General features: G+C 27.5%; 54 protein-coding genes, 1 tRNA gene and 1 pseudogene (2 of these 56 cut by a window edge). 32 read left to right on the top strand and 24 right to left on the bottom strand.

Annotation, left to right across the window (positions count from 1 at the left end):
- The 6 genes from proS to sucD all read right to left on the bottom strand — a co-directional run.
- On the bottom strand, window positions 1–625 hold the beginning of the coding sequence (gene proS, locus KMP69_RS06410) for a proline--tRNA ligase (RefSeq protein WP_214399627.1). It extends 743 nt beyond the left edge of the window; only the first 625 of its 1368 coding nucleotides appear in the window; the start codon lies at window positions 623–625; the stop codon falls past the left edge of the window.
- A gap of 210 nt (window positions 626–835) precedes the next feature.
- Window positions 836–2437 carry a methyl coenzyme M reductase system, component A2 gene (atwA, locus tag KMP69_RS06405; protein WP_214399626.1) on the bottom strand — a complete coding sequence of 534 codons (1602 nt, stop codon included), beginning with the start codon at window positions 2435–2437 and terminating at the stop codon, window positions 836–838.
- 2 nt (window positions 2438–2439) lie between these two features.
- Window positions 2440–2817, bottom strand: coding sequence for a DUF134 domain-containing protein (locus tag KMP69_RS06400; protein ID WP_214399625.1), 378 nt, complete (start codon window positions 2815–2817; stop codon window positions 2440–2442).
- 13 nt (window positions 2818–2830) lie between these two features.
- Window positions 2831–3157: an MJ1244 family protein gene (locus KMP69_RS06395; protein ID WP_214399624.1), complete on the bottom strand. Its 327-nt coding sequence runs from the start codon at window positions 3155–3157 to the stop codon at window positions 2831–2833.
- An 11-nt stretch (window positions 3158–3168) separates the two neighbouring features.
- The gene (locus KMP69_RS06390; protein ID WP_214399623.1) at window positions 3169–3507 is read right to left on the bottom strand and encodes an MJ1244 family protein; all 339 of its coding nucleotides are present in this window, start codon (window positions 3505–3507) and stop codon (window positions 3169–3171) included.
- Between the two features lie 152 nt (window positions 3508–3659).
- Window positions 3660–4523 carry a succinate--CoA ligase subunit alpha gene (gene sucD / locus KMP69_RS06385; RefSeq protein ID WP_214399622.1) on the bottom strand — a complete coding sequence of 288 codons (864 nt, stop codon included), beginning with the start codon at window positions 4521–4523 and terminating at the stop codon, window positions 3660–3662.
- 270 nt (window positions 4524–4793) lie between these two features.
- On the opposite strand from sucD, the gene KMP69_RS06380 reads away from it, so the two are divergent.
- From KMP69_RS06380 to KMP69_RS06365, 4 genes are all read left to right on the top strand, one after another.
- Window positions 4794–4904: transfer RNA gene (locus tag KMP69_RS06380), tRNA-Trp, on the top strand.
- A gap of 94 nt (window positions 4905–4998) precedes the next feature.
- Window positions 4999–5532 (top strand): 6-phospho-3-hexuloisomerase, encoded by a 534-nt coding sequence (gene hxlB / locus KMP69_RS06375; RefSeq protein WP_214399621.1) that lies wholly within the window; start codon window positions 4999–5001, stop codon window positions 5530–5532.
- 67 nt (window positions 5533–5599) lie between these two features.
- Window positions 5600–6685, top strand: a complete 1086-nt coding sequence (locus tag KMP69_RS06370) for a 3-dehydroquinate synthase II (protein WP_214399620.1) — start codon at window positions 5600–5602, stop codon at window positions 6683–6685.
- A gap of 116 nt (window positions 6686–6801) precedes the next feature.
- A complete protein-coding gene (locus KMP69_RS06365) occupies window positions 6802–7569 on the top strand; it encodes a geranylgeranylglyceryl/heptaprenylglyceryl phosphate synthase (RefSeq protein WP_214399619.1) in 768 nt (255 codons plus the stop codon).
- Between the two features lie 11 nt (window positions 7570–7580).
- Here the strand turns inward: KMP69_RS06365 and KMP69_RS06360 are convergent, their stop codons facing one another.
- Window positions 7581–8282 (bottom strand): class I SAM-dependent methyltransferase, encoded by a 702-nt coding sequence (locus KMP69_RS06360; RefSeq protein ID WP_214399618.1) that lies wholly within the window; start codon window positions 8280–8282, stop codon window positions 7581–7583.
- A gap of 20 nt (window positions 8283–8302) precedes the next feature.
- Between KMP69_RS06360 and KMP69_RS06355 the strand changes: the two genes are divergently transcribed.
- Window positions 8303–8806 carry a UPF0254 family protein gene (locus KMP69_RS06355; RefSeq protein ID WP_214399617.1) on the top strand — a complete coding sequence of 168 codons (504 nt, stop codon included), beginning with the start codon at window positions 8303–8305 and terminating at the stop codon, window positions 8804–8806.
- Here KMP69_RS06355 and KMP69_RS06350 read toward each other — a convergent pair.
- Complete coding sequence (locus KMP69_RS06350; protein WP_214399616.1) at window positions 8803–9651, bottom strand: protein translocase subunit SecF; 849 nt, start codon at window positions 9649–9651, stop codon at window positions 8803–8805. The genes KMP69_RS06355 and KMP69_RS06350 overlap by 4 nt on opposite strands.
- 171 nt (window positions 9652–9822) lie before the next feature.
- Between KMP69_RS06350 and KMP69_RS06345 the strand changes: the two genes are divergently transcribed.
- The 11 genes and pseudogenes from KMP69_RS06345 (at window position 9823) to KMP69_RS06295 (ending at window position 21001) form a co-directional block, all read left to right on the top strand.
- Window positions 9823–11085: a helix-turn-helix transcriptional regulator gene (locus KMP69_RS06345; RefSeq protein ID WP_250543590.1), complete on the top strand. Its 1263-nt coding sequence runs from the start codon at window positions 9823–9825 to the stop codon at window positions 11083–11085.
- 18 nt (window positions 11086–11103) lie between these two features.
- Window positions 11104–12285 carry an MJ1255/VC2487 family glycosyltransferase gene (locus KMP69_RS06340; RefSeq protein WP_214399614.1) on the top strand — a complete coding sequence of 394 codons (1182 nt, stop codon included), beginning with the start codon at window positions 11104–11106 and terminating at the stop codon, window positions 12283–12285.
- Window positions 12286–12301: 16 nt separating this feature from the next.
- Window positions 12302–13237 carry a 2-phospho-L-lactate transferase gene (cofD, locus tag KMP69_RS06335; protein WP_214399613.1) on the top strand — a complete coding sequence of 312 codons (936 nt, stop codon included), beginning with the start codon at window positions 12302–12304 and terminating at the stop codon, window positions 13235–13237.
- Entirely contained in the window at window positions 13234–14283 is a 1050-nt protein-coding gene (locus KMP69_RS06330; protein WP_214399612.1) for a THUMP domain-containing protein, read from the top strand. Before cofD ends, KMP69_RS06330 begins: the two co-directional genes overlap by 4 nt.
- 61 nt (window positions 14284–14344) lie before the next feature.
- Window positions 14345–14455 (top strand): annotated as a pseudogene (locus KMP69_RS06325) (histone-like protein); the annotation flags it as partial.
- Between the two features lie 223 nt (window positions 14456–14678).
- Window positions 14679–15359 (top strand): UMP kinase, encoded by a 681-nt coding sequence (gene pyrH / locus KMP69_RS06320; protein ID WP_214399611.1) that lies wholly within the window; start codon window positions 14679–14681, stop codon window positions 15357–15359.
- Window positions 15360–15361: 2 nt separating this feature from the next.
- On the top strand, window positions 15362–15556 hold the full coding sequence (locus KMP69_RS06315; RefSeq protein WP_214399610.1) for a DUF2116 family Zn-ribbon domain-containing protein: 195 nt from the start codon (window positions 15362–15364) through the stop codon (window positions 15554–15556).
- 307 nt (window positions 15557–15863) lie between these two features.
- Window positions 15864–16247: a 30S ribosomal protein S6e gene (locus KMP69_RS06310; protein ID WP_214399609.1), complete on the top strand. Its 384-nt coding sequence runs from the start codon at window positions 15864–15866 to the stop codon at window positions 16245–16247.
- A gap of 256 nt (window positions 16248–16503) precedes the next feature.
- Window positions 16504–17739 carry a translation initiation factor IF-2 subunit gamma gene (locus KMP69_RS06305; RefSeq protein ID WP_214399608.1) on the top strand — a complete coding sequence of 412 codons (1236 nt, stop codon included), beginning with the start codon at window positions 16504–16506 and terminating at the stop codon, window positions 17737–17739.
- A 113-nt stretch (window positions 17740–17852) separates the two neighbouring features.
- Complete coding sequence (gene metG / locus KMP69_RS06300) at window positions 17853–19811, top strand: methionine--tRNA ligase (RefSeq protein WP_214399607.1); 1959 nt, start codon at window positions 17853–17855, stop codon at window positions 19809–19811.
- A 113-nt stretch (window positions 19812–19924) separates the two neighbouring features.
- Window positions 19925–21001 (top strand): SLC13 family permease, encoded by a 1077-nt coding sequence (locus tag KMP69_RS06295; RefSeq protein ID WP_214399606.1) that lies wholly within the window; start codon window positions 19925–19927, stop codon window positions 20999–21001.
- A 320-nt stretch (window positions 21002–21321) separates the two neighbouring features.
- Here KMP69_RS06295 and csx1 read toward each other — a convergent pair whose 3' ends face one another.
- Genes csx1 through csx2 form a run of 8 tightly spaced genes read right to left on the bottom strand, consistent with a single transcriptional unit; the run spans window position 21322 to window position 31791 of the window.
- A complete protein-coding gene (gene csx1, locus KMP69_RS06290; protein WP_214399605.1) occupies window positions 21322–22710 on the bottom strand; it encodes a CRISPR-associated CARF protein Csx1 in 1389 nt (462 codons plus the stop codon).
- A 1-nt stretch (window position 22711) separates the two neighbouring features.
- Window positions 22712–23881, bottom strand: a complete 1170-nt coding sequence (gene csm5, locus KMP69_RS06285; protein ID WP_214399604.1) for a type III-A CRISPR-associated RAMP protein Csm5 — start codon at window positions 23879–23881, stop codon at window positions 22712–22714.
- Window positions 23865–24980: a type III-A CRISPR-associated RAMP protein Csm4 gene (csm4, locus tag KMP69_RS06280; protein ID WP_250543589.1), complete on the bottom strand. Its 1116-nt coding sequence runs from the start codon at window positions 24978–24980 to the stop codon at window positions 23865–23867. The genes csm5 and csm4 overlap by 17 nt, the downstream gene beginning before the upstream one ends.
- Before the next feature lie 53 nt (window positions 24981–25033).
- Window positions 25034–25903 carry a type III-A CRISPR-associated RAMP protein Csm3 gene (gene csm3 / locus KMP69_RS06275; RefSeq protein ID WP_214399603.1) on the bottom strand — a complete coding sequence of 290 codons (870 nt, stop codon included), beginning with the start codon at window positions 25901–25903 and terminating at the stop codon, window positions 25034–25036.
- A 12-nt stretch (window positions 25904–25915) separates the two neighbouring features.
- Entirely contained in the window at window positions 25916–26719 is an 804-nt protein-coding gene (csm2, locus tag KMP69_RS06270; protein WP_250543588.1) for a type III-A CRISPR-associated protein Csm2, read from the bottom strand.
- Entirely contained in the window at window positions 26712–29444 is a 2733-nt protein-coding gene (gene cas10, locus KMP69_RS06265; protein WP_214399602.1) for a type III-A CRISPR-associated protein Cas10/Csm1, read from the bottom strand. The genes csm2 and cas10 overlap by 8 nt, the downstream gene beginning before the upstream one ends.
- Before the next feature lie 38 nt (window positions 29445–29482).
- A complete protein-coding gene (csx20, locus tag KMP69_RS06260; RefSeq protein ID WP_214399601.1) occupies window positions 29483–29866 on the bottom strand; it encodes a CRISPR-associated protein Csx20 in 384 nt (127 codons plus the stop codon).
- Window positions 29867–29871: 5 nt separating this feature from the next.
- Window positions 29872–31791, bottom strand: a complete 1920-nt coding sequence (gene csx2 / locus KMP69_RS06255; RefSeq protein ID WP_214399600.1) for a TIGR02221 family CRISPR-associated protein — start codon at window positions 31789–31791, stop codon at window positions 29872–29874.
- Window positions 31792–31941: 150 nt separating this feature from the next.
- Here csx2 and ilvE point away from each other — a divergent pair, with 150 nt between their 5' ends.
- The gene (gene ilvE / locus KMP69_RS06250; protein ID WP_214399599.1) at window positions 31942–32808 is read left to right on the top strand and encodes a branched-chain-amino-acid transaminase; all 867 of its coding nucleotides are present in this window, start codon (window positions 31942–31944) and stop codon (window positions 32806–32808) included.
- 320 nt (window positions 32809–33128) lie between these two features.
- On the opposite strand, the gene KMP69_RS06245 is transcribed toward ilvE, so the two are convergent.
- Genes KMP69_RS06245 through KMP69_RS06215 form a run of 7 tightly spaced genes read right to left on the bottom strand, consistent with a single transcriptional unit; the run spans window position 33129 to window position 39106 of the window.
- Window positions 33129–33548 carry an archease gene (locus KMP69_RS06245; RefSeq protein WP_214399598.1) on the bottom strand — a complete coding sequence of 140 codons (420 nt, stop codon included), beginning with the start codon at window positions 33546–33548 and terminating at the stop codon, window positions 33129–33131.
- Window positions 33549–34571, bottom strand: a complete 1023-nt coding sequence (rtcA, locus tag KMP69_RS06240; RefSeq protein ID WP_394357594.1) for an RNA 3'-terminal phosphate cyclase — start codon at window positions 34569–34571, stop codon at window positions 33549–33551.
- Window positions 34572–34600: 29 nt separating this feature from the next.
- The gene (locus tag KMP69_RS06235) at window positions 34601–35401 is read right to left on the bottom strand and encodes an NOL1/NOP2/sun family putative RNA methylase (protein WP_214399597.1); all 801 of its coding nucleotides are present in this window, start codon (window positions 35399–35401) and stop codon (window positions 34601–34603) included.
- The gene (gene artE, locus KMP69_RS06230; protein WP_214399596.1) at window positions 35361–35906 is read right to left on the bottom strand and encodes an archaeosortase family protein ArtE; all 546 of its coding nucleotides are present in this window, start codon (window positions 35904–35906) and stop codon (window positions 35361–35363) included. Before artE ends, KMP69_RS06235 begins: the two co-directional genes overlap by 41 nt.
- Window positions 35878–36837: a thiamine-phosphate kinase gene (gene thiL / locus KMP69_RS06225; protein ID WP_214399595.1), complete on the bottom strand. Its 960-nt coding sequence runs from the start codon at window positions 36835–36837 to the stop codon at window positions 35878–35880. The genes artE and thiL overlap by 29 nt, the downstream gene beginning before the upstream one ends.
- An 11-nt stretch (window positions 36838–36848) precedes the next feature.
- Window positions 36849–37952, bottom strand: a complete 1104-nt coding sequence (gene cbiD / locus KMP69_RS06220) for a cobalt-precorrin-5B (C(1))-methyltransferase CbiD (protein WP_214399594.1) — start codon at window positions 37950–37952, stop codon at window positions 36849–36851.
- A gap of 20 nt (window positions 37953–37972) precedes the next feature.
- The gene (locus KMP69_RS06215) at window positions 37973–39106 is read right to left on the bottom strand and encodes a radical SAM protein (RefSeq protein WP_214399593.1); all 1134 of its coding nucleotides are present in this window, start codon (window positions 39104–39106) and stop codon (window positions 37973–37975) included.
- Window positions 39107–39420: 314 nt separating this feature from the next.
- Here KMP69_RS06215 and gatD point away from each other — a divergent pair, with 314 nt between their 5' ends.
- The 11 genes from gatD (at window position 39421) to KMP69_RS06160 (ending at window position 53837) form a co-directional block, all read left to right on the top strand.
- Entirely contained in the window at window positions 39421–40674 is a 1254-nt protein-coding gene (gene gatD / locus KMP69_RS06210; RefSeq protein ID WP_214399592.1) for a Glu-tRNA(Gln) amidotransferase subunit GatD, read from the top strand.
- A 32-nt stretch (window positions 40675–40706) separates the two neighbouring features.
- On the top strand, window positions 40707–42602 hold the full coding sequence (gatE, locus tag KMP69_RS06205) for a Glu-tRNA(Gln) amidotransferase subunit GatE (protein WP_214399591.1): 1896 nt from the start codon (window positions 40707–40709) through the stop codon (window positions 42600–42602).
- Window positions 42603–42766: 164 nt separating this feature from the next.
- Entirely contained in the window at window positions 42767–44566 is a 1800-nt protein-coding gene (locus tag KMP69_RS06200; RefSeq protein ID WP_214399590.1) for a class III signal peptide-containing protein, read from the top strand.
- A 32-nt stretch (window positions 44567–44598) separates the two neighbouring features.
- Window positions 44599–45045, top strand: a complete 447-nt coding sequence (locus KMP69_RS06195) for a hypothetical protein (RefSeq protein ID WP_214399589.1) — start codon at window positions 44599–44601, stop codon at window positions 45043–45045.
- Between the two features lie 23 nt (window positions 45046–45068).
- Window positions 45069–48122: a PKD domain-containing protein gene (locus tag KMP69_RS06190; RefSeq protein ID WP_214399588.1), complete on the top strand. Its 3054-nt coding sequence runs from the start codon at window positions 45069–45071 to the stop codon at window positions 48120–48122.
- Complete coding sequence (locus tag KMP69_RS06185; RefSeq protein ID WP_214399587.1) at window positions 48119–48343, top strand: class III signal peptide domain-containing protein, archaeosortase D/PIP-CTERM system-associated; 225 nt, start codon at window positions 48119–48121, stop codon at window positions 48341–48343. The genes KMP69_RS06190 and KMP69_RS06185 overlap by 4 nt, the downstream gene beginning before the upstream one ends.
- 25 nt (window positions 48344–48368) lie before the next feature.
- Window positions 48369–48785: an archaeosortase D gene (gene artD / locus KMP69_RS06180; RefSeq protein WP_250543587.1), complete on the top strand. Its 417-nt coding sequence runs from the start codon at window positions 48369–48371 to the stop codon at window positions 48783–48785.
- Window positions 48786–48803: 18 nt separating this feature from the next.
- Window positions 48804–50645, top strand: coding sequence for a DUF2341 domain-containing protein (locus KMP69_RS06175; RefSeq protein WP_214399585.1), 1842 nt, complete (start codon window positions 48804–48806; stop codon window positions 50643–50645).
- Complete coding sequence (locus KMP69_RS06170) at window positions 50638–51177, top strand: hypothetical protein (protein WP_214399584.1); 540 nt, start codon at window positions 50638–50640, stop codon at window positions 51175–51177. The genes KMP69_RS06175 and KMP69_RS06170 overlap by 8 nt, the downstream gene beginning before the upstream one ends.
- A 136-nt stretch (window positions 51178–51313) precedes the next feature.
- Window positions 51314–52090: an IS200/IS605 family accessory protein TnpB-related protein gene (locus KMP69_RS06165; RefSeq protein ID WP_250543586.1), complete on the top strand. Its 777-nt coding sequence runs from the start codon at window positions 51314–51316 to the stop codon at window positions 52088–52090.
- Window positions 52091–52271: 181 nt separating this feature from the next.
- Window positions 52272–53837 (top strand): DUF2341 domain-containing protein, encoded by a 1566-nt coding sequence (locus KMP69_RS06160; RefSeq protein WP_214399583.1) that lies wholly within the window; start codon window positions 52272–52274, stop codon window positions 53835–53837.
- On the opposite strand, the gene KMP69_RS06155 is transcribed toward KMP69_RS06160, so the two are convergent.
- Window positions 53821–54765 (bottom strand): methionine synthase, encoded by a 945-nt coding sequence (locus KMP69_RS06155; RefSeq protein ID WP_214399582.1) that lies wholly within the window; start codon window positions 54763–54765, stop codon window positions 53821–53823. The genes KMP69_RS06160 and KMP69_RS06155 overlap by 17 nt on opposite strands.
- 183 nt (window positions 54766–54948) lie before the next feature.
- Here KMP69_RS06155 and KMP69_RS06150 point away from each other — a divergent pair, with 183 nt between their 5' ends.
- The 4 genes from KMP69_RS06150 to KMP69_RS06135 form a co-directional block, all read left to right on the top strand.
- Window positions 54949–55191: a TRAM domain-containing protein gene (locus KMP69_RS06150; protein WP_214399581.1), complete on the top strand. Its 243-nt coding sequence runs from the start codon at window positions 54949–54951 to the stop codon at window positions 55189–55191.
- A gap of 224 nt (window positions 55192–55415) precedes the next feature.
- Complete coding sequence (locus KMP69_RS06145; protein ID WP_214399580.1) at window positions 55416–56531, top strand: iron ABC transporter substrate-binding protein; 1116 nt, start codon at window positions 55416–55418, stop codon at window positions 56529–56531.
- Between the two features lie 43 nt (window positions 56532–56574).
- Window positions 56575–57642 (top strand): methyltransferase, encoded by a 1068-nt coding sequence (locus KMP69_RS06140; protein WP_214399579.1) that lies wholly within the window; start codon window positions 56575–56577, stop codon window positions 57640–57642.
- 19 nt (window positions 57643–57661) lie between these two features.
- A protein-coding gene (locus tag KMP69_RS06135; RefSeq protein WP_214399578.1) for a FecCD family ABC transporter permease crosses the window boundary here: on the top strand, window positions 57662–57671 show its start. The gene runs 1037 nt beyond the window's last position; only the first 10 of its 1047 coding nucleotides appear in the window; its start codon is at window positions 57662–57664; its stop codon lies beyond the right edge, outside the window.

Genomic DNA, 57671 nt, shown 5'->3' with positions numbered 1-57671 from the left:
ATATCGTATCGAAGGCAACTGTATATTCAGCCCCTGGAAATTTGTCCCATTCTGGTCTCTTTGAAATTAAGTATGGAATTCCTAAGGTGTCAAAGAATTTTTTATAAATTGATATTGCTTCTTTAATTTGATTCTCTGCCTCTTCTTTTGTAGAATGTGCTGTATGTGCCTCTTTAAAAGTCATTATTTCTCTCAATCTAATTAAAGGCCTTGTGTGCTTTGTTTCATATCTAAAAGTATTGACAATTTGATAAATTTTTATAGGTAAGTCAGTATGAACCTTTACCCAAAGTTTCATCATATAGTATATTGCAGTTTCAGATGTAGGTCTTAAAGCTAATTTAACATCTAATGGGGTCTTTCCCCCATGAGTTACCCAATAAACCTCATCCTCAAATCCTTTTATATGTTCTCCTTCTTTAGCCAATAGATTTTCTGGAATTAACAATGGGAATAAAACCTCTTCATGCCCACTTTTATCTAACAAATTCCTAATTATTTCAAATGTATATCTTCTGATTTTAAATCCATAAGGTAGATAAATTCCACATCCTTTTATTGGATATCTAACATCATAAATTTCAGCTTTTTCTAATATATCTGAGTACCACTCTGAAAATTCCAAACTATCACCCATTTTAATAAAATTTTTTTGCTTTTTTAAAAAAAGACAATAAATAATGGCTTACAATATTAAACAAAAATGAACTTAAAATTTAAGATTTATGTAAAATTTTAAAAATATTTGTTAGGTTTTTAGTTTAACAACCTTAATAGGGCATTCACAACTAATATAAATAATTATTAAAGTTAATAAAAATTCTAAACTTAAATTTTACTTATTGAACATCTCTTGTTTTTCCTCTTCAGTTAATAATGGAACAATTTCTTCTGGCTTTCCTACTTTGATTAATTTACCATTTCTCATTAACCCGGCTCTATCACAAACATTTAATACGAAATCCATATCGTGAGAAACAATAATATATGTTTGCTCTAACTCAATTCTTGATTTTAAGATGGATTCTGCAACTATATTTCTTGTTATAGGGTCCATAGTTCCTGTTGGCTCATCTAATATAACAACTCTTGGCTCCTTTATTAAAACTTGTGCTAAGGCACATCTATGTCTTTCACCAACACTCAATTCATTAGGATACTTATCTAAGATTTCTTCAGCCTCCTCTTCACTAAATCCTACTGAAGTTAAAGTATAAACTGCCTTCATTCTTGCAAATTCGTCTGGTAGTTCTAAACCTATTGCCTCGGTTAAGTTTTCCAATATAGTTCTATGTGGATACAATGCATACTCTTGGAATAATATTCCAATATATCTCTTAGCTCTACCTCTTCCATTTAATCCGGGCTTTGTCATATCTACCCATTCATCTCCTACTCTAAACCAATACTTTCCTTTTGATGGTGGGAGAACTCCTGCAATAATTTTTGCCAATGTTGTTTTTCCAGCCCCACTTGTCCCAACTAAACCAAATATTTCGTTTTCTCTTATATTGAGTGTTACATCATCTACAGCTTTAATAACACCTCTTTCAACTGAACAGTAGTGTTTAGATATATGCTCCAATTTTATAATATCTTCCTTAATTTCTATTTCAACTTCTGGTTTTTGGAACTCTTTTACAGATTCCATAAATTTATTATAAACTTCCTCTGATGTACCTTCCATTATAATTTCTCCGTTATCTAACCAAATAGCCCTTTCTGTTAGCTCAGCAATAACTTCTGGCCAGTGTGAAGTTAAAATTAAACTTATATTGTTATTTATAACTAAATCTTTTAATGCCTTATGAACTAACTTAGCAGTTTGAGGGTCTAATGTTCCTGTTGGCTCATCTGCTAAAAATATAAATGGCTCTTTTGCTATTTGCCTTGCTAAAACTACTCTCTGTTTTTCTCCACCACTTAAATCTCTTGCAATGTGAGTAATTCTATGCTCTAACTTAACCATCTTAATTAATTCTAACGCCTTATTTATAGCCTCTTTTCCTTCATAACCTGCCTGATACAAAGCTTCCAAAATATTCTCAATAACTGTTTTCTCTCCATATAAGGCAAATGTTCTTTGAAGCATTATAGCAATTTTCTTTTTTAAATTATATGTATATTTTTTATCATTCCAAAAATCTACATCTATCTTTTTTAGAGTGTTTCCACACTTTTTACATGGAGAACCTGCCTTTGAAGGAACATCTACATATCCACACTTTTCACAGTATGAGACATGATATATAATATTTCCCTCAGTTGGCTCATATCCATCCATTCCTCTTAACATATGTAATAGAACAGATTTCCCTGCTCCACTTCTTCCTAATATACCTAAGGATTCTCCTTCCTCCAATTTAAATGAAATATTTTTTAAAACTACCTTATCTCCAAACTTTTTTGTTACATTATTTACTTCCAATAGTATCATAACTACTCACCATTCATATTGTTTATATTTCTACAATGTTTTTTTATTCCAAATCTATTTCTCATACAAAAACCACATTCTCTAATTTTGTAAAAACCACCTTCAATAATTATAATTTTCCCATTTATTAATGCATCAGATATCTTTTTTCTACCTTCTTTTAATAAACTCCACAACACTCTCCTTGAAATACCCATTAACTTTGCCGCCTCCTCCTGAGTAAAGTCCATATAATCAACTAACCTAATAGCCTCTAATTCATCTACTGTTAATACAACTTTATCTAAATGTCTAAAAGGTACTCCATGAGGTTTAAATATTCTAAACTTAGGTTCCTCAGATATAAATCTTGGTATCTTTGGTCTTCCTCTTCTACCCATATCATCTCCTCATTTAGGGCATATTTACAATAATTCCCTCTATTGGGATTTCAATTATAGTGTATTTACAGTCAGCAAGTTTTTCGTCTATAATTTTTTCTAACTCCATAAGTTTGCTTTCACTAACAACAGTTCCAATTAATACAGCATTTTGTGCTAAATCGCTAACAGCCTTTATAGCCATTTCAGGATCTTCATCTAACAAAAATCCATGCCAATCTTGAGGAGACATCCCTTTATAATCGTATAAAAAAAACCCTGTTATTCCGCCCTCTGATAATGCATTTATTGCCTTCCCAACATTTTCACTTTCGACAAATAAATACAGTAAGATTTTCATAATTTCACCTTTTAAACCTTATGAACCTTAACTTTTAATATTGGGATTTTAATTAATGTCCATTTATCATTTGACATTTTTTCTTTTAGTAATTCCTCTATCTTTTTAGATTTCTCTTCTTTAACAACTGTTCCTATAATAACAGCTTTATCAGATTCTTTATTTATAATTTCATAAACTTTATTAATATCTTCTAAATCCTCCTTTTTTAGAGTTTTGAACTTATCTGATGACATACCTCTATAGTTATGTAAAAAGAATCCAGAAATTCCAGCCAAGGTCATAATATTTATAGCCTTATTAATATTCTTTTCTTCAATAAACAGTTTTAATAATACTCTTTTTGACATATTATCCCCCTATGTGGAAAAGTTAAAAATTAATTTTAAAAAATAAAATATAAAGTTTTTCATTTAACTTTTATATTATCATATATCTATTACTTTATACATTTATAGGTATTAAGTTTTTTATAGCATAGTCTTAGATTTTATTGATCTTCTTATTTTATAAATTCTGACAGTATTTTTGGAATATCAGATATTCTCCTTGCCACATAAGCCCCTGCCTCTTCTAATGCCTTCATTTTACTTTTAGCAGTACCCTTTCCTTTTTCAATTATTGCCCCTGCATGCCCCATTCTTTTACCTTCTGGAGCAGACTGTCCTGCAATATATCCTACGACAGGTTTTTTCATCTTTTTTATAAACTTACTTGCCTCTTCTTCAGCACCTCCTCCAATTTCTCCAATTAATACAACAGCCTCAGTTTCATCATCCTCTTCAAATAACTCTAAAACTTCTTTATATCTTAACCCAGTTATTGGATCTCCACCAATTCCTACACACGTTGATACTCCTAAACCTGCCTTTTTTATTTGATGTGCAATCTCATAAGTTAAAGTTCCACTTCTTGAAACTATTCCAATATTACCAACATTTAACACTTCCATTGGTATAATTCCAAGTTTTCCTACTTTTGGAGAGGCTATTCCTGGGGTATTAGGACCAATAATTTTAACTCCTAAATCTTCTGCATAATTTACGAATTCCATTGTATCCTGAATAGGAATATGCTCAGTTATAACGACAATTAAATCCAATCCTGCATCTATTGCTTCAAAAACAGCATCCTTAGCAAATGGTGCTGGAACAAAAATTACCGATGCATTAGCATCTGTTTCTTTAACTGCCTCTTTAACAGTATCAAAAACTGGAACTCCATGAACATTCATTCCTCCCTTTCCTGGGGTAACTCCACCAACAATTTTTGTTCCACATTCTAACATTTTTTTTGTATGAAAACTTCCCTGTTTTCCAGTTATTCCTTGAACTATTGCTCTTGTATTTTCGTCTAATAAAATCATAATTTACACCTTTAATAAGTTATATAAGTTTTAACATATAAACAATAAAAAAGTAAAATCTAATATATAAAAGGTATGATTACGAAATTTTTTCCACAGACAAAATAAAAATAGAAACCATATAAAATACTATAAAAACAGAATTAATATATATTTAAATAATATATATTTAAATTTTTATTTTTAATGAAAATTCATCATTACATTTAAAACCCATAAACCGTAAAGTTTAAATACTCCCTTATAACTTTTTATATGTGTCGTTAATGAGGGGGTGTGGTGTAGCCAGGTCTATCATCGGGGACTCCAGATGCCTATAGGGCACTGGACTATAGCAGGAGAAATCCCTGGACCTGGGTTCAAATCCCAGCACCCCCACCATTTTTTAAGAAATTAATTAATTTGTTTTTATTTTTAAAATATTAATCAATAAATTTAGATATATTTGTGAATATAAATTCGATAGGTGTCGAAATTGGAAGAACTTGAAATTATCTTACAAAATATTAATACATTAAAAAAATTTTATATTGAAGACGAATGGAAACAAAAAATGAATTTATTAATAGATAAAATAATAAATGCAAAAAAAATTTTTGTATTTGGCGTAGGAAGAAGTGGATATGTAGGAAGATCTTTTGCTATGAGATTGATGCATCTTGGCTTTAACTCTTATTTTGTTGGAGATACAACAACGCCATCTTACGAAAAGGATGATTTATTAATTTTAATAACAGGTAGTGGAAAGACAGAGAGTGTTTTGATTGTAGCCAAGAGGGCTAAAAAGATAAATAATAATATTGTTGCTATTGTTTGTGAGTGTGGCTCTATAATGGAGTTTGTAGATATAACTATCCAATTACCAATTAAAAAATCAAATTACTTACCAATGGGAACAGCATTTGAAGAAATGGTATTAATATTCTTAGATTTAGTTATTGCCGAAATTATGAAAAAATTAAACTTAGATGAAAGCGAAATAATAAAGAGACATTGTAATCTATTATAAGATATAAGTATATATATCATCATTACGGACTATTTTTAATGTTAATATTTTGTGAGTAGGTGAAAATATGAAATTTGGATGGATTAGAGTTACAGGAGATAATTGGGAAGATAAGAAAGAAATTGTAAAAATGGCTTTAGAGTCATCAATTCCCGTAGTTGTTGCTGAACCAGAAGATATTGAAAAAATTAAAGAATTGGGAAATATTAAAGTCGCCTCACATTCTTTGGATGCTGATATTGTCTTAGTAAATAAAAATGACAACATAGAATTTTTAAAAGAGGCAAAAAATTTAGGTAAAGAAACTGCGATATACATTCCTATAGAGTCAAAAGAAGATGAAGAATTTGCTTCAGAAGTAGCAAGGTTTGGCTTTGTTGATAATATTATATTAGAGGGTAGAGATTGGACTATAATTCCATTAGAGAACTTAATAGCAGATTTATTTAATAGAGATGTAAAGATTATTGCAAGTGTTGATTCAGTTGATGAGGCAAAAGTTGCCTATGAAATTTTAGAAAAAGGGACTGATGGAGTTCTTTTAAACCCAAAAAACTTAGAGGATATAAAAGAGTTGTCAAAATTAATTGAGGAAATGAATAAAGAGAAGGTAAAATTAGATGTAGCAACAATAACAAATGTAGAGCCAATAGGTAGTGGAGATAGGGTTTGTATAGACACTTGCTCCTTAATGAACATTGGGGAGGGAATGTTAATTGGTTCATATTCAAGAGGATTATTTTTAGTTCATTCTGAGACTGTAGAGAATCCTTATGTATCTACAAGACCTTTCAGAGTTAATGCAGGGCCTGTTCATGCCTATATATTATGCCCAGGAAATAAAACAAAATATTTAAGTGAATTAAAAGCAGGAGATAAGGTTTTAATAGTAGATAAGGATGGAAACGCGAGAGAGGCAATAGTTGGCAGAGTTAAAATTGAAAGAAGACCTTTAGTGTTAATTGAAGCAGAGTATAAAGGAGATATAATTAGAACAATATTACAAAACGCTGAAACCATAAGATTGGTTAATGAAAAAGGAGAACCAGTCTCTGTTGTTGATTTAAAACCAGGAGACAAAGTTTTAATAAGACCAGATGAATATGCGAGACATTTTGGAATGGCTATAAAGGAAACAATAATTGAAAAGTGAATATCAAAAACTATTTTTAAATTTTAAATATAATCTTTTAGTTCTTATATTGTAATTTTGATTTTTATTTTATATAAATTTATTTTAAAATTTCAATCTTCTATTTTGGTGAAAGTATGGAAATAAAAATAGGAAAAGTTGAGAAAAAATTAACACAAATTATTGAAGAAGAAGGGGCAGTTTATTTAACTTTATTAGACCCAGAAGAGGAAAATATTGAAGAAATATCAGAAAAAATTAAGGATTATGCAGATGCTATAATGGTTGGAGGTAGTATTGGAATAATTGATTTAGATGAGAAAGTGAAAACTATAAAAAAGATAACTAAACTTCCTATAATTTTATTTCCTGGGAATGTAGATGGATTATCAAAATATGCTGATGCTGTTTTTTACATGAGCTTAATGAATTCAACAAATACTTACTGGGTTGTAACTGCTCCAACTTTAGGGGCGATAACAATTTTAAAATACAAGTTAGAGCCAATCCCTATGGCTTATCTCTGTATAGAGCCAGCAAGAAAAACAGCTGTTGGTTACATTGGGGAAATTAGAGAAATCCCACAGAATAAACCAAATATTACAGCCATGTATTGTTTATCAGCAAAGTTCTTTGGAATGAGATGGGCATACTTAGAGGCGGGTAGTGGGGCAGAGTATCCAGTGAATAATGAAACAATTGCTTTATCAAAAAAACTATCTAATATCAATATAATAGTTGGTGGAGGAATTAGAAAGCCAGAAATTGCTTATGAAAAAGTTTTAGCAGGAGCTGATGCGATAGTTACTGGTAATCTGTTGGAGAAAAATCCTAATGCTGTTGAGATGATGTATGACGCAATAAAAAGGGCAGGAAAAGAAAAATTAAAAAATAAGGTTAAATAAAAATAATAAGATTAGCGTTTATTCTTCTTTTTAACAACAAAGCCAATATAGGAGGCAAAATGCTTTAAAAAGCTTTTATAAATAAACATATCCAATGGAGAGTTTGTAATATTTGCTCCAAAGGTATATAATATTTCAAAACCTTCTTTTTTTAGGAGTTCCTCAATTTCTTTAATGCTATAAAATCTTGTTTTTACTTTTATTTTTTCTCCATCAACTACTTTTATTATAGTCCCTTTTCTTTTCTTTAATGATTTTCTTATTTTTTTAAAGTTACCTTTTATAATATTCTTTAATATCCATTTTATATCATAGATATTTGCCACAGTAAAAATAAAAACTCCATCATCTTTTAAAACTCTTCTAACTTCTTTAAAAACTTTCTTTATATTACAATGATTTAAAGCTCCAAAAAATGATATAACCTTATCAAAACTCCTATTTTTAAAGGGTATAAATTCAGCATTTGCTACAACAACAGGTTTATTAGTTTTTTTATTTGCTATTTTAGCCATTTCTATTGATATATCTAAACCAATTGCTTTATTTAAAATTTTTAACTGTTCCCCAGTTCCACAACCAATGTCTAAAACAAAATCATTATCCTTAATTTCTTTTTTTATAATCTCCTTTTCCACAATTCTCATATACTTGTTTTTATATAATTTATCATAGTTTTTTGCCAATTTATCATAGTAATCTTTAATTCCCATAAATACCACGAAGTGATAATATGATTACAGTTGCCACTGCTGAATGCTTTACCCATGCAAATATTGGTTTAACCATACACAAAGCTTCATCTGGCTATGAAAATTTTAAATATAAATATTTATTTTCTGATGAAGATTTAAGATTAATAAAAAATGTTAAAGTTTTAGTATCTATGTTTGTTCCATCAATATATGGGGCTGAGAAATTGTTAGATGTAAAACTTCCAGAGCCAGATTATAATTATAAATATGCAAAGGCATACAGCGAAGAGAAAGATTTAGAAGTGGCAAAGTTAATGGCTAACAGTTTAAAGAAAAAATTAAATGCCAATATAGGTATTGGAACTACTGCTGGAATTGGAAGAGGGGCTATTTGTATAGTTACAGATTATAATATATATTTATTTACATCTGATGTTTATGCAAACTTATTAACTTTTGAAAATGTTAAAGAAAGGCAAAAAAGTGGAATAGAAAAGGGTATTAAAAAATTTTTAGAAATCTTAAAAAAAGAATATTTTTAATTTTTGCCTTTATATTGAGTTATATAGTATTTTAATATCCCAGCATTCAAAAACCATGTGTTTATAATATCAGCAATTAAGGCTAAAATTAAAACTGTAGCAATGTTTGATAAAATCTCAGCAACTGGAATAAAAAGTTTTACAACTATCAATAAAACAGTCATAGCACTGATTGTAGTTAAAGTCATAGTCAATCCAGTTTTCATAGCATCTTTTACAACCTCATCAAACTCTTTTGATAATCTTTTTAACACTCTCGTAGTTAGTAATATGTTTGAATCTACACTATAACCAATAACCATTAATAAAGCCGCTATAGTTGCTGATGATATCTCTATTTTAAATAAGCTCATTCCACCCAATGCCATAATTAAATCTGAAATTGCGGAGAGTATTATAACTCCACTCGCCACTGGATTTCTAAATGCAACATAAACAGCTATAGCCATAAATATAAAAGCAAATAAAATTGCCTTAAAACCTTCTTCAAAGAATTTGGAACTTAATATAGCTCCAACAGTTTTTTCAGAATAATTTAATTCATCTAAACTATCAACGTGGAAAAATTCTTTAATTTTTTCTTTGGCTATATCTACTTTATCCTCGCTTACTCTAATAACAATGTAATATCCATCTGCAGATTTTAATTTTTTTACTTCTGCTATTCCATCGAGTGATTCTTTTAGAGGGGATATATCAATATCTTTATCTACTTTAATTGTTATTTCAGTTCCACCTGTAATGTCTATACTTTTGGGAATACCTTCATAAAAGATTAAAAATATTGACGAAATTAAAAGTATTATTGGAATTGCAATAGATACCCTATAATCTTTTATGAACATAAGTCTCAACCTCTATTTATTGTTGCTGATACAAACCTTAAACTTAAATTTTTTGAATGTGTAATATTAGTAAATTTTATTAATGAATAAAGTTTATTTTATTATAATATTTTATATACTAAGGTGGTGACTATTAAGACAAAACTTATTATGTCTTTATTTTTATTACTTTTGCTTGTAGATGTATCTTTAGGATATGTAATTAAAGAGACAAATATTGAATGTATTGTTAATCCCGATAATACTATAAATGAAACAATAACACTGTTGATTTATAATGATAAAGATGAAAATCTTAGTAGTATTACATTTACAATTCCACAGAATGTTAAAAATTATACCATATACTCACCAAATGGCATTAAAGGTTATTCAATACTATATGAAGAGGGAGCTACCACATTTGGTTTAGAGTTTGATAAACCAGTTCCGCCAAGAAAATATACTAATATTACATTTAATCTCTTAGTTTCAGATGCCGTATGGATAAAAAATGATATATACCAACTTATAATGAGTTTTCCAATATCTTCAAAGAATGCTACAATAGAAGTTATCCTACCACCAGGAGCTGTAATATCGTCATATCAAGGAAATTTATTTGTGACCCCATCAGGTTATAAGATAACAACTGACGGAAAACATCAGATAATTGTTTGGAATCTCAACTTAAATAAAGAGATAACATTTACTATTGCAGTTAAATATACCTTTGTAAAATTTCCTACTCAAAATATTATAGAAACTAACAATATACTAACCAATAGTAACCTAAAATATACTTTAATATTACTAATGTTGAGTATTTTAATATTTGGGGGCTTATTTATTAGAGAAAATAGGTCTAAGAAAAAAATTTTGGAAAAAAATATCAGTATAATAAATGAGTTGGAAAAATTAAAAAAATTATTGAAAAATAAAGATGAAGAAATCTTAAAATTAAATAATATGATTAATGAATTAAAAGAAGAATTAAATAGGGCTAATAGAAACATATTAAGTAAAGATGAAATTATTAGTGTTTTAAATGATAAGGTTTCAGAGTATAAAAGTGAGTTAGACAAACTTATCAACGAAAATCAAAAATATCTGGAAGAGATTAATTACTTAAATGAACTTGTGAAAAAATTGAAAAATGAAAATAAAAAATTGAAAGAAAAGGTAGAAGAATTAAATAAGGTTGTAGAAGAATATCAAAATCTAAAAAAAGGAGTTTTATGGGATTTTTTAACTGAGGATGAGAAAATAATAATTGACTTAATAAAAAAATATGGACATATTACACAAAAAGAGTTAGTAGAAATTACTAAAATGAGTAAGCCTAAAGTTTCAAGAATTGTATCTGAATTAGAAGATAGAAAAATAATAAAAAAAGAAAAAATAGGAAGAATTAATAAATTAACACTTACAGAAGAGAGTAAAAAATTACTATAAAAACTTATTGGGGAGATTATGAGAATTTTAATCTCAGTTTGTGGGGAAGGTTTTGGTCATACAACCAGATGTTTGGCTATTGGGGAGAGTTTAAAAGATAGTTATGAAATTGCATACATTGCCTATGGTAAAAGTAAAGATTTCATAGAAAAATACAATTTTAAAGTTTTTGAAACTTTTCCAGAGATAAAACTTAAAGGAAAAGATGGAAAATTTGACATAACTTCAACAATATTCAATAAAGAATATAGTCCAAAAAAAGCAATTAAAAAAGAATATGAAATTATAAAGGAATACAACCCAGATTTAATAATCTCTGATTGTAAGTATAGCACAGTTGTTGCAGCAAAACTTTTAAAAAAGCCTGTTATTTGCATAAGTAATCAAAATTATACCAAATATAAATTAAAGACAGATTTAATAGTTTATCCTACAATGAAGGCATTAAATATGATAAATAGAAGATGTGAAAAATTTATAGTTCCTGATTTTCCTCCACCATATACTGTATGTGAATACAACTTAAAGATTTTAAAAAATATGGAATTTATTGGACCTTTAATAAGATACGATGTTGAAGATGGAAATGAGGATTATATACTTAGCGTTATTGGAGGATTTGAGTATAGATACAAAATACTTGAAGAACTTGGAAAAATTGCTTTAAAAAATGATTTCAATGTTAAACTTGTTTGTGGTAGTTACACTGTTGCTAAAAAGTTAAAGGATGACTTAAATTTGCCATCTTACAATTATAAAAATATAGAGATAATTCCTATAACAACAAATATGAAAGATTTAATAAAAAATTCTGAACTTGTTATATCTCACGGAGGACATTCAACAATTATGGAATCTTTATCTTTTGGAAAACCATTAATAGTTATTCCTGATTTAGATCATCCAGAGCAATGTAACAATGCTAAAAAAGTTCATGAACTATGCTGTGGAATCTCTTTATCATATAAAGAATTGTATAGATTGGAAGAGGCAATTTTTGATATAAGAGATATTAAAGTTTATAAAAGAAATGCCTTAAAAATGAAAGAGTTAGCAAAAAAATACAATGGTAAAAAAAATATTAAAAAAATAATAGATGAGATATTAGAAAATAAATCTAAAATAAACAAATACTATTTAACTGATAAAATATCTCACAAAATAATTACAAAATTAAAGTGGAAATTTCCTATAAGATAAAGTTTAACTAAATTAGGTGGTCATTGTGATTACTGTCTTATCTGGTGGAACTGGAACTCCAAAACTATTACAGGGTTTAAAAAGAGTTGTTGATAATGAGAAATTATCTGTTATTGTTAATACTGGTGAAGATACTTGGATAGGAGATCTATATTTATCTCCAGATGTTGATACCGTTCTATATACACTTGCTGATTTAATTAACGAAGATACTTGGTATGGAGTTAAAGGAGATACATTTTATACTCACGAACAACTTAAAAATTTGGGATTTGATGAAGTTTTAAAAATTGGGGACAAAGATAGGGCATTAAAAATGCACAAAAGTTATTATTTAAGAAGAGGTTATAAACTCTCTGAAATCGTTGAGATGGAAAGAGAGGCGTTAAAAATTAAAGCAAAAGTTATTCCTATGACAGACGATAGAGTTGAGACAAAAATTTTGGCCAATGTTGATGGTAAGATTGACTTATTAAAATTTCACGACTTTTGGGTTAAGAGAAAGGGAGATGTTAATGTCTTAGATGTTATTTATGAAAATTGTCTATATGCCAAACCTTGCGAAAAATCTTTAGAATCTTTGGAAAAAAGTGACCTTGTTATTATTGGTCCCTCTAATCCAATAACATCCATAGGACCTATTTTAAGTTTAAAGGGAATTAGAGAAATATTGAAAGATAAAAAAGTTGTCGTTGTCTCTCCTATTGTTGGAAATTTTGCTGTCTCTGGACCTGCAGGAAAGTTGATGAAGGTTAAAGGTTATGAAGTGTCAATTAGAGGAGTTTATGAATTTTATAAGGATATAGTAGATATATTAGTTGTAGATAAAACTGATAAAGAGTTAGCTAAAGAACTACCTTGTGAAGTTTTAATAACAAATACAATTATGAAAACATTAGAGGACAAAGTTAGATTAGCAAAAAATATTATAGAGTTTAGTGGAAATCTATGAAACCCGTTGCTTTAATAACAACAAAGCCTGGATTTGAGCCAAAATTAAAGGAAGAATTAGAGAAATTACCAATAAAAAAGAAAATATCTTGGACACCATTTAGAGGGATATTAATAGCTTATTCTAATAATCCTTACGAATTTTTAAATTATATTAAAGAAAATAAAGACAATTTAAAATTTTTACTTAGGTTAATTCCTTTAGAACTAAAATGCCAAACAGATATCGAGGAAATAAAAAAGAATGTATCTTTATTAATAAATGAAAAGAAAGAATATATAAAAGGCAAATCCTTCGTGGTTAGATGTAATAGAAGAGGACAGCATAATTTTACAAGCGAAGAGTTGGAAAAAATTATTGGAAAGTATATATTAGACAATTTTAAAAATTTAAATTTAAAAGTTAATTTAAAAGATTGGGATTTTAAAGTGAATATTGAAATTTTACAAGATAAAACCTATATATCTATTTTTAATAATGATTTTAATGAATTCGTTATTAAAGAAAATATAGAGAGATTAAAAAAATTAAAAAGATATAATGAACGACCATTAAATAGGTCAGAAAGAAAGATTTTAGAGTTAATGAAAATATATCCAGATATTTTTGAAAATTTAAATTGTGTCGTTGATATTGGCTCATCTCCTGGAGGATGGGTCAAGGTTTTATCGAAAAAGGCTAAAATAGTTTATGCAATTGATCCTGGAGATTTAAAAGTAAATGCTAAAAACATAGTTCATATAAAAAAGAAAGCTGAATATGTAGATTTTAAAAAAGAAATTGATAAAGAAATTGATTTAATTACCAATGACACTAACTTATATCCAGAGGAATCTATATTACTTACTTTAAAATTTGCAAAATACTTAAAAAAAGATAAATATATAATTCATACATTAAAGGCAAGAAAATATAGAACAATTAAAGAAGATTTAGAAAAAGTTATAAGTATTTTAAATAAACATAATAATATAAAAATATATAAAATAATTAATCTAAAGGCAAATACTAAAAACGAACTCACTATAATTCTTAAAAAAACTTAAGAGAAAAATATATATACTCCTATTATAAAAACTAAAAATGTAAAAGCCTAAAAAGAGATTAATGGGAGAGCTACCAGTAGCACCATTTGAAAGAATATTGAAGAAGGCAGGAGCAGAGAGAGTAAGTAGAGCTATTGCTAAATGTATGAGAAGGTTGCTAAAGAGTTTGGCTCGGATATCAAGTTGACTCTAAGTTAGTATGTGGTAACTTTACAGTAATATTATAATTATATTACACCTTTTTATTTTTTGTGGATATTAATCCAAATATTTAAATATATTATGAAATAATTAGTAGAAGGTAGAAATAAAAAGTTTGGTAAGATTAATTTTATATACCAAGTATGTTTTGTTTTTATTAGCAAAAATACTCATTATATACTTTTGGTGATATGATGAGGATAGTTTTTGATTTGGGTGGTTCAGTTATAATGCCAAAGGAAGGAGCGAATGCTAAAAAGATTAAAGAATATGCAGATGTTTTTAAAAAGATAAAAGATGAAGGGCATGAAATAGCGATAGTTGTTGGAGGAGGAAAGACAGCAAGAGAATATATAAGTATAGCAAGAGAACTTAAAGCTAATAATAGTTTTTGCGATGAAATTGGAATAATGGCTACGAGAATGAACGCAATGATTTTAATTTCAGCATTAGGAGACTATAGTATAAAAAAAGTTCCAACATCTTTTGAAGAGGCAGAATTAATTTTAAGTTTAGGAAAGATTCCAGTTATGGGTGGAACTCATCCGGGTCATACTACTGATGCTGTTTCTGCCTCATTGGCAGAGTTTATAAACGCTGATCTATTAGTTATAGGAACAAATGTAGATGGTGTCTATAATAAAGATCCTAACAAATATAAAGATGCAAAAAAATTTGATAAAATTTCTGCAAAACAACTCGTTGATTTAGCTTTATCATTTTCATTAGAGGCAGGATCATCATCAGTTATTGATTTATTAGCGGCTAAAATTATTGAAAGAGCTAAATTAAAAGTAGTGGTTGTTAAAGGAACACCTGAAGAACTTTTAAATGTTAGTAAAGGAATAATAAATGGTACAATAATAGAGGGATAATTATGGAAATTCCAAAGCATAGACACTGTTTAAATTGTGGTATCTCAATTCCTCCAGATCAGGTTTTTTGTTCAGAAAAATGTAGAATGGAATATATGCAAAAAAGAAAAAGAATGTTAAGATCTCAATATATGTTTTTAGCAATTGCTATACTCATAACTTTATACTATATAATTTCAATAGCATTTAAGGTTTAAGACCAAAAATTATTTAAAACAATGATTTCAATAAATCTTATGTCTATTGTCCTGACTCCTCTATATAGGAGTTGGGACTCGTCGATGATCCAGTGGATATTCTACCCCTTTAACCCCAAAGGGGTAGTTAAATGATGAAACTGGTGAGGCATAGGGGGATAACTAATTAAAATTAAAAATTTAAACTGTTTTATTATAGAATTAAAAAGATAAATTAAAATTAAATTTAAAAAACTAAATAACTGAATAATTCAATATACTACAAAAATAAAAAATTAAATAAAACAACATAAAGGAGGTAATTACAATGCCTACAGCAAAGTTTGTTGTTGCAGATCCAAAAACAGGTAGATGCTATCAAATAGAGGCAGATAACACTCCATTAGTTGGAAAAAGAATAGGAGAAACATTTGACGGTAGTATCTTAGGGTTAGAAGGATACAAATTAGAAATAACTGGAGGTTCTGATTCAAGTGGATTTCCAATGAGACCAGATATCCACGGAAGTAGAAAAGTTAGAGTTTTACTAAGTGCTCCACCAGGATTTAGACCAAAAAGAAAAGGAGAGAGAAGAAGAAAAACAGTAAGAGGAAATACAATAGCTCCAGATATTGTCCAAATCAACTGTAAAGTTGTTGAATATGGTGAAAAATCAATTCCTGAATTGTTAGGATTAGAAGGTGGAGAGTAAAGTGAATAAATGTTAAAATTAGCATAATTTATTTATTTTTTATTTTTCATAGTTAGTTTTTAAATGAATCTCAGTAAATTCATTTTTATCTTTAATACTATTTTTTGCAACATTAAATATAAATAATGTGGAAACACTATAATGTTTTAAAATATCGTTAAAGTCATAAATAAAACTTAATATTTACACATTATTAATCTTTATTAGTTGTTAAGATTATTTCAATAAATTAATTTAATTAACATGGGGGATAATTATGGCAAAGAAAAAACAATCTAAACAGGCAGAAGTAAATATTGGAATGGTTGGTCATGTTGATCACGGAAAAACAAGTTTAACAAAGGCATTAACTGGAATCTGGACAGATAGACATAGTGAAGAGTTGAGGAGAGGTATATCAATTAGGTTGGGATATGCAGATTGTGAGATAAGAAAATGCCCACAATGTGGAACTTATACAACTAAACCAAGATGTCCAAACTGTTTAGCTGAAACTGAATTTTTAAGAAGAGTTTCATTTGTAGATTCTCCAGGGCATGAAACATTAATGGCTACGATGTTATCAGGAGCTTCACTGATGGATGGGGCTATATTAGTTATAGCCGCCAATGAACCATGTCCACAACCTCAAACAAAAGAGCATTTAATGGCTTTAGAAATCTTAGGAATTGACAAAATTATTATCGTTCAAAATAAAATTGACTTAGTTGATGAAAAACAGGCAGAAGAAAATTATAGACAGATAAAGGAATTTGTTAAGGGAACTATTGCTGAAAATGCTCCAATAATCCCAATCTCTGCCCACCACGAAGCAAATATTGATGTTTTATTAAAGGCAATACAAGATTTTATTCCTACGCCTGAAAGAGATCCTAACGCTACACCAAGAATGTATGTTGCAAGAAGTTTCGATATAAATAAGCCAGGAACTGAAATTAAAGATTTAAAAGGAGGAGTATTGGGAGGAGCAATAATACAGGGTACTTTCAAAGTAGGAGATGAAATTGAAATTAGACCAGGGATTAAGGTAACTGAAGGAAATAAAACATTTTGGAAACCATTAACTACTAAAATTGTCTCATTAGCTGCTGGAAATACAATACTTAAAAAAGCACATCCGGGAGGTTTAATTGGGGTTGGGACAACATTAGATCCATACTTAACAAAGTCAGACGCATTAACTGGAAGTGTTGTTGGCTTGCCAGGAACACTCCCTCCAATAAGGGAAAAAATTACTATAAAGGCTAATTTATTAGAGAGAGTCGTTGGTACTAAGGAAGAGTTAAAAATTGAGCCATTAAGAACAGGAGAGGTTTTAATGCTGAATATTGGAACTGCTACAACTGCAGGGGTTATAACATCAGCAAGAGGAGATATAGCAGATATAAAATTAAAAATACCAATATGTGCAGATATTGGGGATAGAGTGGCTATAAGTAGAAGAGTAGGGTCAAGATGGAGATTAATAGGATATGGAACTATTGAAGGGTAATCTAAATTTTACTTTTGTTATTTTCAGCTCATAAAATTCATTTATTAAAATTGACTTTTTAACTTTTTAATTGTTTGAATTTTAATTAAAAAACTCTATTGGAGGGATTTAATATGAGATATCTAATAACAACTGCCTTGGCATATACGAATGGGCCTTTACACTTAGGTCATGCAAGAAGTACTTATATTCCAGCGGATATTATGTATAAATACTTAAAATTAAAAGGAGAGGATGTTATACATATAGGAGGGACAGACAATCACGGAGTTCCTATTGTATTAACTGCTGAAAGAGAAAGGACAACACCTGAAAAGATTGTTGAAAAATATCATAAAGAAATTAAAGAGGATTTAGATTCTTTGGGAATTGAGTTTGATGCTTTTGGAAAAACACACAGTGAGATACATATAAAAACTGCTCAAGAGTTTTTTTTAAAGTTAAAAGAGAATGGATATATTTATGAGAAAGAGATAGAGCAATTTTACTGTGAAAATTGTAAAAAATTTCTGCCAGATAGATATGTTGAAGGAATCTGTCCATACTGTGGAGGGGAGGCAAGAGGAGACCATTGTGAAGTTTGTGGGAGACATTTGGAGCCTTATGAGTTAAAGGATCCATACTGTGTTATATGTAAAGGAAAACCAGTTATTAAAAAGACAAAACATTATTTCTTTAAATTAAGTGCTTTAAAAAAAGAGTTAGAGGAATATATTAAAAATTCTGAAGAAATGCCTGAACACGTTAAAAATATGGCGTTAAATTGGATTAAAGAGTTGCACGATTGGGATGTGTCAAGGGATCTAAATTGGGGAGTGCCAATTCCAGGAACCAATCAAGTAATGTATGTTTGGTTAGAGGCACCTATTGGTTATATCTCATTTACAAAAATGTTGGGGGATGTTTGGAAAAAATATTGGTTGGAAAAAGATACAAAGATTTATCACTTTATTGGAAAAGATATCACTGTTCATCATGCAGTATTTTGGGTAGGAATGTTAATAGCTCATGGAGAGTATAATCTACCAACATCTGTAATTAGTGGAGGTTATCTAACCTTAGAAGGAAAAAAGATGAGTACAAGTAAAAAGTGGGTTATTTGGATTAAAGATTTCGTTAAATATTTTGATGCAGACTATTTGAGATACTACTTAATAATGTCTGCCCCTTTATTTAAAGATTGTGATTTCTCATTTGATGAATTTAAAAATAAGATAAACAATGAACTTATAAATATAATTGGAAACTTTACACATAGAGTTTTAACATTTACGCATAGAAAGTTTAAAAAGGTTCCAATAGTAGATGAAGAGAGATTAAAAGAGGAAGATAAAAAATTATTACAAAAATGTGAAGAAACTATTGATTTAGTTGATAAAAATATAAGGAGTTTCAAATTTAGAGATGCCTTAGTTAATATATTGCATCTTGCTATTGAGGGGAATAGTTACTTCCAAAAGATGGAGCCATGGGCTGTAGAGGACGAAAAAAGATTGGAGGAAATATTATATACCTGCTGCAAAGTGGTTAAAACCTTAGCATATTTATTGTATCCATATATGCCTAAAAAGTCTCTTGCTTTATTGGATTTAATGAATGAAGAACTTGATTTAAATTTAAAAGGAAACGAACTCAAAAAACCAAAGATTATATTTAAAAAGATAGATGATAAAAAGATAGAAGAGATGAAGAAAAATCTCTATAAAAATAAAGAAAAAGAAGAAAATGAAGGAGGAGAAAAAATGGAACAAATAGATATAAATTACTTAGAAAAAATTGATTTAAGAGTAGGAGAAGTTGTTGAGGCTGAAGATATTCCTAAATCAAAAAAACTTTTAAAATTAGTTGTTGATTTAGGGGATGAAAAGAGACAAATTGTTTCAGGAATTAAAAATTATTATAAGCCTGAAGAATTAATTGGAAAAAAAGTAATTGTCGTTTGTAACTTAAAACCTGCCAAGTTGTGTGGAGTTGTATCTGAAGGAATGATATTAGCGGCTGAAGATGATGAAAGAAATGTTTGTCTATTAACTGTTGATAAGAATATAAAAGTAGGGAGTAAAGTAAGATAAAAAATAATATCATAGAAAAAATGGGCAATTTTTATTTTTTATATGTTATCAAGATATATAAATTTTTTAAGGATGTTATGAGATTATAATCATATTACTCTAAGAGGATATGTATGAAAAATAAACTAAAAGATATTGATGAGCTAATATTTACATTCTTTATTCTTCTTTCTGTATTATTTTTAACATTCATAATAAAGCCAACTGAAATAGTAGATATTATCGAATGGAAAACCATTTTTAGTTTATTCTACATATTAGTAATTGTTAATATTTTAAAAGACTGTGGATTTTTGGAGTGGATTTCTTTAAAAATACTGAAAAAAACTGATAGAGTTTTTGTTGTTCTAATTTTATTGACTTTAATAATGTCTATGTTTGTAACAAACGATATTGCTCTCTTTGTAGTAATTCCAATAACTTTAATAGTTGCAGAATATTGTAATATAAATTTAAGAAAAATTTTAATGTTGGAGGGAATTTCAGCAAATATTGGAAGTTCTTTAACACCCTTTGGGAATCCGCAAAATTTGTTCATATATCATCATTACAATATAAATCCAATAAATTTCATAGTAAATATGGTGCCATTGGAGATTTTTGGACTTTTAATTTTAATTCCTTTTTTAGATTTTAAAAGAGCAAAAATAAATATAGAATCAATAGAAATTCAAACATTTAAAAAAGAGTGGTTAATTTACTTATTAATATTTATTTTAGTTGTTGCATCAATTTTGGGAATGTTTAACTATATTTATTTATTTCCAATAATTCTCTTTATTTCATTAATTAAGAGAGTAAAAATTGACTATCTGTTTATTTTAACATTTTGTGCCTTGTTTATAGATATTGAGGGTTTAAAAAGATTGGGTATTATAGAGTTTTTTAAAATTAGTTATGAGAATGACATATTTGTTATGGTCTATTCCTCAATATTATCTCAAATTCTTTCAAATGTTCCAACAGCCATTTTAATGTCAAATATATACAACAACTGGCTACCAATCGCCTATGGAGTAAATATAGGGGGAAATGGAACATTAATAGCCTCTTTTGCTAATTTGATAACTTTAAGATTGTCAAAGGGAAATATATATTTAATTGAGTTTTTGAAGTATGGATTTATAATCTATATGTTGCATTTAATTTTGTTAGTTATCTATCTTTATTTAAAAAACAGATTTTTATAATTTTTAATTTTGATACCTTAAATAGAGCATAAATATTGTATTTTCAGACATACATCTTACACTAACTACACTAAGGATTAGTAGTAGTCCAATCAATACATTTGCATATTTCATAACAACACCTTAGTTAATTAAATTTAGTTAACTTTTGGGATTATAGGTAATTACTATAAATGATAATACAGGTATTATATAAATTTAATGTAAAAATTAAATCAAATATTTAAATATATAAATATAATAGGTGTAAAAATAGAAATGTGTATTTAATATTAAAAATATTGGAAAAATTCATAAAAATGTAAATTAAAAGTTATTTTTTATGTATTAAGCATTACTTTTTCGAGTTTTTCTAAAATATTAGTTTTTTCTTCTTTATTAGTTTTTTTATCTAAATAAGAGTATATAAATTTTACAATATCATTATTTTTTTTAATAAAATCTTTGCAATATCTTAATTTTATGTTATTAAATATTTTTTCACGGTCCTTTTCATTATTTGTATCTAAGTTTATATAAATCTCTGTTACACTCTTTTCCAGCCCTCCATGAGCAAGAAAATTTCTAATATTAAATTTATCTTTATCTTCTTTTCTAAATTTATACATAGGTATCCAAGATTTTGATATCTTGTTAATTTCCTCTTCATTATATTTTTCTTTAAATATGCGATATATTGTAGATAGTTCTCTTCCAATAAAACTAATATATGGGTTATTTTTGAATAGTTCTTCTTTTAAGTTATCAATCTCTTTTAAAGATAACTCATTTTTAATATATTTCTCTAATTTGCATTCTTTAGAAATCTTATATGCTACTATTATAGAGTCAAAATCTGTTGTTAGTTTTAAGTATCTTTTTAATGTTTTATTATCTGTATCTATTTGGATGTATTTAAAATACGAATCTATAATACCATCAGCTATTTTTTCTATAATTTTGTAATCCACATAGAAAGTTGAATAAACTAAAGGTAGAGCATATTTTATAGATGCTAAAAAAGCATTTATATTTTGTTTCAATAATTTTAATGTTTTTATCTCATTATTTTGGTTTATTATCTTTTTAATCTCCCCAATTTTCTCTTTTGGAGTATATTCAGTAGTATCTAAAGGATGTTGTTGAATTCCACTAAATTGATATGTTGGGATAATTTTTGAATCCTCAACGATATGTATCTTTAACTCTGCCAGATCCCCACCATAAGGATCTGAGTTATAAACTGTTAATTTAGCATCATTTCTTATGGCTAAGATTTCTAAAATATCCCTAATTGCTTTATATGTTAGAACTGGCATATAATTAATTCCATGTGTTAAATCTAAGTGTATATGAACATTACCACTTATATTTTTGGCAAGTTTGTATAATATAAATGAATAATAATCTCTTAGATTACCTAAAAATTTACCATTTGGGAATGAACCTACTCCGGGACATACAATTGTTTCATAATTTTTAATCTCTAAATTTTCATTTTTTATAAAGTTTTCTACATCATTTTTTACTTCATAAACAATGTCATTATAATTATCAGAATTTAGATTTGATAAAGTATCTAATACTAAGATATAAGTTTTATCTGGTTTTATTTTTTCAGAAATGACTGATACAGAAGTTTTTGACGGTTTTTTAATGTCTCCAAGAGTATATTCTACTTCTCTCCAACTTTTAAAATTTCCCCATGGTGCTATTAATATATTTTTCATATTATACCTCCCTCTCAATTTTTATCCAACCCATTGGTAATTCTGCAGATTCATTTTTTACATATACTGTTTTTGTCGTAGGAAAATCAGTATATTCTTCTGCAGATTGCCATGCTTTTATTAATTTTTCATTATTACCAGCCATCTTTATGAATAATTCTTTAATCTCATCAAATTTTTTATTTTCTTTATCGTGCTTCCATAATAAGGGATATATCGTTTTACTGAAAAAGCCCCCACCAAATCCTAAATTTAAGTATATTGCGTTGTTATTTTTTATATCCTTTAAAAGTTTTTCATAAAAGTCTTCGATATATATAGGATAATTTCTTTTTAATTCAAATTCTACAATACATTCAGCAAAACTATTACAAATATCCTTTAAGATTTCAAATTTATCTGTTTCATTTCTTATATTATATGAAGTTTTTAGTTTTAGTTTTTTAGATATTTCATTTATAAATTCATCCTCAATTTTTATATCTATATCAAAATTACCATCTACTAAAGCTTCTACATCTTCTTTTACTCCAAAAGGATTTCCATGTCTCTTTTTTATATACCATCTTTGAGTATTTATAAACTTAAATGTTCCATTCAAATTTAAGGAATCTGAAATTTTAAGATATTTAAAAAAGTCATTCTGAGCATTATCAGATATTGCATATTTAATAAGTTTTTTTTCTATATCATTCACATTTACATGTCTTTTTTTAGAATCTGATTTATGGTTATTTAGATTTAGTATTTTTAGTAATTTGGTAAAATGTTTATCATAATAATAAAACAAATATGCAGTTCTTATTGCCCCTTTAATAGAACTTCCAGGAATATATGGAACTCCATTTTGAGATATAAACTTTTTAACTCTTGTTTTACTATCATTTTTTATTTCACAATCTAATGACTTAGATACATAGTTATCATCAGTAGGACATAATTTCAATCTACTTAGAATATCCTTAGCATTAACCTCTATTCTATTATTGTGAATATTTTGCTTTATATAATCGGTTATTTCATTTATTTTCTTAATATCATTAATATTATCTAAAACTTTATTGAAATCCACAATATACACTTTACCATTCTCTATAAAATAATCTAATGGAGTATATTCGTCCCCACAACCAATAAAAACTGGTGATAATACTTTACACTTTACTATCATTATAATCCCCTTTAAATGGAATTAATATTGGCTTTCCATGGAGATAAACATTATGACATTTAAAGTTTTCAGGAGCAATATTGTCTAATACGCAACCTTTAAAATCTGATTTAACGATAGAACCCTCAGTTAAAGCCAAAACTCTTTTTTTTGGATATGAAAAACTGTATGGTGAGTATATGTAACCTCCAAATTCCATAAATTTGTAGTATATAATTTTATCGTAATTGTTTTTATTTGGAATAGCAATTCCCAATGTAGTTTTATATCCTAAATTATCAGACATTTTGAATAAATTTTTAAAATCGTTATTTAATTCAGAAATCTTTACGCTTTCAAAAAATCCTGCCCCAGAACTTCTTTCACCTCCCAAACCTTCATCGGCTATTAACCTTATAGATGCCTCTAATTTATTAATAAATTCTTCATCATCACTATTATAATCAATTAAAAAGTAATAGCCAACATTTTTATGTAGTTTTATGAATTCAACAGTGTATAATTGTCCTCTGTTATCTATTTGTAATGAAATATTTTTTATTCTATCTATTGCCACTTTTTGTTCAAGAATTGAGGATATTAACTTAATTTTTACATCTTTTAATGAATTTTCTGTTATATTAAATACTTTTTTTATTTCGTCTATTTCGTCCTTTGATATTACTATCTTTTTATTTATTGTCTGATTGTTTATAATTTCTTTTAAATTTTCTCCTTCCCATTTTATTTTTCCATTTAAGTAATCTATATAAGCCTTTACAGAAAAAAACTGTATTTTTTTGACATCTTTTGGAGTAATACCTTTAATATTTTCCTTTAAAATATAAAAGTAGGGATGTTCTGGTTTAGGGATTAAATAAATATCTTCATTATTTCCATCAATTTTTAAAAATAAAGATGAAATTTTTATATTTTTTAATTCTTCAAGATTTTTATCATTTTTTCCATATAACTTTACATAATTATTAAATATTGCAGAAAATAAACTGTTTGAATGGAAAATATAGCCACTATGTTCTAAACTACCCTCTCCAAAGTGATATTTACTATTTATTTTTGGTTTTAATTCTACCAACTTTATGTTTTCAATAACTTCCATAGTATCCACCAAAAATTATAGAAAATAAAGAATTAAAAACAATTTGTTATTTATTAGGTATCATTTTGGTCATAAATCCAAAAATTATTGTCATCATTTTTTTTATCTAAAATTTTGATTAATTCATCTAAATTATTTGTAGATTCGTTAGGCTTTATAATTTCCTTACCTTTTCCTTCATAATATTTTTTGGGTCTATTAATTAACTTTAACTCCCTAAATTTGATTTTACCATATCCTCTACTTCCAGAACCTCCTAAATAATCATCTTCTAACAACTTCAATCCTTCAATAAATTTTTTTATTAACTCTTTATCGTTCTCTTCATAAATGTTAAACACAACCTCAAACTTAAACATACTTCCTTTTACAACCCTTTCAGTAAATCTTGGATGTTTAGCAGTTCCTTTTAATCTATCTATCATATTTTCTGGCTTAATTTCTAAGTAATCATTAATTTCATTTAAATCAACTGGAACATATTCATTTTTATTGTTATCTTTTTTAACTAAATAGGCATCCCTTACAACGACTCTTGGAGGTTTTATAATATTGTTTGAATTGTGAGGACCAAATAACTGACATATTACACATTCAACACGACCGCATTCGCATGGCTCACCATTATTTTTTGGTTTTCTTTCATTATTTTCTATTTTGTAAGTCCCATATACTTTTTCTAATAGACTTCTTATTTTTCCTTTTAAAGAACTACCTGGAATATACACAAGACCATTAGCATCTTTTATAACTGAATTATCTGTTCCTCCAATTTTTAATGTCTCTTTATTACCCCCAATATGAATTCCAGTTTGTAGTTCAATAATACCCTCTAATATAACCTTACCTTTTAATAATATCCCATTATCTTGAGAATCTTTTGAAGCCTTTGGAATATTATTTGTATTATTTCCAAAAACCATAATATCCCCCAATTAATGTTCTGATTTTGCATAGATTCTATGATATGCTACAACAGATTCATAAAAGGTCTTGAAGTTTTCAAATTTCTTAAATTTCTCTTTTGGAGTGGATGTATTATCTATATTATCAATTACACTATTAATAAGATACTCTAATTTTTTTAACGCTAATTTTTTATTACTATCTTTTTTTTCTTTTCCATAATAATATGCAATTTTTGGCTTTATCAATGAGAACTCAATAAACCATTTAATATTTTTTCCTCCATCATTTTTCTTATAATTCTCATAAATTCTTAATACATAATCATAAAACTCTCTAAATTTTGTAGAGGGTAAATCTGAAAAATGCTTTTCTGCAAGATATTCAGATAGTAATATTATTTCACATATTTTATCTGCTAATTCTTGAAGATTTAATATATCCTTTACATACTTGTCGATAATTTTACAAAAAATTACATAATCTATTTCTTGAAATATAGTATCTACATTTTTTTCTAAATCTCCTTTTAAAGAGTTTTGGAATTTTTTTATATCTATATTCCCTATATCTTTTTGCATAATAATTAAATCTAATATATCATTTTTGACATTTTTAGGTATATCATAAGTTTTATTTTTAATATTAACTTTTAAAGGCTGAGTTTTTAGAACCTCAATAATATTACAAATATCACTTAAAATCTGACTGTATTTCTCATTATATTCTAAACAATAGCGATTTCTGGGGTCTTTAGTATTATTTTCAATCTTATTTTTTAATTTATCTTCTAAGGTATTAGATTGTTTTCTATTATGTCTTTGCTTATGCATTTTTCTCACCCTCCCTCGTTTTAAGTTCAACAATTTTGGCGGCAACTTTCAAATCATTACAACTGAATTTAATTTTAGGGGACTTTATTTGCCCCATAACCTTACTTTTAAGATAGTCTTCAATAAATTTAACATTCTTATCTAATTTATTGTTATTTTTGTAGTTTCTATAAAGGTAGTAGAGCATTCTCCAATAGTAAGGTAGATTTAATATAATCTCACCATTATTTTTCTTATTAATGACCTTATTTAATCTATCTGCCACATTTTGAGAGATATGCAATAATCTTCTGCTAATCTTTGAATCTTTTGAAATTAGAGCATTTTCAAACCTCTTTTCCAATTCATTCTCATTAATATTTTCAACTAAACTTTCAAATTTCAATAATATTTCGTATCTTTTAGGTAAGATTCCAATTTCTTGTAATTTTTTCCATTTTTCCCACATTTCTTTATTATAATAAACTTCTACATACCAGTTCATAGGACTTTCAAAGATAGATAAAGCATTTTTATCTATCTTCATATTATCATCTTCATAAATACTATATCCTTTTGCAGTTTCTAATTCCTCCTCTGCTATATTAACTGCCTTCTTAAATTCAAACTTTGGATCAATTAAAACAATTCCAGCACTTAGTGTAATATCTGGATTATAGCACACAAATTTTGAAAAGTTCTTTCTAATTCTTTTAGCTAAATCAATAACAACATCCCAACTTCCAACTATTAAGGTATCATCACCCCCAGAATAAACTAAATATATATAATCTTTGTATCTTACAGGCTCTCCATTAATTTTTACAGTTTCAGTTTTACCAGTGTTTATTAAATGAGGAATGTATCCTGTAAAAAATAAAGTTAACATGGAACTTAATGTGCTCATTCTTGAGATAGATGCTCTACTTTTTATTTTTTTGTTATTTTCAGTAGATTCTTTACCTAAACCCTGAGTAAATATAGTCCCAAGATAATCAACATCCATCTTCAATATTGCTATTTTATTAGTCCCTGTTCTTTTATATGCTAAATTTGCTAAAGTATCGAAATCTCTTATTTTATATTCCTTACTGTCTTCATCTTCTTCTACTTTCTCTAATGGAAATGCAATACTCCATATTTTATATGGTATTATAAGTTCTCCACTATCATGAGGCAAATAGTATGTGTCAAGCCAATAATTGTTGTCATTAAAATCTAAACCTAACTTATCAATTAGTTCTTTAATTGCGGGAATATTAGAAAATTTCGTCTTTATTTTTAGATGTTTTATTTCAAATTCTTTATTGAATTCAATTTTTTTATTAATTTCAAACTTTTTCAAAATTTCTGTAAGCATTATAAAAGATGCACAATATTTACAAATTATTTCTTTATTATTTTCTTCATATAAATAGAAGTATTCTTTATTTTCATTTTCTTTCTTTAATTCAATATCTCTATTGCATATCTTACATTTGTCCTCTTTTTCAGAGCCATAAGGCTTAAAAATTTCACTAATTTTATAACTAAATTTTTTAAACTTCTTTTTAAGAGTAACATCTGCAACATATCGCCAAATTTTTGCAAAGTTTTCATCATTTTTCATTTTGAAGTTATTTGGGGTTACATCATATTTTTCAATAGTAACATAGATTTTTGTTTTAAACATATTGTATAATGTGTCATTTATCTTTTTTTCAAATTCATTAATTTTATTGTCATCTAAAAGATAACTCAAAATATAGAAATGACCTCCTCCATAATATAGTATATTAGCTATTGGTAAATTTAGCTCTTTACAAATGTATTTTGCTAAATATTCAGTTAAGAAATCCAAGTAAAAACTTCTACCTTTTAATGATTTTATAGCATATTTTGAAGAGATTGTAAAAATAAAATTCTGTATTCCAGATATATCTCCATGAATTAATGAAAATATTGGCTTATTCCAAAGTTTTTTGTTATTTTTCAGTAGTTTTTCGATATCATCATCTGTTAGTTTTCCATCTTTGTATAAATTATATAAGCAACATGCAATAGCACAAGTAGTTTTTAAATGGTCAAATAATGAGATATCTGGTATTCCTCCAAAAATTTTATTTCCTTTCTTCCATAATGTTACTGATGGAATACACCACATATATTTTTGTATTAACTGGTAAAGTTCTTCAAAAGTAGGTTCTGAAAATTCCTTTAATTCCTCATTAAATCTTGTTAAAAGATTATAATATGTATTATCTTCACTATGAAAAGATGATTCACGTGCAAAAATTACTTCATCATGTATTTTTAAGGGAATACATTCATACTTGTAAGTGATTTCGTTATTATAAATTGTAAGGGCTTCATCAATATAATCTTCTTCATTAATTCTAAGAATTTCAAATATTGACATTAATTTTTGTTTATTACTGTTTAATATTTCAATATCCTTATCTTTATATATTTCTTCATATGTTTTTGGAGATTCTCTTTCACCACTGCTCAACCAATCGGCTAATCTAACAATCCCCACTAAACCTCTCTTTATTTTATCATTATGATGTTCTTTAACAATGTTTAAGATTTTTTTCTTTGTTTCCTTATCTAAATTTGTTAAAAATCCTTCTTCAAATTTGTTTTTCAGATATTTATAACCAAATTCCTCATGCGATTTACTTCTTGGATTTTTAGCCCTCTGTATAAACTTCCCAATATCGTGCAATAAACTTCCAATCATTAACGCTTTATAATCTTTATCCATAACAATCCCCCAATAATAAATAATATTTGTTAATAGGTCTATTTATATTTTCTGAATCTACAATGTTTAAATTCTCTAATTGTTATCACTTTACCATTCTCTATAACTTCTTTAACCACTCTTTTTGTAGTTGCATAAATAGGAATTAAATTATTCTCAAAGGCATAGCTAACCATATTGTATGTTGCTCCAAAGTCCCCCTGTATTAATACATAGTCCCCATCATTTGCATTATTTTTTAGAAATTCTTTTATAGGTTTTAGATAATCGGTTATATCCTCAACTTCTGGGGGAATATTACTCCAAATATTTTGTAATTCTTTTGGCAAATATATAAATTTATCTACCTTTAAATTTTCCTTTGCATCTTTTATTTGGTCATCAGTAAGATTATGAGAAAATAATAAAAACATCTTTGGCAAAATTATCACCTATTTTTAGAATTTGAGAATCTTTCATATTCTTTTTTTAACATATCAAGAGGTAACTCTTTTTTAATAGACGATAAATCCTCATTCAATTGATTTATTATATCCTTCACATGGGAAAGAATCTCATCATTTATTTTATTTCCATTTCTTTTATAGCTGAAAATTTTATAATATTTATTATTTAGAAAATTCATAATCTGATTTTTAGAGCATAATCTTCTATTCAATATGAGCCATTTAAATACTTTGAAGTAATCTTTACTACTAACATTGTATGTTTTTGATAGATTGAAGGAGATATAATTTAATAAAGCAAATTCTAAGACATTAAAATCATAGAAATCCTCATCTTTGTAGTTATTAACTATATTCATCACTTTATTAACCTTCTCTACTACATTCTCGTTATTATCAAGTTCTTCCAAAATTTCAATAACATCCTTTAATTTTTCATTAGTACATCTATTTTTACATTTAGGAGATAACAAATTCTTCTCTACAAAATTCCAATATATTTCATTATTTTCAAGTTTATATGCATTAATAACTTTTTGAATTAGCAAAGTTCTAAACAATCTATTTAGTAGATTTAAATAATATTCTCTATTTTTCTCATTATTGTTAATTTTCTCTATTAAATTGTCTATAACTTCCTCTATATCTGGAGGATTCTTTTTATATAATTCTTCAATACTTTCTAAATCTTTTTCAGTATTAAATTCCACACCTTTATGGACAACATCAGCATGTGCTATTGTATTTCTTATATCTCTCAACCTTTCATAAATTGCATTAACTTCCTTAAAGAACAATAAATCTACGGCATAAGATAATCTTTTCATTAAGTCCCTATTTTTGTGTGTTGGAGTTAATCCATATTTTTCACATAGCATCCAAAATATAGAGTCAGTTAAACATAGATATCCAGAACTGTATTTTTTATTATCAAAATTCCACTCTGCCATTAATTTTTGAAACTCATAGTATGAAGATACATTATTAAATCTTTCACTAAATTCCTTTAACTTTGGAATAATATATTTTGTAAATCTTCCAAAATCTTCATTGATGTTGTTCAATATTTTATTTAATTCCTTTATATCTTCCCTAACTTCCCTTAAATAGTTTGCATCTATATGAATTGAGATTTTTCTAAGATTATTAGCCAATAATTTGTTTTCCTCTTCCAACAAATCAGAAATTAAATAACTATTCCCATATTTTGTAAATTCATACATTCCTTTAACCCAATCAAGAATTTCAAATATAGGGCTTAAATCAACAATTGGAGCATAATTTAGTTCTTTATAAACATCTAACATTCCATAGTATATTCCTTCAAGTTTAATATTTTTGAAGTATCTAAGGAATTCTAACATTACATACATAAATAGAGGGATAGATCTAAATGAATGAGTAATATCTAAATAAATTTCATCATTATCATTTATTTCATTAGTTAAAGACATAAAAATATCGAAATTCTCCCAAATTTCTTCTTTATTTATTCCATACTTAATAAGCAAACACTTAGAGCCACCTTTTGCATTAGGATTAATCTTTTTTAAATATTCATCTAAGACATTACATAGTTCTTTTAAATCCTCTTCTTTCAATTCATGATTTTTATAATTAGATTTTCCAACCTTTTCTCCGATATATTTCCAATATTTTTCATTAAATTTCCCAATTTTTTGAGCATAATGTTTATAGAGTTCCTCCCACATAGATTTACTTGTTCCAACAACTATAATTTTATCTATCTTTAACTTTTCAACTAAAACTGATAAAACAAAAGGACTCTCTATTTCTTTATTATCCCCTTCGAATCTGTATTTTGCGGTTCGATATTGCCTTTTGTATATATCTTCGTTAGTATCTCCCACACCCAATGGGGCTATTAATATTTTTGCCAAATATCATCACCTAACTTTGCAATATTTATGAGTGTTAGACAAAATTATATAAAATAAAAACTTTAGCGAAGATATATAAAACAAATAGTGTTATATAGAGATAACAAAATATAAGACAAAATTTGTATAAAATGTGTAAAGGTGAGGTTAATGAAAATATACTTAAACGGAAAATTTGTTGATGAAAAGGATGCGAAAATTTCAGTATTTGACCACGGTTTGTTGTATGGAGATGGAGTATTTGAAGGAATTAGGGCATATGATGGCGTTGTTTTTATGTTAAAAGAACATATTGACAGATTGTATGATTCTGCAAAATCTATTTGCCTTGACATCCCTCTAACAAAAGAAGAGATGATTAGTGTAGTTTTAGAAACTTTGAGAGTTAATAAGTTAAGAGATGCATATATAAGGTTAGTAGTTACAAGAGGAGTTGGAGATTTAGGGTTAGATCCAAGAAAGTGTAAAGAACCAACTATTTTCTGTATAGCAATTCCTATGCCTCCATTATTAGGAGAAGATGGGATTAGAGCAATAACAGTTTCTGTTAGAAGGCTGCCAGTAGATGTTTTAAATCCTGCAGTTAAATCATTAAATTATTTAAATAGTGTGTTAGCAAAGATTCAGGCAAATTATGCTGGAGTTGATGAAGCATTTTTATTAGATGATAAAGGATTTGTAGTTGAGGGAACAGGAGATAACATTTTCATTGTTAAAAATGGCGTTTTAAAAACTCCTCCAGTCTATTCAAGTATATTAAAAGGAATAACAAGAGATGTGGTTATAAAATTGGCAAATGAGGAAGGAATTGAAGTTGTTGAAGAACCATTAACCTTACATGATATATATACTGCTGATGAACTCTTCATTACAGGAACAGCCGCAGAAATAGTTCCAGTGTTTGAAGTGGATGGTAGAGTTATAAACAACAGGAAAGTAGGGGAAATAACTAAAAAACTAAGAGAAAAATTTAAAGAGATTAGAACAAAGTGGGGAATAAAAGTAAATTTTAAATAATTTTTTATAACAATATATTATTAATGGATGTCTTTGGACTTGGAAGTTATCAACTCTATATCTTTCTGGATTCATTGAGAGTATATCATTGATCTCCGCCCATGTCGAGGTTTTTATTATCTTCCCACTACTCCATTTCACTCCCGCATCTGGGCATATAATTTTTATTTCTTATACATACTTATATCTAAATCTTTAGATAATGAAAATCTATTAATGTCTATATTTGTCTATGAAAAATTAAACAGTTCTAAATGGCAGATGATGACGTTTATCCCCGTCTGAGCGGTGATGAGTAGCAAGCCGACTGATGCCATTTTTTATAAATCAACTATATATTTTATTATCCACATATCTCCTTCTTTTTTAACTTCCATTTTATGGTAAGTTACTGCTTTTACTTCTTCTTTTATGTTATGTTTTTCTTTGTTTATTTTTTCTCCATATGCTATGCATTTTAATTTATATCCATTATTATCTTTTTCAATTTTTATGTCAAAGTCACTAAAAACTAAATTTTCTACATCACTATAAAAAATCAACTCATTTAGAAAATTATACAAAAGTTCTTCTAAATTTTCTCCTGATACTTCAAATTCTATTTTTTCTTTTTTATCAACTTTGTCTATATCCACCATTATGTGAAAAAGTCCCTTAGCCGCTTCTTTGAAGGCATCTTCTAAACTTTTCCCCTTAGCAATAATTCCCATATCCGCAGTAGTTTCAAAATATTCAAACATCTAAATCACCTCAATAGTATAACCACTACAACTATTTTCCTTATACTCTCTAATCTCAAAATCTACATCTAAAAAGTGCTTAACCACCCAAATGTTAGTTTTTGTATGATTTGTAATTTCTGAAACTCCAACTATTCCTCTACCAAATCCTAAAAATGGTATTATTTGATCTCCCATATATTTGTCTAAAGCCATTCCCGTCTTTCTTTCATTTAATAAATCTTTTACAGATCTTTCGGCAACAATTTCTGCCCTCAATCCTTTTTCACCCAAACAACTACTTCCAATAGTGTCGTTCCATAAAACAATTCCTGCTCCAGTGGATAAACCTCTTGAAGTTTCTATTTTTATATTTGGATTTAGTTTTTCTTTATTTAATAATTCTACAGCTTTTTTTCTCATTCTTCTCGCTATATTCACATCTAAATTTTGCACATAACTAATTCCTTCAACCAAATCAGATTTAGTATGCTCTATTAAATTAAATTTTTTAATTTTTGATGGCTTAACTGTAAAAATAACTTCTCCTCCACCTTCTGGATAAAATCCTCTTTTTAATACTTTCAATTCTGTTAATATTCCAAAATTTTCAAGTATTTTTAAGGTTACATTTTTCACATAGTCTATTGGTGGAGATTTCTTAACATCAGTTCCTCCTTTAATTTTCACTGTAAATTTTTTATCAATCCCTAAGGATAAAGGTAATAATGTCTGTATAACTAAAGATATACTACCAGCAGTTCCTATATTTATCTCAAAATCTTTTGGAGCTAATTTTGAAGGTATAAAAATTAACTCTTCAGAACCAACATACAGCCCATAAACTTCTGCATTGCAAAGTTTTTTTACTGCCTTAACAGATGCAACATGTTGATGAGATAAACCTTTATTTTTTCTTTTTTTTCTAATGTTTATTATTTTTACTGGTTTTTGCGTTAATGCAGATAAACTTACAGAGGTTCTAACAATCTGTCCTCCGCCTTCTAAATAGCTACCATCAATAACAATTAAATCCTCGCTCAAAGCATCACCTTAATAATTCTTTATAAAATTTAACTTTTAATTTTTCTAAGTTTTGCGATAAAGAATGGCTCATTTGGAGGAATTACTCTTAAAGTACCTTCTATTCCCCCTCCAATTACATTTATTTTTTTAAAGTTATTTTCAATTGGTAAAAGTTCTACATCATCTCTTTTATTTAATATGTATCTTATAACTTCTTCATTCTCTTCCTCTTCAGCAGAACAAGTGCTATAAACTAAGATTCCCCCTTCTTTTAGTAAGTCAATTCCTATATTCAATAGTTCTTTCTGTCTCAATGAACAGTATTTTATATCCTCCTTTGAAACATTTCTATTTTTATCTTTAACTATATTGCCAGTGCATGGAGCATCCAACAAAATTTTATCAAAAAGGATATTGTTTTTCAATAAGTAATCTTTGAATATTCTCATATCTTTGTTTATAATAATTGTATTTAAAATTCCCATTCTATTTATGTTTGATTTTAATGCTTTAATTCTCGATTTACTTATATCAACAGCCACTATTGTTCCTGAGTTTTCCATTAATTGGGCTAAATGTGTTGTTTTCCCTCCGGGAGCGGCACACATATCCAATACAAAACTATTTTTTTCTGGATTTAAGACAATTGGAGGAATCATTGAGGAGGTAGATTGAGGAATGTAATAGCCAAATAAGTATTCTGGAGTACAACCTATAGAAAATGGAGATTTTATTACTTTAAAAGCATAATGTAGGAAAGTTTCTTCTAAGATAACATTTTTTTCTTCTAATCTTTTTTTTAGTATTTTAGGATTTATTTTTAAGGTATTTACCCTTATGTATTGCATTGTTTCCCTCTCTTATAATGTCAATAACTTTCAAATATCCTAAAACCAATATTGGAATAAGAGATAAAATAATAATATAGCCAACAATATCGTGATAAAATATTGGATTTTTGGGATAAAGATTTACATAATAACAAACTAAAACAATTCTAAAAATATTTACAAAAAATGCCAATAATAGGAAAAATAACCCAATTATGAATTCTTTAATATTTTTGGAGTATAAAATAATGAGAGATAATATTCCAGATGTTATAAAACTTCCAGTGCATTCTTTGATTACTTCTACTTCTGCATTTGGTAAATATATAATGTTATTTATTATTTTTGCATTAGGAATTATTAGTTTAACAAAAATATATGAGAGATAGGCAACTACTTCAACAATATATTCTCCAAAATAATTCAAAATAAAAAATAGAAAAAAGAATAGGATATAAAATTTTATTAAAAATACAATTGTTTCTTTTTTATCTTTACCACTTGTGAATATAGCCACCACCATAAAATTGCTCTCCGTCTATAAACTGTCCTTTTTCTATAATTTTACCAATTTTGTAGATTTTTGAATAATCCTTTACAATATCTTTAACTTTATTATATTTTGATGTTGTAAATAAAAGTTCAAACTCTTCTCCACTATTTAAAACAACTTTTATAGGGTTAAGATTAAATTCTTCACAAAATTCAATAACATCTTCTGGAATTAATTTATAGATTTTATCCTCATATAACTCAAAATTTTTAAAATATTTAATTTCTTTCCCCAAACCATCTGAAATATCGCAACATCCACTTATATATTTATTCATTAAAATTCCTTCTTTAACTCTCGCGATAGGTTTTCTTAATTTTTCTATAATTTTTGGATATTTCTCACAGAGTTTTTTAAACTCACTGTTGCTAATTTTTTTATCTTTAAACATATAGTATAAGGTTAAGGCACAATAAACCCTACCTAAATCGTTAGTTACACATATCCAATCTCCAACATTTCCCTTCCTGTAAATTGGATTATCTGTTATCCCAATTGCAGAGCCTGATAAAATTAGTTCATCTCCTTTATTTGTATCTCCACCAACTATTGGACAGTCATACAGTTTAGAGAAATCATTTAAACCCGTGTAGAGTTCTTTAATAAAATTTTCATTTGCCTCTTTTTCAGATAAAGATATTGACAATAAAAACGCTAAAGGTTTAGCACCCATAGAGGCGATATCAGAAACATTTGCAGTTAAAATTCTCCCTCCAATTTCGTAGGGTTTAAATATAGAAGGAATGTGAGTTTTTTTAATCATCATATCTGTTGTAAAAACTAAATAAAGATTATCATTAATCTTTATAACTGCACAATCATCATCAATTCCTTTTGTAATATAATTATTAGAATACTTTAAGGTTTTTTTAATTATTTCAATTATTGTTATTTCGTCCATTTTATCCTCTATTATTTATTTTTATTGTTTAAATCAGTTAGATAACTTCCTAATATGTTCCCTTTCATATCTACAACTATACATCCAAATTTAATTCCATTCCATCTTTCACTAACTCTTTCAACAACTCTTTTAGCTATAAGATTAAAAACATCTTTTAAAACTCCTCTTTTCTCTAAAATTTTTAAAACTTCCTCAGTTGTGTTTGAATATAAAATTTTCTTTAACTCCTCCTTATTATCAATAAATAAAGAGGAATAGGCAGTTAAAATCTCATTTCTGCAATCAGCAACTTTTGAGTGAGTATTATAAATTCCACCAGATAACTTAATTATTTTTCCAGCATGTCCTAATATTATTATTTCCTTAACACCTTTCTCTTTTGCTTTATCGAGCATAAATCCCCAAAAGTTTGAGACTTCAATAATTTCCTCATCTTTTGCCTTTAATATTTGTTTAGCAAATCTTACTCCAATATTTCCAGGAACAAAAATTAATCTTTTAAATCCATTTGCCAAGGCAACATCTATTTGAGGAACTAAAGAATTCATATAAGCCTCGTTAGACATAGGTCTAACTATTCCAGTGGTTCCTAATATTGACAATCCACCAACAATTCCTAATTTTGGATTTAGTGTTTTTTTAGATAACTCTTTACCTTTTGGTATTGATATTATAACTTCAACCATCTCATTATCATTTAGCAATTTTAATAGATTTGTTTTAATCATCTCCCTTGGCTTTGGATTTATTGCATACTCTCCTTTTTTTACCTGCAAACCATCCTTAGTAACTATTCCTACTCCTTCCCCACCTTTAATTACAACATCTCTTTTCCCTTTTTTTAATACAACTTCAGATATAACCTCAACGCCATTAGTTATATCTATATCTTCTCCAGCGTCTTTAACAACTACTGCCCTCGCTCTATTCTCATCTAATTTTTCAATTTTTTTTATTGGAATGATTAACTTATCTCCATTTAAATTTTCAATTTCAACATAATCAAGTTTTTTTCCAAATTTTAAATAATACAATGCTGAATAAGCCCCAGCAGTGGCACAAGAGCCAGTTGTGTAACCAAATTTTGATTTTTTTCTAAAATCATATATCATACTATTTCCCTTATTTTTCTTTATCTTCTTCTCCTTCTTCTAAATCTCAACTTTTTAGTTATTAAGGGAATTCTTTCCACTTCAAGAGCGTCAGATGTAGGATAAACCTCTGAAATATAGGCTGAAAAGGTTATTGGATATCTTTGCCTTTTCATCTCATCTATAATATCCTCTAATATAAATGGATTTAAGTAAATTTTATTGTCAATAATTTCAAACTCTATCTCATTTTCTTCCAATATATTTGCAATTTCTTTTAAATCCTCTTCATTATCAAAAATCATGATTCCTCTTAATAATAAACCCTCGTCAGTTATTACTTCATAAGGTTTAGCAACATTCTTAGCCCTATTTATAAGTCTATTTTTCATTTGAATAGCATCCTTTAAAACTGATGGACAGTAATGGATAAACATATTTCCTTTAAATTCATTAATAACTTTTAAAGATGTTTCTTCACTTCCTGCTATAGCGTTACTAACATCATTCTTTGGATAAAACCCTCTCTTTTCTAATTCATAATAGTTTTCTTCAGAAAATTCAAGTTCGTTAATATTCATAAATTTTGCTAATCCATCAACAGATTCAGCCAACTTTAAAATCTCATTTTCCATATTTGGAATCCCTGGAATTTCTACTCCAACATCTTCAATATATTTATTACATAAACTCAACTTATCGCATAAAAATTTTACATACTCTTCATTATATCCTTCATTAAATATCTTTGTAGGATGCAACCTTATTTCATCTAAGCCAGCATCTTTTAATAGTTTTAATTTATCCTCACTTACACTTTCTGGCGTAGTATATAGATGAGCGTGGAACTCTTTAAATTCATCTTTTAAAGCCTTTAAAAATTTTACAGTTCTATTTATTTTTAATAAAGGATCTCCTCCTGTTATTCCTACTCCTTTACTGCTACATAACTTTGCCTCATCAATTGCCTCCTCAACAGTTGTAATCAATCTTTCATTTGCATATATCACATCTTTATTTTTTCTCTTTTCAGATAGTGGGCAATAATAGCAATTATTATTACAAATTCCAGTGATAAATAAAACTAACTTCTCTCCCTTAACACACTGCTTACAACCTTCTGGCAATTTATTGTAATTTTTTTCTATGTATTTCTCTATTTCCTCAACATTCATACAAACCACCATTAGAATTATATACCTTAAATTTAAATAATACTATGGCGGATGATGAACGGAGTAGCTGCTGAACTGTGATGAATGATGGGCGAACTGACGCCACTTTTTATTTTTATATCGTTAATTGTAATTATTGAATTCTTTTTTAAATAATAATCCAATTTTTATAATTTATTGAGTTATTACTTTTCTTAGTTAATTTTTGTTTAATTTTCTATCAAAATTTTTATTTTTACTTTTACTAATGCTAAAAAGTTATATATTGTAGGAGGTATTATTAAAAATAAAATCACATTAAGTATGGTGAAATAATGGAGGTTGGAGATATCGTCAAAATAGAAACAGATAAAGGAATTTTTGAAGGGATTTTGTTACCTTCAATAGATGAGAACATTATAACAATAAAGATGAAAAACGGTTATAACGTTGGAATATTGAAAGAAAACATAAAAAATATTGAAGTCATAGCCAAGGGAGAAAAGCCAAAGTATGAACTTCCTCCTTTAAATATTAAAAAGAATGAAAATTTAAAAACAGTGTCTATTTTATCCACTGGTGGAACTGTTGCATCAAAGGTAGATTATAAAACTGGAGCAGTCCATCCCTCTTTTACAGCAGATGATTTAATTAGGGCAGTTCCAGAACTTTTAGATATAGCTAATATAAAAGGAAGGGCTATTTTAAACATACTAAGCGAAAATATGAAGCCAGAGTATTGGAAAAAGATTGCCGAAGAGATAAAAAAGGAAGTTAAAGATGGAGCAGATGGTATTGTTATAGCACATGGAACAGATACTATGAGTTATACTGCTGCAGCTCTCTCATTTATGGTTAAGGCGGATGTTCCAATAGTTTTAGTTGGAGCTCAGAGGAGTAGTGATAGACCTTCATCAGATGCTTCTTTAAATTTAATAAGTGCTGTTTTATCCGCTACAAAAAATATTAAAGGAGTTTATGTTGTTATGCATGGGGAGAGTGGAGATACATTCTGCTATTTACATAAAGGAGTTAAAGTGAGAAAATGTCATTCTTCAAGAAGAGATGCATTTAAATCTATAAATTCAATACCTATTGCAAAAATAAATCCATTCACAAAGGAAATTACTTACTTACAAGAAGTGGAAAAATCAGAAAATACAAAAAATGTAGAAATAAACACTAACTTAGAGGAAAAAGTGGCATTAATAAAAATCTATCCGGGTATGGATGGGGATATTATTAGATTCTATGTTGATAAAGGCTATAAAGGAATTGTTTTAGAAGGGACTGGTTTGGGACATGCTCCAGAGTATATATTTGAAGACATAAAGTATGCGATAGATAGAGGAGTAGTTGTTATTATGACAACACAAACAATAAATGGAAGAGTAAATATGAACGTCTATTCAAATGGAAGAGAATTGCAAAAGTTGGGGGTTATTGGTTGTGAAGATATGTTACCAGAGGTTGCTTTAGTTAAATTAATGTATCTCTTAGGAAATTATGAGCCAGAAGAAGTTAAAAGATTAATTAATAAGAATTTAGTTGGAGAAATTGAATATAGAAGTAGGTTTGATGCATATTAATTTAATTATAGTAAAACAAATTTGGTGATAAAATGAATATTGATTATGAAAAAATTGGTTTAAAGGTTGGATTAGAAATACATCAGCAGTTAAATACAAAGAGAAAGTTATTCTGCCACTGTCCTACAATTTTAAGAGATGATGAGCCAGATGGAGAAATTGTTAGAGTTTTAAGACCTTCGTTGAGTGAGATGGGAGAAGTTGATAGAGCGGCTTTAATAGAGGCAAGGAAAGGGAAGAAATTCATTTATCAATATTACAATGACACAACTTGTTTGGTTGAGTTAGATGAAGAGCCCCCACATTTACCAAGTGAAGAGGCTTTAAAGATAGCGTTAGAAGTGGCTTTATTGATGAATATGAATATAGTTGATGTTGCATACACAATGAGAAAGATAGTTATTGACGGCTCTAACACATCTGGTTTTCAAAGAACTATATTTTTAGCAAGAGATGGATATATAGAAACATCTGAAGGAAAAGTAGGGATAACAAGCTTATGTTTAGAGGAAGATGCGGCAAGAAAGATAGAAGAGAGAGATGATATAGTTGTCTATAACTTAGACAGGTTGGGAATTCCATTGGTAGAAATTTCTACGGCCCCAGACATTAAAACCCCAAAAATGGCTAAAGAAGCGGCAAGAAGAATTGGGGAGATATTGAGAGCTACTGGAAAGGTTAAGAGAGGTTTAGGAACTATAAGGCAAGATATAAATATATCAATTAAAGATGGAGCAAGAATAGAGGTTAAAGGTGTTCAAGACTTAGATTTAATTGAAAAGGTTGTAGAGAATGAAGTTATAAGACAACTAAACTTATTAAAGATTAGAGATGAACTAAGAGAAAGAAATGCAGAAGTTGTTGAGAGGATATTTGATGTTACAGAAATATTTAAAGATTGCAAATCAAAAATTATACAAAATGCTTTAAAGAAAAAGAATGGAAAGGTTAAGGCAGTTTTATTAAAAGGATTTGCTGGTTTGGTTGGTAGAGAGATTCAACCAGGAAGAAGATTGGGAACTGAGTTTTCTGATAGGGCAAAAGTTATAGCCGGGGTAGGAGGAATATTCCACACTGATGAATTACCAAAATATGGAATTACTGAAGAAGACGTTAAAAAACTTAGAGAATTTTTAAATGCAAAGGAAGATGATGCCATAGTTATAGTTGCAGATGAAGAGAGTAAAGTTGATAAGGCATTAGAGGCGGTAATAGAGAGGGCTAAGGAGGCATTAATCGGAGTTCCAGAGGAGACAAGAAAGGCGTTAAGTGATGGAAATACTGCATATCTAAGACCTCTACCTGGAGCCGCAAGAATGTATCCAGAAACAGATATTCCACCAATAATTATAAAGAAAGAGTTTATAGAAGAGATTAAAAATAATTTGCCAGAGCTTCCAGAAGAGAAGTTTGAGAGATTTAGGAGAGAATATAAATTAAATGATGAATTAGCAAAAAAAATGGTTTTAAGCTATTATGTTGATTTATTTGAATACTTATGTAACAAATTTAAAAATATTAAACCTTCATTAATTGCTACAACATTAGAAAATACATTAAAAGAGATTAGAAGAGAAGGATATAATATTGACAAATTAGAAGATAGACATTTTGAAGAGACGTTTAAAGCTTTATCTGAAGGAAAAATAGCTAAGGAAGGGATTATTGAAGTTTTAAAAGGATTTTGTGAGCATCCAGATAAAAGTATAGATGAGATATTAGAGATTAAAGGATTGAAAGGATTGTCAAAAGAAGAAGTTGAGGAAATTATAGATGATATTATTAAAGAACACATAGATGTTGTTAAAGAAAAAGGAGAAAAAGCTTATGGGTTTTTAATGGGTAGATGTATGGCTAAGTTGAGAGGAAAGGCTGATGGAAAGTTAGTAAATGACATTTTAAGGAAAAAGTTAGAAAAACTAAAATAGTATAATTCAATTTATATATTCCAATAATTTGATATTATTAATTTCTTTTATATTTTATTTATAAAAAATTATATACGGAAATTATATATAGCCCTCTACATAACAAAATAATATTAGAGAATGTTAAACTATATAAACTTTACTATATTACTGTGGTGAATAGTATGAAAAGAGGACAACTAACTCTTGAATTTCTTATGCTTATTTTGGCTGTTGTTATTGGGGGAGCTATTATTGCCACTCAAATTGGTGGTATAAACTTTAATAGTAAAGATGTAGAAAATATTAAAAAATTAACAATAGTTTCGTTTACTCCAAGTAATACTACATTAAATGTTAATTTTAACTTATCAGCTACTACTACACACATAAACAACACTACCAATAATACAACTACTAATAATAATACAAATAATAATGAAACTGATACTAACATTAATATTCCTGGTAGAATTGACGATTTATTTTTACATGTAAAAGGTTATGCATTACTAACAAAAAACTATATAAGCGGAGGGAATTGGGTTTCTGGAGAAATTAATAAAAAAATAAATAATAAGGAGATTGTAAAATATAACGCAAATGGAACAGTTGGTGGTAATATTACTATCAATAAAGGAGGTGAATTGTTATTTGGTAATATATATGAGATTTCTTCATTATATTTAAAAATGGATGACCATAATGCAGGTGAGACATATATTAATGTTCCTAAAGTTGATAAGATATCCGCTGATACATTAGAAGGTAGATTGCTAAATATATCTTCTTCATACATTGGAAACTTTGAAGTAACCGGAAAAGAGGGTATAAAAACGAAGAAATTATTATTTATTAATTCATATATTGATGATTTTTATGCATATAGTATTGAAAAGTCATATGGCACTTACATTAATATAGAACTATATAAAACAGAGATAGACAATATTAAGGTTGATAAAGATATAAAATGTAATATGGAAGTTATTAATTCTAAAATAGAAGGTAATATTGAAGCAAGAGACATTTATGGTAATTATGAATTTATAAATTCATCAGTTGGGAATATAAAAACAAATAGATACATTAAAGGAGACATAAAATTAGTCAATTCAAAAATTAATAATATCGAAGCAAAAAAAGGCATTAACAATAAATTTATGATATTTAATAATTCAGATATAGAGAATATAAAAACTGATGGAAATATAAAATCAGAAAATATGAAAATTATTAACTCGAAAATTAATAATATTGAAACTGGTGGATCTTTTAAAGGGCTTGTTGAGTTTAGTAACTCATTAGTTGAGAATATAAAAATTAAAAATAATATAAATGCTAAAATGACATTTAAGAATACTAATGTTAGTGGTAATATAGAAGCAAATAATATTTATAACAATTTCAAGTTCATAGATTCAACTGTTGAAAATATAAAAATTAAACATAATATAAAATATAATATGGATATTATTAATTCAAAAATTAATAATATTGAAGCAGGTACGATTTATGCAAATGTGTATATACATAATTCAATAATAGATACTATCTCTGCTAATACAATGAAAAATAATAAAATAGTAATTGATAGTTCAAGTATTTCATCACTTAAAATGGGTAGTTATTCTTATAAAATGGGATTAATTAAAAACACAACAATAAAAGAGATTATCATTGACAATACCTACAAATGTAATAAATATAATTATCTAACAATAGATAATAGTAGTGTAGACAAAATTTACATTAATAAATATAACAATAATGGGCTTATAAATAATTCAATAGTAAAAGAAATTACAATTAATGAATATAAATCAAAAAATAATAATAAGTTATTTATTAAAAATTCAAGAATTGATAAAATCTCTGTGAATAAATGGGGCAAACATAGTCAAATAGAAATAATAGAATCATATATTGAAGGTAAATATTACAAACATGCTATAATGGATAACTCCGGAATACATAATATTTAACTAATTTTATCTTTATTATTTGGGGATTTAGTATGATAAAACTAATCAAAAAAAGAGGGCAAATATCTATTGACCTTATTATGGCAATATTTTCTCTACTCATTGTTTCATTATTCATATATAATACTGAACTTAGTTATACGGATAGCACTACTGATGCCTTAATAGTAAATAGATTATATGATATAGCCGATACCCTTGAAAACTATGCAATTTTAGCATATACAAATAATGTAAGTATCAGTATTAAATTAAAGCCTATTGGGACATTAAGATACAATTTAACTATAAAAGATAAAACTATAAATGTTATTGGAGATACATATATCTTAATTACGCCTAATAAAAATGGCGTTATATTAAGTGGATTTACACAATCTCCTATAAATGTAGGGAATAACATAGTTATAAGTGCCAATGTTGATGGGAAAATATTAAATGTTTCTAAAAAATTAAATGTAAATATTAGTTTTAGTTAAATTGTTTTTATTCTGGTGAGAGTATGAAAGTAAATCGTTTATTAATTTTTATAGCATTTTTATTATTTTTAGGTTTAAATGTCTCAATGTCTAATGGATATATAATACTAATTCATAATGGAACAATGAATATAACAAACAGTAGTGGTTATACAAATAACTATAATAAAAACATTATTGCATATAAAGTTAATGATACTATAACATTTACAGCCTTAGCTCCAGATTCTGTTACAGAGGATATATTAAATAATGGATTAGTAAAATGGGATTTTGGAGATTTAACAGAAACTGATTACAACAATAGTAACAATATTGTCACACATAAGTATAGTTTTCCATTTCCATATCCAGTTGCATGGTGTGGATATTTAAACAATACTGGTTATTCTAAGGCTTTAACTTACAATTGGCTCGTTGTTGGAGATGTAAGAAATACTAAGTATATTTTTAATGGTAGTTCATCAAACTCAAAACAACAGTGGAATGTAATTTACAACAGTTCAAACAATACTGTTATAATAAAATATTACTCAGAAACTCCTAAAAATTATGAATTTTATGGTTTAAGTGTGGATCTTACCCCAGTTACTGTAAATGTTAGTAGGGATGAAATTGTTGCAGGAGATAGTGTTAAATTCAACTACTCTATAAGTAGAAATATTATATTTATTATGTGGAGTTTTGGAGATGGAACATTTTCCTTTGAAAAATCTCCTACACATACTTATACAAAACCTGGAATTTACTATCCAAGAGTTTTATTAGTAGATGACTATAGAAGGGTTTTAGTTGGGTATTTAGATGAAGGAATTAAAGTAAATAAGCCAAGAGGTGGATATATATACTGGGTTATGGGTCCTAGTCATTATAATGGAGAGGCATATACTTATGTATATAATAGTTCAGGAGATGATAATGACAATAGAGGTAATGCATATACTGACCCATATAAATTGACATATAAAGAAAATGATACTATAAGATTTGAAATGTCAGGGGCGTGGGGGTATTACTGGAAATGGGACTTTGGAGATGGTACAGAAACTGACTATACATATAAATATTTATTTACACCCTCATATCATGTATACAAATTCCCATTTATGTGGCCATTCTTCTGGATGAGTTATGGTGCAGGTAGTTGGTGGAAATCAGATACATTAAACTTCATAGTAGTTGGTGATGTAGGAAATACAAGATATAATTTTTACCCATCATCAACATATAACCCCTCAACATATTCATATACTTATAATACATCTGCACATATAGTTAATCTATACTACTATTCTGATAATCCTACCCCTAAACAAAATATGAAAATAAAAGATGGATACTATATTGATATAACTGCTACAGCTAATCCAGTAGAAGTTGGAGTAAATCAAAATGTTCAATTTCACTGCAATCCAGTATTTAAACCAATATTTATTATGTGGAGTTTTGGAGATGGGACTATTTCGTTTAAAACATCACCTACTCATAGATATAGTAAATCAGGAATTTACTATCCTCATGTATTTATTGTTGATGAATATGGAAACATTGAAGTAGGAATTCCTCCACCAATTGGTGTTGGTGGCTATTCTTCATACCCACAAATTTATGTTTCTCCTACAATTGCTCCTACGAATTATCCAATAAATATTACTATAGTTGAACCTGCATATTATACAAGATTTTGGCATGTAGTATATTTTAGAGATGGAAACTATCAATGGATACTACCTCACTATTCTCCGTATACATTTACTCATACCTATACATCAGAAGGTGTATATCATATAGATATGAAAGTGCGTAGTGTTGAAAACGGAAAAACTGTATATATTATTGATGATAGAGATCCTATAGCTAGATTATACGTCTATCCAAATCCTGCAAGTTATAATACAACTGTATTTTTTAACTCAATAAATAGTTATGATCCAGATGCAAATAGAAATATTCCTGAGTATGATTATAATGGAAACAAAATAAGTGAATATACTATACCACCAAATTCTCCCATGGCAAAAATATATGGATTTAATTTAACAGTATATAACTCATCTGGAAATGTAGTGTGGAATTATACATCAAATGAATTAAAAATAGTATCTCACAAATTTAATGAAACTGGAAACTACACAGCAGTATTAACAGTTTGGGACGGAATGGGCAAGACAGATTCAGTAAGTGTTAAATTTAGCATTATAAATAAACCTCCAGTATCTGAATTTACTTACTATCCAAATCTCCCTAAGGTTAATCAAACTATAACTTTTGATGCATCATTATCTTACGACCCAGAAGGAAAAATAGTAAAATATGTTTGGAATTTTGGAGATGGAAATATCAATGAAACAAATTCTTCAAAAATTACTCATATCTATACTAACCCAGGAACATACAATGTAACACTTACAGTTTATGATAATCTAAATTCATCAAGTTCTATTACAAAACCTGTAAATGTATTTTACATTAAAGCTAACTTTACATGGATTCCTAATATTATTCATATTAATCAAACAATATACTTCATAGATAACTCTACATCTACTCCAGGTAATATAGTTAAATGGTATTGGGATTTTGGAGATGGAACTACATCAAATAAACAGAATCCAATACATAAATATATAAAGGGAGGAATCTATGAAGTAACACTAACTGTTACTAATAGTTATGGAGTAAAGGATACAATATCAAAAAGAATATTTGTAATAGGTAACGGGCATTATCCTCCTGTTGCAAGATTTACTTTTACAGTAAATGGCTTAAATGTAACCTTTGATGCCTCTTCATCCTATGATATTGATGGAGTCATTGTAAAATATATTTGGGACTTTGGAGATGGCGATACTAATACTACTACCAATCCTATAATTACCCACATCTATAACAAATCTGGAGTATATACTGTTAAATTAACCGTAGTTGATGATGAAAATCTTAATGGCTCTACAGTTAGAATAATTTCAGTAAATAAAGGAACTGGAAAGAGCATTCCAATACCCCTACCAATTGAAATAATTATCTTTATAACAACCTTACTTAGTATAAACTACATAATGAGGAGATTAAAATGAAAAAAATAATATCTAATAGAGGGCAAATATCCTTAGAGTTTGCTTTACTACTTGCCGCAATTGTAGCGGCAGTATCTATTGCAGGATTCTATTATTTAAAATCTATATCACAATCTTCAACAACTGCTAAAACTACAAGTGTAAAATCGACAATTGGAGCAAGTAATAAAGTTTTAAGTCAGGTAGATAAAGTTAAAGAGGTTTCAACAAATGGAAAATAAAAAATATTTAATTAATTTTTTGATTTTGTTTCCTTTAATATATTTCTTTATAAAACCTTTTGAATATGAGATATCTAAAATTTTAGCATATATTATTGGAAATCTACTAAAAACGCAATATTTTGATAATGTTATTATATACAACGGAGATGCTTATACTATAATATCTGCCTGCACTTGCTCTTTGGAGATGTCTTTATTTTTAGGTTATGTTCTTGCTACTCCAAAAGTATCCATCAAATATAAATTTCTATATTCAATTTTTGGAATTTTTGTTATAAATATTGCAAATATATTGAGGATAATCCTTATTTTAAAAAATTCATATATTTCAGATTATAATTTTGTGCATAATATATTGAGTTTTATAATCTTCCCAGTGGCGTTACTTTTAAATTTTATATGGGTTAAAATATTATTAAAAATTGGAATAGTAAAATAAATATTAAAGGAGATTGTTATGATAAAAAAAATTAAATCAAATAAAGGTTATATATTTACTTTTGAGGCAGTTATAGTTGCATTTATCTTTTTAAGTATTTTTTATTTAGGATATAGTATATATAGCCATAATTTATTAACAGGTATTGAAGAAAAGAGAGATACAGAACAATTTCACAAAGCATTGTTATTAAAAGATTTATTTCTAAAAAAATATGAATTTCCAGGAAATTATAAAGAGGATTATATTCAAAATTTTACAGACATATTAAACTTGAATGAAAAAACATTTGACCCTATTAATAATTTTACAAATGATTCAGGAAAATTTTGTTTTGTAATTTATCCAAATGAATTTGATGACATGTTGGACAATAGTAATATTTCCCTAAATAAAATAACATTTACTTTTAATGGATATAATTTCACAGTATATTCAAATGTATTTTCTAACATATCTTTAATATCCTTACCAAATATTTCAAATGCAAATACAATAATATACTTTAAAGAAAATGCCTATATTCCAAAAATTACTGGAATTACTAAAAATAAAAGCGAAGTAAATTTATATGGATGTAATGGAGATCATATCTATTTCAGAATATGTGATGGAAATGTAATAAGTGCTTCTGCAAGAGTTATTACAGATAATAGAAATATATTTAGTTCATGGAGTGATTGGAGATATGCCGCTCCTATATTAGTAATAAATAGATTAAATATACCATTAAATGATTATGATATAAAAGTAATATTTGACTCTCGAAGTTATATTAATGATGGATTGATGAAACCTGACTGTGGTGATATAAGATTTATAGATAGTAATGGAAACGAGTTAAATTACTGGATTGAACCAAATACAATTAATACTCAAAGAACAGTTGTCTGGGTAAAAGTAAATTTAGCTCCAAATGAGCATAAATTAATTTATATGCTCTATGGAAATCCAAATGCAAAATCAAAGAGTAATGGAGAAAATACATTTGTATTCTTTGACAATTTCTCTGAAGAGAACTTAAATAAATGGATTTATAATTTTAGAAATCCCCTATTTATAAATGATACTTACCCTAATGGGATAAACTTTACATATTTAAGCTTGGATTATAACTATTATAATGTGAATAATCTTACTAACGATAATGAGATATATATAACTACAGGTAATTATGATAGTCACACCGCAGTAAGGTTTAGAGCGAATTTTCATAAAAGATATGAAGAATGGGGAGGATATTACCATGGATATACAATATATGATAGACAAATGGTCTCAAACTATCATTGGGGAGGAGAGTTTTTAAGATTTGAATCATCTACAACTGATGAAAATCATATAGAATATAGAATACTACCAGATAATCTATACAATAATTGGAACACCTACGAAATACAAAGAAATGAAAATAACAATGTAAATCTGTTAATTAACGATAATGAATTTTGGAGTTTGTCTAATTATGTATATAATGGTAATTTACCAGTTTCATTCTATGCAAGGGAATATGATACTTCACAGGGAGGAGGATATAATCCACCTGATTCTGAAAAAAATGGAAATATAAGTATTGACTGGGTGTTTGTTAGAAAATATTATGAACCTGAGCCAGATGTTAGATGGCTTGCATCTGAGGTTATTTTTACAGTGAATGGATATGTATATAGAAAGCCACTTCTTACAGTATTACAACCTATTGATATTACACCAAATATAAAATCTGGAATAAATAAAATTGAAATATTAAGTAGTCCTTTACCAGTAGAGTTTAAAATAGAAACTGATGATAATACAGACTTTTACTATTTAACATTATCTCCAAGAAATATTACCATAATGGTGAATCCAAATGATTAACAGTATAGATTTAGCTATTGGAACAACTATCTTAATTATAGGAATGGCTTATTGGACCATATCTATTACAGACCATAACAACAACTATGTTGATATGGTTAAAGCAGATTATATATTTGATAGAGGGATTAAAACGATGGAACATCTTTCAGAAGATGGAACTCTGCAAAATGCAGTTTTACTATATTATTTTAACAAAACTAACGAATCTAAAAAACTTTTAGAAGAAAAGATTCCTCTGAAAAACTATCAGTTATATATTGATGGACATCTTCTGATTAACCATACTGATGGAACCTACAACAAAAATAACAGCATATATGTTTTAGCAGTTTTAACATTAAATAGGAGTGAGGGATGGTATGTAATATATGGAAGTGATGATTTTATTAATATTTCAAATGAAAGATTCCTCGATTACGATGAGGCATATAACTTTCAAAGATATGTAAATTACCCAATACATATGCCAGTTTATTTATCAAGAAATATAAATTCATCAAGAGTTGAACTATATTTATTTGAAAACTAAAAGGTTTGCGACAGTTTCTTAATTTCTGTAGATACCATAACATATAGATACTTATGGTAGCGTAATTATTATATCGTAATTCTTATAAATAATGTATTATTATTGAATAAACAAAAGAACTATTTAGTGAATGAAGATGACAGAAATTATTAAATTATCTAAAACAGTGGTATTGAAAAGCAAACCATTAACGAGAACAAAAATAAAAATCATAGAGAATACTATAGAGGTTTATAAAGAAATTTTATCAATTGCCTTAGAATTTGGATTAAAGAATAAATTAAAAGGACATATAAAGATTAGGAAGGGAATATATGAAGAAATAAAAAACAAATATCCGAAGATGCCGACTCATTATATTTACACTGCCTCACAAGATGCATCCACGAGGATAAAAAGTTTTATATCCATGAAAAAGAGGAGAAAAGCATATACGGAAACACCAGAAGTTAGGAATGTCTCTTTATGGTTAGATGATATTTTATTCAACTACAAAGATTTTAAAACTAATATAGAAAAACTATATTCAATAGATAAAGAAGGAAAGAAAACAATGCATTTAAGAGCATCTACACCGAATGGTAGAATAGTTATTCCTCTAAAACCACATATAACTAACAAAATATCTAAAGAACTTAAAGAAAAAGATGCAGTTTTAATTATTGAGGATTTGTCCTCTTATTTTAACCAAAATATTGTTAAAAACTCATTTAAAAAGCTAAAACATAAACTACACAACATCTCGGCTAAAAAATTTTTAGAAATCCTCAAAAATAAGTGCTTAGAATTCGGTGTTAAAGTTGTTGAGGTAAATCCTTCCTACACCTCTATATTATGCCCAAACTGTGGAAATAGATTATCTCAACTATATAAATTAGCCGATGAGAGGGCTCTGCCTTTGAGGTCATCATAACTTTGATAAAAAGGTTTATGGGGCTGTTTCCGTTCAGCCCGAAGTCCAATGAACCTACAGCAGAGGGAATGGTATTCCCTATGAATCTGTGGGCTGAGGACAACCCATTTCCATAACTTAGCTTATATTGCTAAGTTGTTAAATGCTATTATATGCTATAAAAATGGGAAACGGGATTATTATGTATCTCTCACAAAATGCCATGATATTGGTTATGTTAATGTTTGTAATTTCAACGGTATATTATGCTACTATCGATTATAAGACAAAATCTATTGAAGATGAAATAAAAATAAAAAAGTTTAGTTTATATGAAAAGAACTTAAAAAATACTATCGAGAGAAATATCGATAAAATTGTTGAAGATGCCTTTGTAAATACAAGTTATAAAATAATGAAGGAACGAAGATTCTTTGATACATCTAATGAGGCGGTTAATTATATAGACAGTTTAATAAAAAATGAGACTAATAAAACTTTAGGTTGCTTAAAAGGAACTGAAAATATAACTTATAATGTTTCTTTTGTAAATATTACTCCAACTGGAAATCCTAAAATAGTTCATCTATCATTAACTGTAACTATTAACTATAAAAAGAAGTTAAATAATGGAGAGGTCGTTGGAGTTAAGCAACTACCAATAGATAGAGATATAAAACTATCAAGGATTCCTGACCCTTATGTGTATTTAAATAAATTTTACTACAATTGGAGTTATTATAAAATAATAACTGTAAATAACTTTCCAAATGATGATGAAAATCATACATTTTGTATAATATTAAATAACACTAACTTTAATTATAACCATATGTATAACCCATTTTCGCCAAGAGAAATTAGAATCGTAGGAAAAAATAATGATCTATTACCATATTGGGTACAAATTTGGAGAGGGCCTAATGACATCTCAATTATTTGGGTGAGATGTAATAAAAGCCAATTAATAAACAACAACCAAATTTATTTACTATACAATTCAACAACAACCGTTGATAGGCAAAATCCAGATGATACATTTATACTATTTGATGACTTTAATTATATGGATTATGATAAATGGAATGTTAGTGGTGGATGGGATATAAATAATGGTATTTTAACAGTTCAAGGTATTGGTTCAAGTGTATGGACTAAAAATATCTATGGAACAGGATATGAATTAATGTTTAGAGGTAATTTTACGCCAGTTCATGCCCAAGCTGTTGGATTTTTTGAGTCATTATCTGATTATATTGGAGTAGGTTGGGATTGTTATAATTGGAGTACCAATTGGTTATATATGAGAGTAGGTAGTAATAGAGGAGATTATGTTCCAAATGGTAATACATATTTAAATGGGTTTTATATTTATGATTTAAAAAGAATCTCAAATAGAGATTTACAATTTTCAATCCTTGATGATACTTTAAATATATTGTATCAGAGAGCATTTACTAATGGAAATAATGGTAATAATTATCCGATTTCAATAAATACTTTAGTAAATAGTAATGCAAAAGTATCAATTGATTGGATTTTCCTAAAAGATGTAAATGATATCACAACAACTGTTAGTAATGAAGAATATACAAATCCTGACTATAAAGAAGAAAAGCCAAAAACATTTACCGGAACTATCTACTATGGTGAAGATGGAGAATACATATTCGTTTATAATGGCTCTTATTCTATTATTGGCTTATATACAAATAAAAGAGATAGTTGGGGTAATGTAGGATATAAACCACTTATAGAAGAGAACTGAATTCACTTTTTATAAGTTTAGTGGCTTTTACCATATTTTTTAATTTATTAAATGCAACATCTATTGGTAATAGCCTCATCCCACAATCTGGATCTATTAAAATATTCTCAAATAAATTTTTATTCAAATTTTCATTGTTTTTTAATATCTCTAAACCTTCCTCTATTAGACTTTTTATTTCATCTACACTTTCAACACTTTTAACCTTAGTATTTACACAACCAAAGCCAACTTTCTTTTTTATACTTTCCAATATATCCAAATTTTTTCTATTTGAAGCAAATTCGTGGTCTAAAATATCTACATTAAATTTATTCAACTCCTCTATAATGTTATAAACATTTCCACAAACATGCATGGCAAATTTTATATTTAAATCCTTAACAATTATATCTATTGCCTTCCGTGCTATATCAAAATCATATAAACCTGTTGATAATATTGGCTCATCAATCTGAATTATTGAAACATATTTTTTTAATTCTTCAACTTCTTTTCTTAAAGCTTTGGCAATATCGTAAATTAAATTTTCATCTCTATTGTCAGTATAATAATTTTCAACTCTAACAGATGAAGATATTGTGCAAGGCCCAGTTATAATTCCTTTAACTTCTACCTTTGGATTTAATTTCTTAGCAATATTTTTAGCGTATAAAACATCTTTTACAGTAATTGGCTCAATAAATTCAATCTTACCAATAACTCTTTTTCCGTCAAATCCATACATTTTATTTGTAAAAATTTCTATCATGTCGCCCCTAACTTGCCCCTCACTTATAATATCTATTCCTGCATTAACCTGATCTATAACTGCCTTTTCAATAGCGTATTTATATTCATCGTACAATCCAAAAACTTTTTTTACTTTATCAAAAAATGTCTCTTCTTTTTTAACAACTGGATAACTACCAACAACTGTTGTTATCATTCTTTCACCCAAAAAATAATAACATTATTAGTATTAATAAGGTTATAGATTTTCAATAGTTGTGAAAAAATATGAAAATATTTGCACATCCATAAGTATTTATACCCCTTTTGACAAAGGAATGTTTGAGCGAAATGCGATGAAAGTTTGAAATAAATACTTTGTTGAAGTTTGGTGAATTAAATGTTTAATAATAAAGGTAGAAAAAATTTTAGAAATAATAGAAATAATGAAGTTAGAAAAAATATTCCTGTCAAAGAAGGAGAAACCTACACGGTTACAATTGAAGATATGGGTAAAGGTGGAGACGGTATCGCAAGAGTTGAAGGATTTGTTGTATTTGTTCCTGAAACCCAAAAAGGAGATACTGTTAAAATAAAAGTTACATCAGTAAAGAGTAAGTTTGCATTTGCAGAAAAAATTTAAAATTTCAAAAAATTTTTAATTAAATTTCTACTCTTTTACTACTATTTTCTTTAAAATAAATTAATAAATCAAGTATGATTTTTTTGTTTGTATTATATAAAAATTTATTTAAAGTTTTAAATCTTTTAATTTTAAGTAATACCAATGTTTTTATGCGTAAGATTTAAATAAGATTATTATTAAATCCCCTCATTATAATAATATATCATCATTTGGTGATGTAGATGATGAAAAAGTTTGTGGCATTATTTGCTATATTAATACTATCTCTATCATTATCTATATCATTCTGTGGATGCTCTGAAAAAACATCACAAGAAACTGCCCAAAACACAACAATAAAAATAATAGACATGCTTGGGAGAGAAGTTGAGGTTCCAAAAGATGTAAATAGAATAGTATGTATAGGGCCAGGATGTTTAAGGTTGATAGTTTATTTAAATGCAACAGATAAAGTTGTTGGTGTAGAGGATGCAGAGAAAAAATGGAGGATATACGGAAGACCTTATAGAATAGCACATCCAGAATTAGCAAAACTTCCAACTATTGGACAGGGAGGCCCTAATCCAAAACCAAACCCAGAGGAAATTATAAAGGTTAAGCCAGATGTAATATTCGCATGCTATATAACAAAAGAACAGGCAGATGATTTGCAGAAAAAAACAGGAATTCCAGTAGTTGTTTTAAGTTATGGAAAATTGGCTACATTCAACAATGAAGATATATTTAAATCATTAAGAATAGCAGGGAAGATTTTAGATAAAGAAGAAAGAGCTGAAGAAGTTATTAAATTTATAAAAGATTGTGAAAATGATTTAAAAAATAGGACAAAAGAAATTCCAGATGACAAAAAACCAACTGTCTATGTTGGTGGAATTGGATTTAAAGGAATGCATGGAATTGATAGTACTCAATGCAAATACCCACCATTTGAGGCTGTTAATGCAAAGAATGTTGCTGATGAGTTAAATAAAGAGGGGCATGTATTTGTTAATAAAGAACAAATTTTAAAATGGAATCCTGACTATATATTTATTGACGAAGGGGGCTTAAAGTTAGTTATTGAAGATTATAAGAAGAATCCAGAGTTTTACAACTCATTAAAGGCATTTAAAAATGGAAATGTTTATGGATTGTTGCCTTATAATTATTACACAACAAACATTGGAACAGCCCTTGCAGATGCATATTACATTGGAAAAGTTCTCTATCCAGAAAGATTTAAGGATATAGATCCAGAGAAAAAGGCAGATGAAATATACACTTTCTTAGTAGGAAAGCCAGTTTATAATGTAATGAAAGAAATATTAGGTGGATTTAAAAAATTGGAGTTTGAATAATTAACTATTTCTATTTTTATTTTTCTTTTAGGTGGTGATAGATATGTCTCTTTTAAAATGTCCTAATGAAAGTCCAGAAAAAATATTGAAACTTTTTGATGAAATTTATTCAAAAACGAGGATTTTTTATCTATTAAAAACTGCATTAGATTTGAATTTATTTGATTATTTGGAAGATTTTAAAAGTGTAGAGGAATTGGCTGAGATTTTAAAATGTGATTTAATTTTAATAGAATATATGTTAAAAATCTTAAATAATCTCGGTTTAATTGAAAATAAAGTTATAGATGGAAAGGTTTGTTATAAAAATACTGATATAACCAATATTTATCTAAAAAAGGAATCAAATTATAGTTTAGTTAATCCAATATCATACTACTTTGAAAATATCAAAAATTGGGAAAATTTAATTGATATTTTAAAAAATAAATATAATTTTTCCAAAACTGATAGTAATAACTTTTTTCCAGAAGTTGTTATAAGAATGGCTGATGAATGCAAATGCTGGGAATTACCAAAGGTTTTAAATTATATTTCAAAATATGAAGAGTTTAAAAATGCCAAAAAACTTCTTGATTTAGGTGGAGGGCATGGATTGTACGCAATTGGATTTAGTATGTTAAATAAAAATTTAAAATGCTATGTTTTTGATTTACCAAAGGTTGTTGAAGTAACAAAAAAATTCATTGAAAAGTATAATGCGAAGAATGTTTTTACAATTGCAGGAGATTTTTATAAAGATGACATTGGAAAGGACTATGATATAATCTTCACATCTTACAATCCAGGAGGAAAAAATCCCCATATAGCAAAAAAAGTTTATAATGCTCTAAATATAGGAGGATTGTTTATAAATAAGCAGTTTTTTCCAGAAGAGGAAGAGAGTATTGAGGATTATTTAAACAATATGGAATGGAACTTTTTCAAACCTGCAGGACTTGAAAAAGACAGGATAAGATTTACATTTAAGGGAGATTTGAATTTTGATGATTATTTGGAATACTTAAAGAATTTGGGCTTTAAAATTTTAGAAGTTATAAATATCCAAGAACTTTTAGGATTTGAGTGTTTTGGAAAAAGTAAGATGATTATTGCTAAAAAGGTAAAATAAAAATTATAATGTGATTAATATGGATATTC

The sequence above is a fragment of the Methanocaldococcus lauensis genome (assembly GCF_902827225.1).
GTDB lineage: Archaea > AGJL01 > Methanococci > Methanococcales > Methanocaldococcaceae > Methanocaldococcus > Methanocaldococcus lauensis.
This window is presented reverse-complemented; position numbering and strand designations above follow the sequence as displayed.

What these genes read in the sequence shown, in the direction of transcription:
- KMP69_RS06400 (WP_214399625.1), bottom strand. Translation starts at nt 2,817, where the DNA reads ATGGGTAGAAGAGGAAGACCAAAGATACCAAGATTTATATCTGAGGAA.
- KMP69_RS06195 (WP_214399589.1), top strand. Translation starts at nt 44,599, where the DNA reads ATGATAAAACTAATCAAAAAAAGAGGGCAAATATCTATTGACCTTATT.
- atwA (WP_214399626.1), bottom strand. Translation starts at nt 2,437, where the DNA reads ATGATACTATTGGAAGTAAATAATGTAACAAAAAAGTTTGGAGATAAG.
- KMP69_RS06200 (WP_214399590.1), top strand. Translation starts at nt 42,767, where the DNA reads ATGAAAAGAGGACAACTAACTCTTGAATTTCTTATGCTTATTTTGGCT.
- KMP69_RS06305 (WP_214399608.1), top strand. Translation starts at nt 16,504, where the DNA reads ATGGCAAAGAAAAAACAATCTAAACAGGCAGAAGTAAATATTGGAATG.
- csm2 (WP_250543588.1), bottom strand. Translation starts at nt 26,719, where the DNA reads ATGCATAAGCAAAGACATAATAGAAAACAATCTAATACCTTAGAAGAT.
- KMP69_RS06340 (WP_214399614.1), top strand. Translation starts at nt 11,104, where the DNA reads ATGAGAATTTTAATCTCAGTTTGTGGGGAAGGTTTTGGTCATACAACC.
- KMP69_RS06330 (WP_214399612.1), top strand. Translation starts at nt 13,234, where the DNA reads ATGAAACCCGTTGCTTTAATAACAACAAAGCCTGGATTTGAGCCAAAA.
- KMP69_RS06160 (WP_214399583.1), top strand. Translation starts at nt 52,272, where the DNA reads ATGTATCTCTCACAAAATGCCATGATATTGGTTATGTTAATGTTTGTA.
- KMP69_RS06155 (WP_214399582.1), bottom strand. Translation starts at nt 54,765, where the DNA reads ATGATAACAACAGTTGTTGGTAGTTATCCAGTTGTTAAAAAAGAAGAG.
- KMP69_RS06170 (WP_214399584.1), top strand. Translation starts at nt 50,638, where the DNA reads ATGATTAACAGTATAGATTTAGCTATTGGAACAACTATCTTAATTATA.
- KMP69_RS06165 (WP_250543586.1), top strand. Translation starts at nt 51,314, where the DNA reads ATGACAGAAATTATTAAATTATCTAAAACAGTGGTATTGAAAAGCAAA.
- metG (WP_214399607.1), top strand. Translation starts at nt 17,853, where the DNA reads ATGAGATATCTAATAACAACTGCCTTGGCATATACGAATGGGCCTTTA.
- thiL (WP_214399595.1), bottom strand. Translation starts at nt 36,837, where the DNA reads ATGGACGAAATAACAATAATTGAAATAATTAAAAAAACCTTAAAGTAT.
- KMP69_RS06315 (WP_214399610.1), top strand. Translation starts at nt 15,362, where the DNA reads ATGGAAATTCCAAAGCATAGACACTGTTTAAATTGTGGTATCTCAATT.
- KMP69_RS06365 (WP_214399619.1), top strand. Translation starts at nt 6,802, where the DNA reads ATGGAAATAAAAATAGGAAAAGTTGAGAAAAAATTAACACAAATTATT.
- gatD (WP_214399592.1), top strand. Translation starts at nt 39,421, where the DNA reads ATGGAGGTTGGAGATATCGTCAAAATAGAAACAGATAAAGGAATTTTT.
- sucD (WP_214399622.1), bottom strand. Translation starts at nt 4,523, where the DNA reads ATGATTTTATTAGACGAAAATACAAGAGCAATAGTTCAAGGAATAACT.
- KMP69_RS06370 (WP_214399620.1), top strand. Translation starts at nt 5,600, where the DNA reads ATGAAATTTGGATGGATTAGAGTTACAGGAGATAATTGGGAAGATAAG.
- csm3 (WP_214399603.1), bottom strand. Translation starts at nt 25,903, where the DNA reads ATGGTTTTTGGAAATAATACAAATAATATTCCAAAGGCTTCAAAAGAT.
- ilvE (WP_214399599.1), top strand. Translation starts at nt 31,942, where the DNA reads ATGAAAATATACTTAAACGGAAAATTTGTTGATGAAAAGGATGCGAAA.
- cas10 (WP_214399602.1), bottom strand. Translation starts at nt 29,444, where the DNA reads ATGGATAAAGATTATAAAGCGTTAATGATTGGAAGTTTATTGCACGAT.
- KMP69_RS06185 (WP_214399587.1), top strand. Translation starts at nt 48,119, where the DNA reads ATGAAAAAAATAATATCTAATAGAGGGCAAATATCCTTAGAGTTTGCT.
- KMP69_RS06215 (WP_214399593.1), bottom strand. Translation starts at nt 39,106, where the DNA reads ATGAATGTTGAGGAAATAGAGAAATACATAGAAAAAAATTACAATAAA.
- KMP69_RS06350 (WP_214399616.1), bottom strand. Translation starts at nt 9,651, where the DNA reads ATGTTCATAAAAGATTATAGGGTATCTATTGCAATTCCAATAATACTT.
- csx1 (WP_214399605.1), bottom strand. Translation starts at nt 22,710, where the DNA reads ATGAAAAATATATTAATAGCACCATGGGGAAATTTTAAAAGTTGGAGA.
- cbiD (WP_214399594.1), bottom strand. Translation starts at nt 37,952, where the DNA reads ATGATATATGATTTTAGAAAAAAATCAAAATTTGGTTACACAACTGGC.
- KMP69_RS06390 (WP_214399623.1), bottom strand. Translation starts at nt 3,507, where the DNA reads ATGTCAAAAAGAGTATTATTAAAACTGTTTATTGAAGAAAAGAATATT.
- KMP69_RS06360 (WP_214399618.1), bottom strand. Translation starts at nt 8,282, where the DNA reads ATGGGAATTAAAGATTACTATGATAAATTGGCAAAAAACTATGATAAA.
- csm5 (WP_214399604.1), bottom strand. Translation starts at nt 23,881, where the DNA reads ATGATAGTAAAGTGTAAAGTATTATCACCAGTTTTTATTGGTTGTGGG.
- KMP69_RS06355 (WP_214399617.1), top strand. Translation starts at nt 8,303, where the DNA reads ATGATTACAGTTGCCACTGCTGAATGCTTTACCCATGCAAATATTGGT.
- KMP69_RS06235 (WP_214399597.1), bottom strand. Translation starts at nt 35,401, where the DNA reads ATGCAATACATAAGGGTAAATACCTTAAAAATAAATCCTAAAATACTA.
- KMP69_RS06245 (WP_214399598.1), bottom strand. Translation starts at nt 33,548, where the DNA reads ATGTTTGAATATTTTGAAACTACTGCGGATATGGGAATTATTGCTAAG.
- KMP69_RS06190 (WP_214399588.1), top strand. Translation starts at nt 45,069, where the DNA reads ATGAAAGTAAATCGTTTATTAATTTTTATAGCATTTTTATTATTTTTA.
- artE (WP_214399596.1), bottom strand. Translation starts at nt 35,906, where the DNA reads ATGGTGGTGGCTATATTCACAAGTGGTAAAGATAAAAAAGAAACAATT.
- KMP69_RS06175 (WP_214399585.1), top strand. Translation starts at nt 48,804, where the DNA reads ATGATAAAAAAAATTAAATCAAATAAAGGTTATATATTTACTTTTGAG.
- KMP69_RS06395 (WP_214399624.1), bottom strand. Translation starts at nt 3,157, where the DNA reads ATGAAAATCTTACTGTATTTATTTGTCGAAAGTGAAAATGTTGGGAAG.
- KMP69_RS06150 (WP_214399581.1), top strand. Translation starts at nt 54,949, where the DNA reads ATGTTTAATAATAAAGGTAGAAAAAATTTTAGAAATAATAGAAATAAT.
- gatE (WP_214399591.1), top strand. Translation starts at nt 40,707, where the DNA reads ATGAATATTGATTATGAAAAAATTGGTTTAAAGGTTGGATTAGAAATA.
- KMP69_RS06295 (WP_214399606.1), top strand. Translation starts at nt 19,925, where the DNA reads ATGAAAAATAAACTAAAAGATATTGATGAGCTAATATTTACATTCTTT.
- KMP69_RS06310 (WP_214399609.1), top strand. Translation starts at nt 15,864, where the DNA reads ATGCCTACAGCAAAGTTTGTTGTTGCAGATCCAAAAACAGGTAGATGC.
- pyrH (WP_214399611.1), top strand. Translation starts at nt 14,679, where the DNA reads ATGAGGATAGTTTTTGATTTGGGTGGTTCAGTTATAATGCCAAAGGAA.
- KMP69_RS06145 (WP_214399580.1), top strand. Translation starts at nt 55,416, where the DNA reads ATGATGAAAAAGTTTGTGGCATTATTTGCTATATTAATACTATCTCTA.
- csm4 (WP_250543589.1), bottom strand. Translation starts at nt 24,980, where the DNA reads ATGGAAGTTATTGAAAACATAAAGTTGGTAGAATTAAAACCAAAAATA.
- KMP69_RS06140 (WP_214399579.1), top strand. Translation starts at nt 56,575, where the DNA reads ATGTCTCTTTTAAAATGTCCTAATGAAAGTCCAGAAAAAATATTGAAA.